The organism is Occallatibacter riparius (genome assembly GCF_025264625.1).
Taxonomy (GTDB): Bacteria; Acidobacteriota; Terriglobia; order Terriglobales; family Acidobacteriaceae; genus Telmatobacter; species Telmatobacter riparius.
Window position 1 is genome coordinate 5,353,805 of record NZ_CP093313.1, and the last position, 56,267, is coordinate 5,410,071.

54 protein-coding genes (2 of these 54 running past the window's edge) are annotated in these 56,267 nt (G+C 60.3%); 23 read left to right on the plus strand and 31 right to left on the minus strand.

The genetic code is table 11. The features are described from left to right. The 4 genes from MOP44_RS21880 to MOP44_RS21895 all read right to left on the minus strand — a co-directional run. Positions 1-293, minus strand: partial view of a TolC family protein gene (locus tag MOP44_RS21880; RefSeq protein ID WP_260792530.1) — the start only. Its footprint begins 1,057 nt before the window's first position; the window shows 293 of its 1,350 coding nt (coding positions 1-293); the start codon lies at positions 291-293; its stop codon lies off the left edge, out of view. A 456-nt stretch (positions 294-749) separates the two neighbouring features. Continuing rightward, positions 750-4,526 (minus strand): hypothetical protein, encoded by a 3,777-nt coding sequence (locus MOP44_RS21885; protein ID WP_260792531.1) that lies wholly within the window; start codon positions 4,524-4,526, stop codon positions 750-752. A gap of 103 nt (positions 4,527-4,629) precedes the next feature. Next, complete coding sequence (locus tag MOP44_RS21890; protein WP_260792532.1) at positions 4,630-5,274, minus strand: class I SAM-dependent methyltransferase; 645 nt, start codon at positions 5,272-5,274, stop codon at positions 4,630-4,632. A gap of 82 nt (positions 5,275-5,356) precedes the next feature. Continuing rightward, on the minus strand, positions 5,357-5,761 hold the full coding sequence (locus tag MOP44_RS21895; protein ID WP_260792533.1) for a bactofilin family protein: 405 nt from the start codon (positions 5,759-5,761) through the stop codon (positions 5,357-5,359). A gap of 386 nt (positions 5,762-6,147) precedes the next feature. Here MOP44_RS21895 and MOP44_RS21900 point away from each other — a divergent pair, with 386 nt between their 5' ends. Beyond that, positions 6,148-7,002, plus strand: a complete 855-nt coding sequence (locus MOP44_RS21900) for a hypothetical protein (protein ID WP_260792534.1) — start codon at positions 6,148-6,150, stop codon at positions 7,000-7,002. Positions 7,003-7,004: 2 nt separating this feature from the next. Here the strand turns inward: MOP44_RS21900 and MOP44_RS21905 are convergent, their stop codons facing one another. From MOP44_RS21905 to MOP44_RS21930, 6 genes are all read right to left on the minus strand, one after another. Next, the gene (locus MOP44_RS21905) at positions 7,005-7,673 is read right to left on the minus strand and encodes a hypothetical protein (RefSeq protein WP_260792535.1); all 669 of its coding nucleotides are present in this window, start codon (positions 7,671-7,673) and stop codon (positions 7,005-7,007) included. A gap of 194 nt (positions 7,674-7,867) precedes the next feature. After that, positions 7,868-8,173, minus strand: coding sequence for an ATP synthase F0 subunit C (locus tag MOP44_RS21910; protein WP_260792536.1), 306 nt, complete (start codon positions 8,171-8,173; stop codon positions 7,868-7,870). Positions 8,174-8,361: 188 nt separating this feature from the next. Continuing rightward, positions 8,362-9,096: a F0F1 ATP synthase subunit A gene (gene atpB / locus MOP44_RS21915; RefSeq protein WP_260792537.1), complete on the minus strand. Its 735-nt coding sequence runs from the start codon at positions 9,094-9,096 to the stop codon at positions 8,362-8,364. A 42-nt stretch (positions 9,097-9,138) separates the two neighbouring features. Next, a complete protein-coding gene (locus MOP44_RS21920) occupies positions 9,139-9,552 on the minus strand; it encodes a hypothetical protein (RefSeq protein WP_260792538.1) in 414 nt (137 codons plus the stop codon). Further along, positions 9,553-9,840: an AtpZ/AtpI family protein gene (locus tag MOP44_RS21925; protein WP_260792539.1), complete on the minus strand. Its 288-nt coding sequence runs from the start codon at positions 9,838-9,840 to the stop codon at positions 9,553-9,555. Positions 9,841-10,017: 177 nt separating this feature from the next. Next, positions 10,018-10,770 (minus strand): SIMPL domain-containing protein, encoded by a 753-nt coding sequence (locus MOP44_RS21930; protein ID WP_260792540.1) that lies wholly within the window; start codon positions 10,768-10,770, stop codon positions 10,018-10,020. 175 nt (positions 10,771-10,945) lie between these two features. Here MOP44_RS21930 and MOP44_RS21935 point away from each other — a divergent pair, with 175 nt between their 5' ends. After that, positions 10,946-12,619: a lysine--tRNA ligase gene (locus MOP44_RS21935; protein ID WP_260792541.1), complete on the plus strand. Its 1,674-nt coding sequence runs from the start codon at positions 10,946-10,948 to the stop codon at positions 12,617-12,619. Between the two features lie 285 nt (positions 12,620-12,904). Further along, positions 12,905-13,702 carry a TIGR00282 family metallophosphoesterase gene (locus MOP44_RS21940; RefSeq protein WP_260792542.1) on the plus strand — a complete coding sequence of 266 codons (798 nt, stop codon included), beginning with the start codon at positions 12,905-12,907 and terminating at the stop codon, positions 13,700-13,702. 140 nt (positions 13,703-13,842) lie between these two features. Here the strand turns inward: MOP44_RS21940 and MOP44_RS21945 are convergent, their stop codons facing one another. The 3 genes from MOP44_RS21945 to MOP44_RS21955 form a co-directional block, all read right to left on the minus strand. Next, positions 13,843-15,171: a hypothetical protein gene (locus MOP44_RS21945; RefSeq protein WP_260792543.1), complete on the minus strand. Its 1,329-nt coding sequence runs from the start codon at positions 15,169-15,171 to the stop codon at positions 13,843-13,845. A gap of 517 nt (positions 15,172-15,688) precedes the next feature. Then, the gene (metX, locus tag MOP44_RS21950) at positions 15,689-16,855 is read right to left on the minus strand and encodes a homoserine O-acetyltransferase MetX (RefSeq protein ID WP_260792544.1); all 1,167 of its coding nucleotides are present in this window, start codon (positions 16,853-16,855) and stop codon (positions 15,689-15,691) included. 5 nt (positions 16,856-16,860) lie between these two features. Continuing rightward, positions 16,861-18,198, minus strand: coding sequence for a homocysteine synthase (locus MOP44_RS21955; protein WP_260792545.1), 1,338 nt, complete (start codon positions 18,196-18,198; stop codon positions 16,861-16,863). A 567-nt stretch (positions 18,199-18,765) separates the two neighbouring features. Here MOP44_RS21955 and MOP44_RS21960 point away from each other — a divergent pair. Both MOP44_RS21960 and MOP44_RS21965 read left to right on the plus strand, forming a co-directional pair. Then, positions 18,766-20,439, plus strand: a complete 1,674-nt coding sequence (locus tag MOP44_RS21960; RefSeq protein ID WP_260792546.1) for a carboxylesterase/lipase family protein — start codon at positions 18,766-18,768, stop codon at positions 20,437-20,439. A 75-nt stretch (positions 20,440-20,514) separates the two neighbouring features. Beyond that, the gene (locus MOP44_RS21965) at positions 20,515-22,530 is read left to right on the plus strand and encodes a PP2C family protein-serine/threonine phosphatase (RefSeq protein WP_260792547.1); all 2,016 of its coding nucleotides are present in this window, start codon (positions 20,515-20,517) and stop codon (positions 22,528-22,530) included. Between the two features lie 2 nt (positions 22,531-22,532). Here the strand turns inward: MOP44_RS21965 and MOP44_RS21970 are convergent, their stop codons facing one another. Continuing rightward, complete coding sequence (locus tag MOP44_RS21970) at positions 22,533-23,123, minus strand: UbiX family flavin prenyltransferase (protein WP_260792548.1); 591 nt, start codon at positions 23,121-23,123, stop codon at positions 22,533-22,535. A 30-nt stretch (positions 23,124-23,153) separates the two neighbouring features. Next, positions 23,154-23,684 carry a DUF1579 family protein gene (locus tag MOP44_RS21975; protein ID WP_260792549.1) on the minus strand — a complete coding sequence of 177 codons (531 nt, stop codon included), beginning with the start codon at positions 23,682-23,684 and terminating at the stop codon, positions 23,154-23,156. Positions 23,685-23,796: 112 nt separating this feature from the next. On the opposite strand from MOP44_RS21975, the gene MOP44_RS21980 reads away from it, so the two are divergent. Beyond that, positions 23,797-24,042, plus strand: coding sequence for a hypothetical protein (locus tag MOP44_RS21980; RefSeq protein ID WP_260792550.1), 246 nt, complete (start codon positions 23,797-23,799; stop codon positions 24,040-24,042). Further along, positions 24,039-24,470, plus strand: coding sequence for a TA system VapC family ribonuclease toxin (locus tag MOP44_RS21985; protein WP_260792551.1), 432 nt, complete (start codon positions 24,039-24,041; stop codon positions 24,468-24,470). The genes MOP44_RS21980 and MOP44_RS21985 overlap by 4 nt, the downstream gene beginning before the upstream one ends. 15 nt (positions 24,471-24,485) lie before the next feature. Here the strand turns inward: MOP44_RS21985 and purB are convergent, their stop codons facing one another. Then, positions 24,486-25,796: an adenylosuccinate lyase gene (gene purB, locus MOP44_RS21990; RefSeq protein ID WP_260792552.1), complete on the minus strand. Its 1,311-nt coding sequence runs from the start codon at positions 25,794-25,796 to the stop codon at positions 24,486-24,488. 90 nt (positions 25,797-25,886) lie between these two features. Further along, a complete protein-coding gene (locus MOP44_RS21995; protein WP_260792553.1) occupies positions 25,887-26,153 on the minus strand; it encodes a glutaredoxin family protein in 267 nt (88 codons plus the stop codon). 230 nt (positions 26,154-26,383) lie between these two features. On the opposite strand from MOP44_RS21995, the gene MOP44_RS22000 reads away from it, so the two are divergent. Then, positions 26,384-26,869, plus strand: a complete 486-nt coding sequence (locus MOP44_RS22000) for a cupin domain-containing protein (protein WP_260792554.1) — start codon at positions 26,384-26,386, stop codon at positions 26,867-26,869. Here MOP44_RS22000 and tadA read toward each other — a convergent pair. The 4 genes from tadA to MOP44_RS22020 form a co-directional block, all read right to left on the minus strand. Further along, on the minus strand, positions 26,866-27,318 hold the full coding sequence (gene tadA / locus MOP44_RS22005; RefSeq protein ID WP_260792555.1) for a tRNA adenosine(34) deaminase TadA: 453 nt from the start codon (positions 27,316-27,318) through the stop codon (positions 26,866-26,868). The two genes, MOP44_RS22000 and tadA, sit on opposite strands and share 4 nt — an antisense overlap. Before the next feature lie 85 nt (positions 27,319-27,403). Next, a complete protein-coding gene (locus tag MOP44_RS22010; RefSeq protein ID WP_260792556.1) occupies positions 27,404-28,513 on the minus strand; it encodes an agmatine deiminase family protein in 1,110 nt (369 codons plus the stop codon). Between the two features lie 145 nt (positions 28,514-28,658). Then, positions 28,659-29,570 carry a carbon-nitrogen hydrolase gene (locus tag MOP44_RS22015; RefSeq protein WP_260792557.1) on the minus strand — a complete coding sequence of 304 codons (912 nt, stop codon included), beginning with the start codon at positions 29,568-29,570 and terminating at the stop codon, positions 28,659-28,661. A 90-nt stretch (positions 29,571-29,660) separates the two neighbouring features. Continuing rightward, positions 29,661-30,212 (minus strand): pyruvoyl-dependent arginine decarboxylase, encoded by a 552-nt coding sequence (locus tag MOP44_RS22020; RefSeq protein ID WP_260792558.1) that lies wholly within the window; start codon positions 30,210-30,212, stop codon positions 29,661-29,663. Positions 30,213-30,429: 217 nt separating this feature from the next. Between MOP44_RS22020 and MOP44_RS22025 the strand changes: the two genes are divergently transcribed. From MOP44_RS22025 to mdh, 3 genes are all read left to right on the plus strand, one after another. After that, a complete protein-coding gene (locus tag MOP44_RS22025; protein ID WP_260792559.1) occupies positions 30,430-31,047 on the plus strand; it encodes a hypothetical protein in 618 nt (205 codons plus the stop codon). A 158-nt stretch (positions 31,048-31,205) separates the two neighbouring features. Then, a complete protein-coding gene (locus tag MOP44_RS22030; RefSeq protein ID WP_260796689.1) occupies positions 31,206-32,606 on the plus strand; it encodes an NADP-dependent isocitrate dehydrogenase in 1,401 nt (466 codons plus the stop codon). 120 nt (positions 32,607-32,726) lie between these two features. Next, the gene (mdh, locus tag MOP44_RS22035; RefSeq protein ID WP_260792560.1) at positions 32,727-33,653 is read left to right on the plus strand and encodes a malate dehydrogenase; all 927 of its coding nucleotides are present in this window, start codon (positions 32,727-32,729) and stop codon (positions 33,651-33,653) included. A gap of 60 nt (positions 33,654-33,713) precedes the next feature. On the opposite strand, the gene MOP44_RS22040 is transcribed toward mdh, so the two are convergent. Genes MOP44_RS22040 through MOP44_RS22050 form a run of 3 tightly spaced genes read right to left on the minus strand, consistent with a single transcriptional unit; the run spans position 33,714 to position 35,572 of the window. After that, positions 33,714-34,631, minus strand: coding sequence for an alpha/beta fold hydrolase (locus tag MOP44_RS22040; RefSeq protein WP_260792561.1), 918 nt, complete (start codon positions 34,629-34,631; stop codon positions 33,714-33,716). Continuing rightward, the gene (locus MOP44_RS22045; RefSeq protein ID WP_260792562.1) at positions 34,628-35,086 is read right to left on the minus strand and encodes an NUDIX hydrolase; all 459 of its coding nucleotides are present in this window, start codon (positions 35,084-35,086) and stop codon (positions 34,628-34,630) included. Before MOP44_RS22045 ends, MOP44_RS22040 begins: the two co-directional genes overlap by 4 nt. Positions 35,087-35,140: 54 nt before the next feature. Further along, a complete protein-coding gene (locus MOP44_RS22050; protein ID WP_260792563.1) occupies positions 35,141-35,572 on the minus strand; it encodes an ester cyclase in 432 nt (143 codons plus the stop codon). Between the two features lie 131 nt (positions 35,573-35,703). Between MOP44_RS22050 and MOP44_RS22055 the strand changes: the two genes are divergently transcribed. Genes MOP44_RS22055 through MOP44_RS22070 form a run of 4 tightly spaced genes read left to right on the plus strand, consistent with a single transcriptional unit; the run spans position 35,704 to position 42,362 of the window. Further along, positions 35,704-35,931, plus strand: coding sequence for a heavy-metal-associated domain-containing protein (locus tag MOP44_RS22055; RefSeq protein WP_260792564.1), 228 nt, complete (start codon positions 35,704-35,706; stop codon positions 35,929-35,931). 2 nt (positions 35,932-35,933) lie between these two features. Then, positions 35,934-38,189 (plus strand): heavy metal translocating P-type ATPase, encoded by a 2,256-nt coding sequence (locus MOP44_RS22060; protein ID WP_260792565.1) that lies wholly within the window; start codon positions 35,934-35,936, stop codon positions 38,187-38,189. 22 nt (positions 38,190-38,211) lie between these two features. Further along, positions 38,212-40,563, plus strand: a complete 2,352-nt coding sequence (lptF, locus tag MOP44_RS22065) for an LPS export ABC transporter permease LptF (protein ID WP_260792566.1) — start codon at positions 38,212-38,214, stop codon at positions 40,561-40,563. Between the two features lie 44 nt (positions 40,564-40,607). After that, entirely contained in the window at positions 40,608-42,362 is a 1,755-nt protein-coding gene (locus MOP44_RS22070) for an ABC transporter ATP-binding protein (RefSeq protein ID WP_260792567.1), read from the plus strand. 8 nt (positions 42,363-42,370) lie between these two features. On the opposite strand, the gene MOP44_RS22075 is transcribed toward MOP44_RS22070, so the two are convergent. Both MOP44_RS22075 and fliD read right to left on the minus strand, forming a co-directional pair. Further along, entirely contained in the window at positions 42,371-42,823 is a 453-nt protein-coding gene (locus MOP44_RS22075) for a flagellar export chaperone FliS (protein WP_260792568.1), read from the minus strand. An 18-nt stretch (positions 42,824-42,841) separates the two neighbouring features. After that, complete coding sequence (gene fliD, locus MOP44_RS22080; protein ID WP_260792569.1) at positions 42,842-44,896, minus strand: flagellar filament capping protein FliD; 2,055 nt, start codon at positions 44,894-44,896, stop codon at positions 42,842-42,844. Between the two features lie 306 nt (positions 44,897-45,202). On the opposite strand from fliD, the gene fliB reads away from it, so the two are divergent. Further along, positions 45,203-46,441: a flagellin lysine-N-methylase gene (fliB, locus tag MOP44_RS22085; protein ID WP_260792570.1), complete on the plus strand. Its 1,239-nt coding sequence runs from the start codon at positions 45,203-45,205 to the stop codon at positions 46,439-46,441. 110 nt (positions 46,442-46,551) lie between these two features. Here the strand turns inward: fliB and MOP44_RS22090 are convergent, their stop codons facing one another. Then, positions 46,552-48,201, minus strand: coding sequence for a flagellin N-terminal helical domain-containing protein (locus MOP44_RS22090; RefSeq protein ID WP_260792571.1), 1,650 nt, complete (start codon positions 48,199-48,201; stop codon positions 46,552-46,554). Positions 48,202-48,456: 255 nt separating this feature from the next. Between MOP44_RS22090 and MOP44_RS22095 the strand changes: the two genes are divergently transcribed. Genes MOP44_RS22095 through MOP44_RS22105 form a run of 3 tightly spaced genes read left to right on the plus strand, consistent with a single transcriptional unit; the run spans position 48,457 to position 50,399 of the window. Next, positions 48,457-48,762: a flagellar FlbD family protein gene (locus MOP44_RS22095; protein ID WP_260792572.1), complete on the plus strand. Its 306-nt coding sequence runs from the start codon at positions 48,457-48,459 to the stop codon at positions 48,760-48,762. Between the two features lie 39 nt (positions 48,763-48,801). Then, positions 48,802-49,578 carry a flagellar motor protein gene (locus MOP44_RS22100; RefSeq protein ID WP_260792573.1) on the plus strand — a complete coding sequence of 259 codons (777 nt, stop codon included), beginning with the start codon at positions 48,802-48,804 and terminating at the stop codon, positions 49,576-49,578. Then, entirely contained in the window at positions 49,575-50,399 is an 825-nt protein-coding gene (locus MOP44_RS22105) for a flagellar motor protein MotB (RefSeq protein WP_260792574.1), read from the plus strand. Before MOP44_RS22100 ends, MOP44_RS22105 begins: the two co-directional genes overlap by 4 nt. 8 nt (positions 50,400-50,407) lie before the next feature. Here the strand turns inward: MOP44_RS22105 and MOP44_RS22110 are convergent, their stop codons facing one another. Next, positions 50,408-50,824 carry a secondary thiamine-phosphate synthase enzyme YjbQ gene (locus tag MOP44_RS22110; RefSeq protein WP_260792575.1) on the minus strand — a complete coding sequence of 139 codons (417 nt, stop codon included), beginning with the start codon at positions 50,822-50,824 and terminating at the stop codon, positions 50,408-50,410. Between the two features lie 90 nt (positions 50,825-50,914). Here MOP44_RS22110 and MOP44_RS22115 point away from each other — a divergent pair, with 90 nt between their 5' ends. Together MOP44_RS22115 and MOP44_RS22120 are read left to right on the plus strand one after the other, a co-directional pair. Further along, positions 50,915-51,235: a tetratricopeptide repeat protein gene (locus tag MOP44_RS22115; RefSeq protein ID WP_260792576.1), complete on the plus strand. Its 321-nt coding sequence runs from the start codon at positions 50,915-50,917 to the stop codon at positions 51,233-51,235. After that, entirely contained in the window at positions 51,232-51,933 is a 702-nt protein-coding gene (locus MOP44_RS22120; RefSeq protein WP_260792577.1) for an endonuclease III domain-containing protein, read from the plus strand. The genes MOP44_RS22115 and MOP44_RS22120 overlap by 4 nt, the downstream gene beginning before the upstream one ends. Positions 51,934-51,938: 5 nt before the next feature. On the opposite strand, the gene MOP44_RS22125 is transcribed toward MOP44_RS22120, so the two are convergent. Together MOP44_RS22125 and MOP44_RS22130 are read right to left on the minus strand one after the other, a co-directional pair. Continuing rightward, a complete protein-coding gene (locus MOP44_RS22125; RefSeq protein WP_260792578.1) occupies positions 51,939-52,373 on the minus strand; it encodes a deoxycytidylate deaminase in 435 nt (144 codons plus the stop codon). Positions 52,374-52,541: 168 nt separating this feature from the next. Continuing rightward, positions 52,542-54,716 (minus strand): glycoside hydrolase family 3 C-terminal domain-containing protein, encoded by a 2,175-nt coding sequence (locus MOP44_RS22130; protein ID WP_260792579.1) that lies wholly within the window; start codon positions 54,714-54,716, stop codon positions 52,542-52,544. 326 nt (positions 54,717-55,042) lie between these two features. Between MOP44_RS22130 and MOP44_RS22135 the strand changes: the two genes are divergently transcribed. Then, positions 55,043-55,573, plus strand: a complete 531-nt coding sequence (locus MOP44_RS22135) for a prepilin-type N-terminal cleavage/methylation domain-containing protein (protein WP_260792580.1) — start codon at positions 55,043-55,045, stop codon at positions 55,571-55,573. Next, complete coding sequence (gene lolA, locus MOP44_RS22140) at positions 55,570-56,250, plus strand: outer membrane lipoprotein chaperone LolA (protein WP_260792581.1); 681 nt, start codon at positions 55,570-55,572, stop codon at positions 56,248-56,250. The genes MOP44_RS22135 and lolA overlap by 4 nt, the downstream gene beginning before the upstream one ends. Before the next feature lie 15 nt (positions 56,251-56,265). Here the strand turns inward: lolA and MOP44_RS22145 are convergent, their stop codons facing one another. Next, positions 56,266-56,267: a 2-nt sliver of an ABC transporter permease gene (locus MOP44_RS22145; RefSeq protein WP_260792582.1), read on the minus strand. It continues 1,240 nt past the right edge of the window; just 2 of its 1,242 coding nucleotides fall inside the window; its start codon lies beyond the right edge, outside the window; its stop codon straddles the right edge of the window (only 2 of its three bases are visible, at positions 56,266-56,267).

A 56,267-nucleotide genomic window follows, 5' to 3' on the forward strand; every position in this document is an offset into this window, starting at 1 on the left:
TCGGCCGCGGTGAATCGCTGTTGGCGCAGCTTGGTGCCGAAGACGTAAACGGGATCATTGCCCCGCGACATGTCTTCAGTGAAGTTGACCTGGGGCAGGAACTGGGTGCGGGCGAGCGACGCGCCTGCTTTGGCTTCCTGCGTTCCGGCGCGGGCCAGATCAGCGTCAGGATTCTGCTTCAGAGCCTGCTGGATCGCCTGCCGAAGCGTGAGCGGCTCCTGTGCTGCGGCAGTTTCGATCCCTATGAAGATTGCGAGTATGAGCCAGACGACAATCCTGGGAAACCATCTCATCGTTCGAGCTTTCCTTTTGAGCATTCATCAGAGGAAAGTCAACGAGAGGCGCATTCATTACATCGGGTGCGAAGCGGATTTGGACGCGTGATGGGAGTTTTGTTCGGAGACCTTTAGGCGCAGACGGTCATTGCGAATGGCGCGGGGACTGTTTACTCGGATGTAACGTTTTGGCTTCGTTCGCTTTTTGATCGCCCTGTGGAAATCCAGATTTTGGAATCGCGTATAACTTATTTAATGGCAATCAGTTGATCGACTTTTTCGCCCGAAAAGGCGAATATAGGGAGAAGTAAAAACAGGGGGAGGGGTAGCTAATTTTCTAGTAACCCTTCCGTTTTTCTTACAGAAGCTGCGCGGCCTGGACAGAGCGCTACGCGAATTGTAGGTTAGCGCGTTCACGGGGCCGGGTCTGTGATTGCTGTCACTGGTCAGGGCTCGGACGATCAAGAGGTTCGCCTACTCGAATGTCTCGTTCTGCCGCCTCTCCGATTCCAATTCCTCTCGTCTTAGATCATCTACAAATTTTCTCAGCCTCTCCCGTTCGCCCCGCGCGAACGCCGCAAAAGCAGCGTCGGGGTGATCCTGGAACTCGTCAAGTAGCTGCAAATTGGCCTGCCATGCGGCACCCCTGGAGCCGACCCAACCCATCGGCTCGAGCTGGCGGATGAATCGTTCCAGAACCTCGGTTTTATCCGGGCATCGCTCCAATAGTGCGAGAGCGATGTCGTTCCATTGTGGCTTGTTAGCGGGACGGGAAGTATCGAAGGCTTTGATGATTGAAGCTGCGAGCGGATAACGATAAACAGGATCCTCATCGCACCACGGAAGCAGTACCCGAGGAGGTACTCGATCAAAGGGCGACCCGACGTGGTCGTAGTGCCCGATGAGCGGCCTGACTGCTCGCTTCATGGCCGCGTCTGAAGCAAAAAAAGTATTCAGAACTAGGAGAGGCTGCGCTGCCACCAGCGCTCCGAGCATGTGATCTTCCAAAATAAGGCTGAGCCCGAACCGTGCATGCTTTGCCTTAAGGCGCTCCAGCATCCGTTCGACCACGGGAATACCTTCCCGAGATGACAAACATGCTTCGAACACTTGCTGTAGCTCATATTCATCGTGATGGCCTCTCGTGTTGAAATCGAACGCGTCTGCAATCAGCCGGCCTGTTGCGAGGAGTTCCGGCGATGGAGTTTCCTTTTTGTTTCGGATTTGCGGAAGGCGCAGTGATACGATGTCCACCGCAACCCAGAAACCACCGTCCAGGTTCAGGAGCAAGGGAACCAACTGAAGGATCGCGGCATCTTCCAAATCGCCGTAGTACGCCAGACTGCGAAAGCTATCTACGTGAGCACGCCCATCCAAAAGTGATTGCTTGAGGCGTAGAACTCCCAGCCTGGAGATCACGACCCGCGCTTGCAGTCTGGGAAACCACTCAGAGAGTTCCGGCCTTTGCATTGCATCCTGCAGAAACGTTTCGACGAGATCCCGATCGACCTTCTGCAAGTTGAACAAGTACGATTCGAGGAGTTCGGTAGACCGAATCGTCGGATCAACTCGCATGAACCCCTGGATCAATCTGTCCCACATTCCCCGCCGGTCATCGTCCCCATCTACAAGCCCCTTCGCAAAGGGACCCAACGTAGTCGTCGCGCTGCATGAGAGCAGTTCCGGCATTACTTCATCGAGGGTTGCCGCTTCGGTAGCAACAATCTTTCCAAGCTCAATCAGATTTAGTTCTTGGCGGGCAAACTGGGCCTCGTGATCTCGCCAATCAATATCCTCATAGGCTGCCCGGCCGCGACGAAGCACTTGTGCACGGACATGTTCGAGAAGGGATTCTGGGGCGATTGCATGTTCGATTGCCAAGATCCTCACCTGCTCATCTTCAGGTAGGGGGTCGTGTCGAAAGCGCCGGATCCTTCGAATGGCTATCCAGCCCTCCGGCCAAAAGCGCCTTTCGCGGAACTCGCGGCAAACCGCCTCAATTTCGTCGAACATCTCGATGTCCCACAATCCCTGTAAGTTCTGACTGACGATCGTTCGGATCTTAGAAGAGGTCACAGTATCTCGACCGTCGTGAGTAGCGCAAAGATTGAGCGCCGCCCTGAACCAATTCAGGAGATCTTCTCGTGTCCTCGGAAAATAACCATAATCGCGGGGACGGCCTCCAAAGTCGAACCGATGAAAAGACGTGAAATGGGATGACTTGAGCATCGCATCAAGAGAAGCAAACCCCAGTTCCTGGCGCGTTGGGCTGTTTGACAACAATAGGCCATCGATTACGTGGATTCGTTGCTCTACTGTGGCATGAGTGCCTGAAAGGTACAGGTGAAAAAGTGATGGGAAGCTGTTGCGGACCTGGTTCGCGTACCTGCCGGGTTCCTCGAACTCAATTAGGTCCAAGATCAAGTTCACTGCACGGTCGAAGAACTTGCTCTCGAATGCCAAAGAAACAAGGAGTGTTCGAAATTGTTCCCCTTTCAACTGTGCACCCAGTTCCCGCTGCCGTTGGACCGCTCGCTCGATAGTATCCAGCACCCCAACGGGATCGACTGGAGCAACGTTCGTGAGCATAGCAATCCCGAGTTCGCTAAGTTCCTCAACGCGACCCAGTCTTCCATGATCGAAAAGCCACTCGCGGACGATCCGTTGGGCTGCGATGCTTGTGTGAAGGTATCCCAGACGACGAGAAATGGACCTGAGTAAACGTGGAGGTGCTGTCGCAAACAGGACTCGCAGGTTCTCCGGAGGTATGTTTTCTAGCGCGAGCGCCGCAAGGCGATTCGCTATGGCGTGAGGCAATACGGCCCTCCAAACGCCGCGCTCCTGAATGAGGTCTCGCCTTTTCAACTCTGCAACGTCGGCGAAAAGCGAACCCACGTCTTTACCCACAACCGATGCCAGCTTAGGCAATTCTGAGTCAGTCTTGTCGGAAGTGTCTTCGCCTTGAAATGAAAACGGCAAAGAGCAGGCTTGCGCTGAAACCAAAAGTGAACTGTTCGATTGCTGCCGCTGCCGGAACAGGCGCTCAAACAACTCGGCATTTCTCAGAGAGGCTACGGATTCTCCACGTTCCACCGTGCTTGCCAAGGCTAGAGCGACCCGGGCGTTACCGCCGGCGAAAGTGGCAATCGAGTTGGCGTTCACCTGCGAAATTTCGGGGACTCTGCGCAACAACAGCTTTTCAATCAGTTCACTTGAGGAAGGCTGTAGTTCGAAAACGTCTGTTCCCTCGGGCTGATCGTCCTGCACATCGTATTCAATCGTGAGAAGGTTAACCTTGCTTTGTTCCGACTGGCATATCTCCGAAAGACGCCTGTGAAGATCTGGTGTACAGTTGTCGATCACCAACACCTGTCGCCGGCTCTGCGCAACCAAGTCTGTAGCCAGCGCTACTGGTTGCGGTTCCGGGTTTGCCGAGACGTCGGTGTAAATTGCCGATTCCGGGTTCAAGCTGTTTTCCCCGATCCGATGGTCGAACAGCGCTTGTGCAAGCCGCGTCTTCCCGGTGCCTGAAAGCCCAACGAGCCGAACCACGCCGTGCTCGCACCGAAGAATATTTCGTAAGAGGTTTATACCCTCGATCGCCGAGACGGTTTGCCCAATCAAGTCCGGGCCCTGAATCCGAAGTTCATCGTCGAAAAGATAGGCGGCTTCGACGCCCTCGTTCGAGCCAGCCCAATCCCCGTACGGGCGCCAGCCGGAGAGTACACGGCCGAGCCGCTCTCGCGTCCATGCGACCATACCAGGATGTTCCCGCACCCAAGTCGCAATCCGCGTCCCATCGTAGAAGTCGATTTTTAGGTCGCTTGCGTTCGGGAGGTCCGCGATAGCATCCCGCATCGCGTTCTTTCGGTCGTCCAAAGCTGAGTCGGACACCGATGCTTTAGAGCTAACAATGATGTATGCACCAGAAAGGTCGGCCAACTTGCGGATCGCAGCTCTCAGGGAGCCATCCGGTCGCATTTCGGACAGGATTCTGCTTCGCGGCATGTCCTCCGCTTTAACCTGATAGCCGACGTTAGAGCTAATAAACGCGCTGGTCGGAGGGACGCCAGCCGTCGTGGCCACTCGGACGTCAATGCCACCGTCTGGAGCGTTTTGATTTCCTCCCCAGGTCACAGCAAGCGTAGAAAGACAGTTCTGTCGCAACTCGGCCTCGCACAAGCGGCCGATCAACTCCCGGAGGTCTTCATCTGAGAGATGTGAGATTTCTTCCCCAGTGATGTCGAACATAGGTATCCGCCAACATGATAACTAGCTGGGAGCGGATTTTCTTGCCATGCTCCAAACAGCTAGTCCACTATGTTTTCGCCGCGGATACACCTATCTAACTGCTCTAGCGGGTCATGATGACTTCGGAGAGGGCGTCCTTGGCTAAGAACTGGCGGTGGCCGGACCAGCCTGTGAATAGCTTCTCGATGGAGCGGTTGGTGAAGGCTCGCTGGATGGGATGGGGCTCGCCGGGCTGCACCTCTACTTCGTCTGTCGGGGTGACGTGGAAGCGGTTGTGCTCGGTCATGGGGCCCTGCGTCTTGGTGTGGAAGAAGGCCAGGACGGAGCCGCCGGGGTTCATGGAGTCGTAGAGGCGGTTGACGACGGGGGCGACCAGGGCTTCGGGCAGGTAGTCGAGCGTGGTCCAGAGCAGGACGATGTCGAACTTTTTGCCGGAGAAATTGAAGCTGGAATCGAGGAAGCCGTCGACGTCCCAGATTGTGTTGCCGTCTTCGTCGGCGCCGCGCTGCCAGTCGCCGGAGTAGGCATCGTGGACGAGATCGGCCATGTAGACGGAGTGGCCGATGGAGGTGAGGTAGTTGATGTTCGTGGGGGAGGTGGCGCCGGTGTCGATGACGCGGAGGCCGGGCTCAGAGTGGAGGCGCTTGCGAAGGGTGGACCATCCGCCGGAGTAGCGCGTGAAGCGCGGCCCTGAGGGGGCTGATCCGGAGGTGGGGGCGTTCTGCTTCTTTTCTAACCAACGCATCATCGATCTAAGACCCTTTCCGGCGACGGGGAGGGGGTGCCGCCGGATCGTTCGGAAAAGCTAACAGTCTGACGGTTTTGCCTGTTTAGGAGACGGTTCCGGCCGGGGTGGTTTCGGCGGCCTGCGACGCGGCTCCGGATACTGTGTCGGTGGACTTGGCGTTCGGGGAGAGATCGACCTTGCCGCGGACGCCGGCGTTGTCTTCGACCATGAGGCGGTTGGCGCGAATGTCGCCGACGAGCTGGCAGCCGGCGCGGAGCTCGACGCGGCCGGAGGCGTTGATGTTGCCCTGGACCTTGCCGAGGACGAGCACGTCGCGCGCGGAGAGATCGGCGGCCACGTCGGCATTGGGGCCCACGGTGAGGCGGTTTTCGGCGAGCTGGACGGTTCCTTCGACGCGTCCATCGATGATGAGGTCTTCGCCACCTTTTACTTCACCGCGGATAACGATCGATTTGCCGATCCGGGCAGCACCATTGTCAACGGCCATGTTTCGGTTCCTTCCGGGCGGTGGAATTGGAATCTTAAGTCCAGTGTAGTCCTGTTGCTTGTTGAGGAGCTGACGTGTGGCGCGGTTGCAGGGAAATTCCGTTTCCGGACAGCGAAGGCCACGTCGTTGGGGCTCTGCCCGAACTATACTCAAGACAGCCATTCAACTACAAACTTCGCATCGGAATGCGCGACAGAGACGTCTAATTCAGAGCGTATTGTGACTAGCTGGCTGAATTTTCAGGCTCCTCTTTTGGGGCCTGAGCGGTGACATTACGGCGGGCCAGATCTCACTTTGTTGAGCGCGTTTGCGACGGACTGATGTACGTGGACGCGAAAACACCGGCAGATGCCAGGAGCCGGTTTGGAGGTCCACAGGTCTCAGGGTTGCGCACAGGTCTGAAGCTGATTCCGTTGTGGGTGGCTGTCTCGGTGGCCGCGTTGGGCCAGAGCGTACCTGTGTCTCCGCTGCAGGGGACGGAGCTGGTGCGGCGGGCGCTGGCGGCGGAGTTGAACGCGGCGCAGGACAGGTCGCACCCGATGCGGTTTGAGCTGCGCAAGACGAGTCCGCGGCTGACGACGACCAAGGAAATTCTGGAGACTCGGGATGGTTCCGTGGCGATGCTGCGGAAGGTGAATGATCTGCCGCCGAGCGACTCGGATGCGAAGAAGGAGCAGCAGAGGCTGGATGGATTGCTGGCTGATCCTGGGAAGCAGAGGCACCGGAAACAGAGCCAGGAAGAAGACACCGAGAGAGCCCTCAAGGTGCTGCGTGCGCTGCCGGATGCGTTCATCTATCAATATGCGGGCACGGTGACGGCAGGCCCGGGGGGCGCCGCGAAGTTTACGTTTACGCCGAATCCGAGCTTTGAGCCGCCGGACCTGGAGACCGAGGTGCTGACGGCGTTGACTGGGGAGATCTGGATCGATCCGGTGCAGGTGAGGGTGATGCACCTGCATGCGACGCTTGAGAAGGACGTGGAGTTTGGCTGGGGCGTGCTGGGGCGGCTCTACAAGGGTGGCTGGATCAATATGGATAGTGCCGACGTGGGCGAAGGTGTGTGGCGCGTGGTGCGGTTCCAGATGAACATGTCGGCGCGGGTGCTGATACGGACGAAACAGTTTGAGACGACGGAAGAGGAGTCGCATTTTTCGCCGGTACCGGCAGGGCTGGATTATCGCGGGGGGATTGCGCTGCTGCGGGCGGGGGCCGCGGGTCAGGTTGCGCCGGCGGGGCGGTGAGGTTAGGGCTTGGGTGGTTGCGGGCGCATGCGGCTGATGGTGTTGGTGCGAAGATCGTAACGCCAGTCGCTCTCGGGGAAGCAGGCGGGGGTGCCCTCCTCGCGGTCGTCGTCGGTCGACATGGCGTGGATCACCAGATTCCCGGAGTCGTCGAACCGAAATGGATAGAACACGATGTAGCAGTTGGCCGGGGTCATCTGATCGAAGACCGGCCGGAGGTCTATTCTGCGATTGCTGTTGGAGATGAAGTCGTAGATGATGGGCGTGGTTTCGCTCGCGTCGCCTTCCGCCTCGATCTGCGCTGCAAGGATCTGGTTGCCATCTGTTGACCAAGCTTCGATCTCGAAGGAGTTCTCCTGAAACCATTCACCGGCTTCTGGAGAGGCGTCGTTTTCCGCGACTTCGATGGCGTGCGATTTCTCACCTTCCTTGCGGACGTGCAGGACCCACGTGGCCCGGCAATTGCGCTTCGGCCCGGTTCCGGTGATGCGCTGGCGGAGTTCGACAGCAGCGGAGAAGCCGCTGCTGGAAGTGATCCACGAGCTCATTTGGCCTTTGGGAACCGGACTGTCGCAAGTGACGGTGCCAGCGTCGGCGAGGGGCTTCTGTTCCTGCGCCTGCAAGGGGGCGAGGGTAGATGCCACGGCGAGTAAAGCCAGCCAGTTTCGCATGGGGCGATTGTATGACGGCGAGGCTCGCAGCATCGTCCCTACGGGACTTAGATCGTGCTGAATACCGCCTACCCCACGCTGAAGCGCGGGGCTAACAAACCCTGCGCCTACAGCGCGTTGCGACTGTGCCCTTCAAACGAAACAACCCCGCCAGAGAGGCGAGGCTGTTTTGATGTGGAGTGAGGCGGGTTTGCTTACTTGACCTTGGCGAAGACGATGACCAGAGTGAAGAGGGTCAGCGACTCCATGAAGGCGAGGCCGAGGACGAGCAGGAGCTGAATGCCTGCGCGCGCTCCGGGGTTGCGGGCAAGGGCTTCGCAGGCGGAGCCGGTGGCGCGGCCCTGGCCGAGTCCGCAGAGGCCGGCCGCGATGGCCATGCCGATGCCGGCGCCGATCGGCACCAGATTGACGGGGGCAGTGGCGCCGCCCGCCTGAGCGAAGACAGGGACGGCGAAGCAGAGCACCGCCAGCGTCATGAACAGATACTGAAGCTTCTTCATTGGTTCTCCAGCTTCCCTATGAATTGGCCGCCAGTGGGTGGTTGAGGTTCACCGTGCTGACCCCCTCACGCTTGCGGCCGATCTGTGTATCCGGAGCGGAAGCGCTCTCCGGCAGAAACCTTGAGCCGGGAGCCCGCAGCCAACAGCCTGGAGCTAAAGGCTGTGAACTACAGGCTGACGGCCGGACTTTAGTGCTCGTGCGCTACAGCTTCGCTAAGATAGATCATTGAGAGCAGCATGAACACGTAGGCCTGGATGAGCGAGACGAAGGCGTGCAGGCCGAGGAACACCGCCGGAATGGCTACCGGCACGAGCGAGAAGAACACGAGCGTGACCAGATCGCTGGCGAACATGTTCGCGTAAAGACGGATGGTGAGCGACATCACGCGCGCGCAGTGCGAAATGATCTCAATCGGGAACAAGAGCCAGGAGATCCACCAGATGGGGCCGGCAAAGTGCTTCATGTAGCCGAGGAAGCCCTGCTCCTTGAACCCGTAGAAGTGGTAGTAGATGAAGGTGCAGATGGCGATTCCCAGCGGCACGACCGGCGCGCTGGTGGGCGTGACGATGCCCGGAATCAGGCCCGTCAGGTTCATGATGATGATGAACACGAAGACGCAGGTGGTGAAGGCCTGGAAACGCTGGTAGCCGTGGCCGATGATCTGCTCGGCCGACTCGCCGGTGAACTCGTGGACCATTTCGGCAACCTGCTGCATGGCGCCGGGGTTTTCGACCGACAGCCTCATGCGCACGATCGCGAACAAGACGATGAGAGCGAAGGCAATCAAGAATTCGAGGGCGAAGGTGTCGTTGATGGGATGAGCCGGGTCGGCGACATGGACGCCGACGAGGTTCAACAGGGCATCTACGGGGCCCGCAAAGAGAGCATTCAGCAGATTTGTAATCCAGTACGATTCGTGCATCGGACTTCCTAAATTGTGTGCAGCCGCTGAGATTGAGTTCTTCTAGTCACGAAGAAGCCGGAGGGCTTCCCATCCCATGGCAAACAGGGCCAGGGCGAGGCCGCAGAGCAGCGAAATTGCCGACCCACGGAGACATTTCAGGCTACCATAAATAACCGCCGCAAAGATCACAATGCGCAGAAGAAACAGGGATGTAACCAGGACTGCGCCGCGGGGTGTCTGCTGCTTGTCGAGCTTGGCGTTGAAGAGCTTGATGAGGCGCTGCCACTCGAGGATGCTGAAGGCGGAAATGACAGCTCCGACGGCCAGCATTCCAGCGTCGCGCCAACTGGAAGCGATCCAGAGGATAATGGCTGCGATGAGCCCCAGGATCAGGGTCATGCGGAAGGCCCGCTTGAGCATGGTTTCGAGCGCGGCATCGGTGAGGCCCGCGATGGGGTGGGTCTGTTCTGTCATCTAACTACTGCTACTTCCCTTTCCGTTCTTATCGCCCGTTCCGGTGGTCATCACGAGGCGGATGACGTAGACCAGGCCGGAGATTCCGCCGAAGACGATGCCGGCGATGCCGATCCAGGACTGCCCTAGCTTCTTGTCGAGCCAGGCGCCGATGAGCCATCCGATGAACGCCGCCGAGGGCAGGAGGATGGCGATCTGCATGAGGCGCTCGGCCTGGACAAGGGTGGCAAGACCGCCGGAGTCACGCTTCGGCTTGCGGTCGTCCGGGATGGGATTGTTGTAGGGCATCCTTCGTGGTTATACACGGGCACCTGCGGTGCGGCCAACTGGGGCTTCGCCGCGCTGAGGTCCTACCTCGGTCCCCAAAGGCGAGGGACCTGGGGTACCCGGCGCGCCGAGGTTTGGGCTCTTCCCCCCTGCGACAAAAAACAAATACGTCGCATGGATGGGGTGCACCGCCGCGAATCACTCGATCTCGAAGACGGCATACACGAGGCAGTGGAACGTCACCTGACGCGAATTAACTGCCAGCGGCTGGCTGCCCGGGGCGGAATTCAGAGCCATAACCACGGGGCCGGACAGGGCGCCGATGCTGTCCATCGCCGACCCGGACCCCTGATTTTCGGTGACGCTGACAATCCGACCCAGGCGAACGCCCGACATCTGCGCAATGCGCTCAGCGGTGGCGTGCGCGTCCCCTTCAGCCCTAGCCGCGGCCTCAGCCTGGAGAGATTCAGGGTGCTCGACTATCCACTCGATCCAGCCGCTCTCGTTGGCGCCCGCATTGATAGCGGTGTTCAAGACGTTGGCGGCGTCATCGGGCTTCACGCGTACGGTCCAATTCTGAAGGGCCGTGAACTCGTGCTGGACGCGCTCAGGGCTGTTAATCGGGTACTGCTGAGTTTCGTATTGCTGGGTATGCTGGAGGACCTGGCTGGTGCTTTCGATGGCGTTCTTCTTCACGCCGGACGCAATCAGAGCCTGCATGATCGCATTGGAGGTTGCGGTCGCGGTGGAGTATGCCGCTTTGGCATCGGGTCCATACAGCTTGTAACCCACGCGGACGATGGCCAAGTCAGCATCGGCCGTTACGGAAGCGGAGCCATTGACCGAAACGGTGCGCCGTTCCGGGCAGTTCTGGTTGCACTGAGCAATGAGCGATGACGCGGCTGAAACTGATACCGCGACTGCCAGGAAAGATGGGATTGCGCAACGCATCGATTCCCCCTGCGGATGGATTTTTGCGGAAACGTAGCGAGACTACAAAGCCGGTATGCTGACCGTTAGAAGCAAGCCGGCGAATATGCGCTCTTGGGCTAGATGGTAGTCCAGACTGTATACACTTAAGCCGATATACTGGGCGTTGGACCTCAGAAAAGAAGAAGGATTTCCCGTGTTCGAATCGGAATTTGAGCGCAATCTTTTTGAGCTGCGCAGGCAGAAGCTCCAGGACATTGAAAAGCTAGGCCAGACGGCATATCCCAACCAGTTCCCTTTCTCGCATACCGTTCCTGCGATCCGGGAGAAGTGGGGCGAGGCGACGGCGGAGGAGTTGGAGTCGCGGCGCACGACGGTTGCGATTGCCGGGCGCATCATGGCGATTCGCGCGCAGGGCAAGGCGGGATTTGCCACGCTGCAGCAGGAGGGCCAGCGACTGCAGATTTATGTTCGTCTCGACGCGGTGGGTGAGGACGGATTCGCGCTGTATAAGCTGCTGGATCTGGGCGATCATATCGGCGTGTCGGGGTATCTGTTCCGGACGCGCACGGGCGAGTTGACGATTCATGTGGAGCGCCTGACATTTCTGGCGAAGGCGATGCTGAGCTTGCCGGAGAAGTTCCACGGGTTGACGGATGTGGAGATCCGGTACCGGCAGCGGTATGTGGATCTGTTCACGAATGTCGAGAGCCGTGACGTGTTTGTGAAGCGAGCCAAAGTGCTGCGGTCGATTCGCAAGTTTTTCGATGAGCGCGGGTATCTGGAAGTCGAGACGCCGATGATGCAGCCGATTGCCGGCGGCGCGGCGGCACGGCCCTTCAAGACGCATCACAACACACTGGATATGGATCTGTTTCTGCGGATCGCGCCGGAGCTTTATCTGAAGCGGCTGACCGTAGGCGGGCTGGACCGCGTGTACGAGATCAATCGCAACTTCAGAAATGAGGGCATCAGCACGCAGCACAATCCCGAGTTCACAATGCTGGAGTTCTACCAGGCGTACGCGAACTATCACGACCTGATGCAGTTGACGGAAGAACTTATCACGTACGTGGCGCAGGAAGTGAACGGGACGACGATCACGGAGTTCAACGGGAACACGATCGACCTGGCGAAGTGGCAACGCTTCAATATGCGCGAGGCGATTGTGCACTTCTGGCCGAGCGAGGCAGGCGCCAAGCCGGCGATGAGCGCGTTCGAGTCGCCGGAGGTGTTGCAGGCGCGGATTTATGCGGCGCTGAATTCGCTGGAAGAATCGCGCCACGATGAGGGCGCGACTGAGGAACGCCGCGCGATTTTGAAGACGATTCGCGAAGCGCTGGGGCATGTGTATTTCGAGTCGACGACGAAGGCCGCGCCGCTGGGCAAGACCATCTACAACGTATTTGAGGCGGTTGTAGAGCCGTTCCTGGTGCAGCCGACGATCATCTACGACTTCCCCACTGTGGTGTCGCCGCTGTCGAAGCAGAAGCCCGAGGATCCGGAATGGGTGGAGCGGTTCGAGTTCTTCATTGGCGGGTTCGAAGTGGGCAATGCCTTCAGCGAGCTGAACGATCCGGTGGAGCAGCACAAGCGGTTTGAGCAGCAGTTGGAAGAGCGTGGCCGTGGCGATGATGAGGCGCACCAGATGGACGAGGATTATGTGCGGGCGCTGGCGTATGGGCTGCCGCCGACGGGTGGCGAAGGGATCGGGATCGATCGGCTGACGATGCTGCTGACGGGATCGAGGTCGATTCGGGATGTGATCCTGTTTCCGCTCATGAGAAAGACGGGGACAGAGGGACAAAGGGACAAAGGCACAGAGGAAGAAGGCCACGATGGTTCTGTGCCTTCCCAGGTGCAACCTTGAGCTTTGTTTGTCCTGCATGTGGATATCCGGATCTGGAAGAAGAGCCTTGGAGTCCGCAAGGGCTAAGTTCTCTCGAGATCTGTCCATCATGCAAGATCCAGTTTGGGTACGATGACGCAGCCGGCGGAGACGTTGAAGCGCGTGAGGAGATATATCGTGGACTGGCGTGAAAAATCGGCTGGAAAGGGAGCCTAAAAACAACTGCAGGTCCCTCGGTCCGCTGAAGAAGGCGCGCGGACTCTCGGGATGACACCGCGAAGAATGCCAGGAGCGAGGAGCCGTTTTTTGAACATACTTTTTGTTGGCGATATTTTCGGGAGCGCGGGGCGACGAATTGTCTCGGAGCACCTGGGACACGTGCGCGAAAACTACGGCGTTGATTTGACGATCATCAATGCGGAGAATGCCGCGGGCGGGTTCGGCGTGACGCCGGGCATCGCCGAAGATATGTTCGAGCTAGGCGCGGATGTGCTGACGACGGGCAATCACGTCTGGGACAAGAAGGAACTGATCGAGTATTTGAACTCGGTTCCGGCCGACAGTCAGGAGAATCCGCGGAGGGTGTTGCGGCCGGTGAACTACTATCCCGGGGTGCCCGGGCATGGCGTGTTCGCGGGTGTGACTGCCGGTGGGGTCCCTTACGCGGTTGTGAACCTGATGGGCAAGGTGTTCATGGGGGGAACGGAGGATCCGTTTCGCGCGATCGACAAGGTGCTGGAGGGTGTGTCGGCCAAGGTGATCGTGATCGACTTTCACGCGGAGGCTACCAGCGAGAAGGTCGCAATGGGCTGGCATCTGGACGGGCGGGTGACGGCGGTTCTGGGCACGCACACGCATATTCCGACGGCGGATGAGCGGATTCTGCACAAGGGCACGGCTTACCAGACGGATGTGGGGATGAGCGGGCCGTACGACAGCGTGATCGGGGTTGAGACGGACATGGTGCTGCACCGGTTTCGGACGGGGATGCCGGGGAAGTTCGAGGCGGCGAAGGGAAATCCGAAGATGTGCGCGGCGCTGATTGAGTGCGATGAGAGAACCGGGCGCGCGAGCTCTATTCGGCGCATCATGCTGGGGGAATGATAAAGACAGTGAACAGGCACCAGGGATCAGGGAACAGATAAAACTGAGGCACAGGAAAAGGGCAGCCCGTTAGGGGCTGCCCTTAGTTTTTTCCCAGGTAGTTGAATCTGGCGGCTGGTGGCCGCCAGACTGAATTGCGTTTAGTGGCGGGGGCGGCGTGCCGCGGGAGCATGGTGAGCCGGCGTAGCCTTCTTCTTCTCCGCGGGAACGAACTCGCCGTCCTTCAGCACGACCTGCGCCGAGGCAGAGGTGGTGTCAGTGGCGGGGAGTTGCTTGTAGGTGTCGTAGGTGCCCACCAGCATCGCATCCGGAGCTGACTTGAACTCGAAACCAGGCTGAACGATCTTCTGTTCGGCTTCGGTCAGGGGCTTCTTCAGGTTGACGATGAAGTCGGCCTGCTTGGAAGCCTTGGCGTCTTCCGTGACAGCGACCTGAACCTGGTCGGCGGTTGCGGAGATCACGATGCCGGGAACCTGGGTCTGCTTGCCCTGGAGGACTGCCCACATCTTGTCGGCGTCTTCCTTGGAGCCCACGCCGAGGATGGTTTCCTTATCGGAGAGAGCGAGGGTGTCGAGGTTCGGAGTGGAGGCGATCAGATCGTGGATCTGCTCCTGCGGGCTCTTGGCCGGAGGCGGATTGTAGTCCGCGGTCGGGAATACGGAGGTCGCAGCCTTAGCCTTGATCTCATCGAGGCCGTCGAGGCCACCGTGGTACTTCTTGTAGTAATACTCGAGCTTGGGCTCGATCTGCGCCTTGTACTGTGCCGGGGCGAGGGCCCAGACGCGCGCGAAGAACCAGATGGCTTGCTTCAGGTCCTGCGAGGAGCCGGGCTGGGCATAGGCCTGGGCGAGCAACAGGGTGTCATTGAGGCCGGTGGACTTTGCTTCGTCCTCGGAATAGGACTTCAACTCGGTGGTGTACTCCTGCTGGGCAGCCTTGGAGTCCTTCTTGACGGTGTCGTCGAGAGCGATTGCCGAGTGGAAGATGGGGAACGCGGCGTGGGTCAGCTTGTCCCATTCTGGCTGCGCCATCGCGGCGGGCTTCTGGAGGGCGAGCCCCTTCTGCGCCATGGCAGCCGCATCATCGCATGTGGCCTGGTCAGAGCCGTTGGCCGCGCTGCACTGCTGCTTCTTGATCACGACCGAGTAGAGGATAGCCTTCAGGTTATTGGGATCAACCTGAAGCAGCTCTCCTGCATACTTGACCACGGAGGCCTGATCCTGGGCCGCCTGGCTGGCGTCGATCATCTGGTCGAGCACCAGGTTTTTGACTTGGCTCTGCGGATACTGTTTCAGAAAGCTCTCACCCGCAGCGACTTTCTGTTTGGGATCGTTTTGCGAGCTGAACATCTGGAAAGCGTTGTATTCAGCTGGATCCTTGATGGAAATGTCCTGGGCATAAACCTTGGGCGCCGGTGCGAGGCTGAGGCTCGCAAGCGCCATCACCGACGCAATGACTAACTTCTTCATTTAGTGCTCCTGGGAAAATTCAAGATGGAAATCGGTCTTCAAGCACTCGCCTGCTGACAAGCAACCGTTCAGAGTATTGCGGTTGTCTGCCCGCGATTGTGAGGAAAGCGTTACCACGGCTCCCGATGCGTTGTTGGAAGGATTATAGAAAGGCCTGCCGGGTCTGACAAGGGAACGTGAAGGATAAGAGAGATTTGGCCGCAGTCCGGCTCCGCCGATGGCAGCGCCGCCGGTCCCGTGCGACGGTGCCGGGGAGGGCTCGCCGCTAACCACAATGGTCCGGAACCACTCGTTCGTTCCAGAGTTCTTCATACCGAATCGTTCGCAGAACACAGGCCAATCATTTCGCAGAGGTCCTGGCTGGCTGACATGTTTTGCGAACTGTACCCCCGACTGCCCCCTTGGCTTTGCATCACCAGGCCAATCTTCGCCGAGCATACTGGCTTAGACACCAAGGGAGCAACAACAGTTCCCATCCGTTTGGATGAGTCGCACAGCGAATTGTTTGTGTGGCTTTCTATTGGAGCAGCCGAAGTAGTTCCGTCTGTTCGGCTAGAAAGGCGTCGTGGCCGTGGTCGCTGACCATTTCGCGGTACTCGGCGTGGACGCCGGCGGCGCGGATGGTTTCGGCGAATTCCCTGACCGAATCGGGCGGAAAGAGCGTGTCAGAACTGATGCCGATGAAGGTGAGGCGGGCTTTGATCTGGCCGAAGATCTCATGGGCAGACCGGCCGCCGCGCAGCGGGTCCCAGGTGTCCATGGTGCGGAGGATGGCGAGATAGGAGTTGGCGTCGAAGCGATCGACGAAGCGGCGTCCCTGCTCGTCGAGATAGCCCGCGATGTCAAAGCGTCCGCCGATGAGACCGCCGCCGCAGTCGTCGAGGCCCCAGGGGTCTTCGCCGTTGCGGTTGGGGTTGCGGGCGAAACGCTCGTTGAACAGCGGCGCGGACTTGTAACTGAGCATGGCGATCTGGCGGGCCAGCGAGAGTCCGCGGGTGGGTGGCTTCTGGGGAAGGTAGTTCCCTTCCACCCACTCGGGGTCGCGCAGGATGGCCTGCCGCTGAAGGTGATTCAGCGCAATTCCCATGGCTCCGAGCGGCGCCACGCCGATGACGACGGCGCGCTCTACGCGGTCGGGAAAGAGAGCGGTCCACTCGAGAGCCTGCATTCCACCCATGGAACCGCCCATAACCAGGCGTAGACGGCGGACACCTAAGGAATCGAGGAGGCGGGATTGGGCGCGGACGTTGTCGGCGATGGAGATGAGGGGAAATTCGGGGCCGTAGAGGGAGCCGGTTTCAGGATTGACGGAGAGAGGACCTGTCGAGCCATAACACGACCCGAGCAGGTTGATACATATAACGAAGTCGTGATCGAGGGACAACACTGCGCCGGGCGCGAAGACCTCAGGCCACCACTGGTGCACCAGCGCCGACCCCGAGAGCGCATGGCAGACCAGAACCGCATTGTCGCGCGCGGCGTTCAGTCGGCCGTACACCGCGTAGTGCAGCGTAAGGCCAGAGAGCGTGCGTCCGCACTCGAGCATGAAGTGCTCGTCGATCACGAAGTCGCCTTCGTAGGTCGGAGTGGGAGGGGCGGGGCGCGATGGTTTCGGCTCGGCTGGTGTGTCGGCCGCGGCCTGCGCGCTGCCCGCCTCTTCGGCGGTTTTCTGGCCCTGGGACATTACTGTCATTGTGCCTTATGACCCGCCGCCGCTGTCTCACCTTCGAAGGCGGTTCCGTTGGCAGCTTCAATGGCCTGATCGATATCGCCGAGGATGTCGCGGATATCTTCAATGCCGATGGAAAGCCGCACCAGTTCTGGGGTTACTCCGGCAGCGCGCTGTTCTTCGTCGGATAGCTGCTGGTGGGTGGTGGATGCCGGGTGGATGACGAGAGACTTGGCGTCGCCGATGTTGGCCACCAGGGAGAAGAGCTCGAGTGAGTTGATGAACTTCTTCCCTGCTTCGTAGCCGCCCTTGATGCCGAAGGTAAGCAGCGCTCCCTGGCCATTGGGCAGATAGGTCTTCGCACGCTGGTGCCACTTGCTCGACTCGAGACCGGGATAGCGTACCCACTCCACGCCCGGATGCGCTTCAAGATGGCGCGCAACCGCGAGTGCGTTCTGCGAGTGCCGTTCCATGCGCAGGTGCAGGGTCTCGATGCCTTGAAGGATGAGGAAGGCATTGAACGGCGAGAGTGCCGCACCGGTGTCACGCAGGCCCTGGATGCGGGCCTTGAGGATGAACGAGAGGGGGCCGAAGGTGTCCCAGTAGGAAAGACCGTGATACGACGGATCGGGCTCGACAAACTCCTTGAATCGGCCTGACGCCTTCCAGTCGAACTTGCCGGCATCGACGATGACGCCGCCAATGCTGTTGCCGTGGCCGCCCAGGAACTTTGTCGCCGAGTTGATCACGATGTCCGCGCCATGCTCGATGGGGCGCAGAAGTGCCGCGGAAGTGGCGGTGTTGTCGATGATCAGGGGCAGACCGTTCTCGTGGGCGATCTCAGCCAGCTTCGCGATGTCGGTCACGTCGAGTTTGGGGTTGCCGAGGGTTTCGGCATAGACCGCGCGCGTTTTGTCGCTGATGGCGGCGCGCAGGCCGTCGAAGTCATCGGAGTCGACGAACTTGACGTTGATTCCGAGGCGCGGCAGCGTGTAGTGGAAGAGGTTGTAGGTGCCGCCGTAGAGCGAGGTGGTGGAGATGATTTCGTCGCCACCTGCGGCGAGCGTTGTGATGGTGAGCGTCTCGGCCGCCTGCCCCGACGCAACCGCAAGCCCAGCCGCGCCGCCTTCGAGGGCGGCCACGCGCTTCTCGAACACATCGGTGGTGGGGTTCATGATGCGGGTGTAGATGTTGCCGAATTCCTGAAGGGCGAAGAGGCGGCCGGCGTGATCGGCATCCTGGAACAGGTAGGACGTGGTCTGATAGATGGGCACCGCGCGGGACCCGGTGGCAGGATCGGGGGTTTGTCCGGCATGCACGGCAAGGGTGGCAAGCTGTTGCTTTTTTTCCTCAGGCATTCTTCTCGCTCCTTCAATCAGTGGTTGGGCGTGGGTTCATAGGGGGAAGCCACGGCGCCGGATCTCGGTATGGGTGCTCGCGTTGGGGATTTGGGCGCAAACAACTCGGCCCGAATCCTATCGGACCCGGGCCGCTTGCTCAAGATCGTCTGCGTTACCGCATTCGGGTCTCAGCCGCACGGACGGGTCCGCCGCTCATGCACATACACATGGCCATGGCCATGGCCTCCCGCGCGTGATTGCTGTTGGTTCGCATCGCCTTTGAGTATCAGGGTGCGCCTGTCAGCGTGTCAAATGGGCAGTTGCTTCACTCCCCGGTCCCCAAAGGCGAGGGACCGGGGGCACCCAGGGGAAAAGCGGGTTCTTCGCCTTCGGCTCAGATTGACAAATTTGTGGGGCGGGAACAGCAGATTCCCTTCGGGAATGACAGCAAGAAAAGCAAAGGCAAAAGCAGCTGTGACAGCAGAGCGGGTGCGCGAAATTCACTGCTTCGTTTGCACTTCAATAGGTCGTATTCCGATTGGTCCGAGTAGTATGGTTTCCGTTCCAAGACCAGTGGAGGATTGAATGCTGTCTCGCCGTAGTCTTCTCACCAATTCTGCCCTTGCCGCTGCCGCCGGGGCGCTGCCTCGCGCGGGCCATGCCCTTGCCGACTATCCCGCAGCCGCGCCGGCCACCGGCGACCGGGTTGTAGCAAATGCCGATTACGCCGTTGTTGAAACCGCATCGGGCAAGGTACGCGGCTCCTCACGCAACGGCATCTTCACGTTCAAAGGAATTCCGTATGCGGCGACGACGGCTGGCGCTGCGCGGTTTATGCCGCCGCAGAAGCCGAAGCCCTGGACGGCAGTGCGCAGTTCCCTCACCTATGGGCAGGTGTGCCCGCAGCCCGCACGCACAGGCTGGGCGAATGACGAGGAAGCATGGCTGTTCAATTGGGATGACGGCCAGCCGGGCGAGGACTGCCTGCGCGTGAACGTGTGGTCACCGGGGCTGGACCACCGCAAGCGGCCAGTGATGGTGTGGCTGCACGGCGGCGGATACACCGCGGGATCGGGACAGGAGCTGCCTTCGTACGACGGCGAGAACCTGAGCCGCCGCGGGGACGTGGTGGTGGTCAGCATCAATCATCGGCTGAACGTGTTCGGCTATCTGAATCTGACGGAGTACGGATCGCAGTACGCCGACTCCGCGAATGTGGGGATGCTGGACATTGTCGCCGCGCTGGAGTGGGTTCGCGACAACATCGGGAACTTCGGCGGCGATCCCGGGACCGTGTTGATTTTCGGGCAGTCGGGTGGGGGTGGCAAGGTCTCGACTTTGATGGCGATGCCTGCGGCGAAGGGGCTGTTTCATCGCGCGATTGTGGAGAGCGGATCAACACTTCGCGTGGGGAACGAAGAGGTTTCGCGCGCTACTGCTGCCGCGCTGCTGAAGGAGCTGAACCTGGATAAGGGTTCCGTGGAGAAGCTGCACGAGATTCCTATTGCGGATCTGGAAGCTGCGGCGGTGAAGGTTACGAGGGCGCCGCGGTTGACGGGGGTGGTCAATTTTCGCAGCATGTCAGAGCGGCCGGGTTGGTATCCGGTGATGGACGGGCGCGTTGTTGCACAGCATCCGTTTGATCCGCAGGCATCGCCACTGTCAGCGTCCGTACCGCTGCTAGCGGGAAGCACGCTGAATGAGTTCACCAACGCGATCGGCCGGCCTGAAGCGTTCGAGATGACGAAGGAGGAGTTGGAGAAGCGCGCTGCCGATGCGTACAAGGAGCGCGGCGGGCAGGTGATCGCGTCGTATAAGCAGCTCTATCCGAATGCGAATCCGTTCCAGTTGTGGAGCGTGATTGCGACGTCGGGCGTAAGGCGCAATGTGGTGGAGCAGTGCAAGCAAAAGGCCGCGCAGAAAGCCGCTCCTGCTTACTGCTACCAGTTTGCGTGGCAGACTCCGGTGCTGAACGGGCGGCCCATGGCGTTCCACTGCTCGGAGATTGCATTTGTGTTCAACAACACGACGCGGTGCGATCGCATGACGGGCGACGGCGAGGCGGCGCGCGCGCTGGCGGAAAAGATGAGCGACGCGTGGATTGCTTTCGCGCGCACGGGCGATCCGAATGTGAAGGGCCTGCCAAAGTGGAAGCCCTTCAGCGAGGCCGATCGCACAACGATGATCTTCAACGACAAGTGCGAGGCCAAGGACAACCTTGATACCGAGCAACTGAAGCTGACTGAGCCTAAGAGCTGACGAATGCTTCTGCGATAAAGCGAAGGCGGCGCCCGTGATGCGCGGTAGGTGCAGTACCGGTACAATTCTGGCAACATGCGCATCCGGCTTCTCCTTTGCTTTGTGGTTCTAGTTTTTGCCGCAGTTCACGCCTTTGCACTGGGCGCCGCCCCGGCGCGTGTGCTGAGCATCGAGGGGCTAGGCAAAGGAACCGCTCCGCTGGATGGCGCGTGGCAGTTCCACATTGGCGATGATCTGCAGTGGGCGCAACCCGGGATCGAAGATACGGCGGGACAGAACGGGTGGGAGACGATCCAGCCGGACCGGCCATGGGGTGCGCAGGGGCATTACGCGTATAGCGGATATGCGTGGTACCGGTTGCATCTGCATATTGTGCCGGCGGCAGGGTCTGAGCCGAGCTATCAACTCGTGCTGCCGTCTATCTCCGATGCCTGCGAGGTTTATTGGAACGGCAGACTGGCGGGACGATATGGACGCCTGCCCCCACATGCCTCGTGGCCGGCGCTGAACGCGCCGACGGTTTTCGATCTGCCCGATGTATCGGACGGAACGCTCGCCATAAGAGTTTGGAAGAGCCCGCTAGGCAGCAGTTCCGCCGGCGAGGTGGGAGGCCTGACCGAGACGCCGCTGATTGGGGAGCGGGAGTCGATTGCGGCGTGGATAGGTGCCTGGAACTATAACTTCCTGCGCAGCTCCATGTATAGCAATGCGCTGGATCTGCTCTATGTGTTGGTCGCGGTATCCGCGCTGGTGTTCTGGTTGCGAAGGCGGCAAGACCTGTTGCTGGTGTGGCTGTCGGTGTTCATGTTGTGCCCTGTCGTCTGGTCGTCGGTGTACCTGATGCGCCTGCCAGTTTCTGCGAATGTGACGCAATTTGCTGTGCAAGTGCTGTGGGAGTTGCGGAATGTTGCGCTCTGGTTCCTGCTGATCGATCTGCTGAACCTGCGAAGCCGGCCGCGGCTGGTGCGATGGGCGAAGATCCTGGCGGTTGTGGCTCTGATTACCGCTTTTCTGGATGGGTGCCTCAGCTTTGTTCCGCCGGGCTGGATCTCCGAACAGAGCGGCCAGTGGATTGATGCAGTCTTTACCCTGATCGTGGAGCCGTGCGATCTGTTTCTGCTGGTGCTGGCAGCGTTCGGTTTTCGGCAGAAGCTGGATTCGGCGCGGTGGATCGTGGCTGCGAGTGCATCGCTCTCGCAGCTGTTGGCCGTGGTCATGGCTACTGTGTCACAGGGACAGAGGTTTACACACTGGAAGCTTGGGCAGCGTCTCGCCGGACCGCTCTTTCACCTGGGCCCGGCGTACTTCTCCGCCCAAACCGTGTTGGATCTGCTGCTCTTCTTCTCGATTGTGTATGCGGTCTACCGATATGCGCGCGATCAGCAGATGCGCAAGGCAGTATTGGAGCAGGAGCTGGCCAGCGCGCGCGAACTGCAACAGGTGCTGATTCCGGAAAAGCCGCCGACGCTGCCGGGGTTCACCATGTCGGCGGCATACCACCCGGCACTTGAGGTTGGCGGCGACTTCTTCCAGGTGATTCCGCTGGAGGGGGCGGCTGCAGGTTCGACGCTGATTGTGCTGGGGGACGTGAGCGGCAAAGGACTGCGCGCGGCCATGGCTGTTTCGATGATTGTGGGCGCGGTGCGCACGCTGGCGGAAATATCCGCCAGTCCGGCAGAGATTCTTGCCGGATTGAGCCGGCGGCTCTACGGGCGGCTGCAGGGGGGATTCACGACCTGCCTGGCGCTGAGACTCGATGGCGATGGCCGATGCACGATTGCGAGCGCTGGCCATCCGTCGCCCTATATCAAGGGACAAGAGATTGATTTGCCTGGGGCGCTGCCGCTGGGAATCGATCCTTCGACGAGCTACGAGGAAGTGACGATCCGGCTCCATCCTGGCGATCGATGCAGCCTCTATACGGACGGTCTGCTCGAGGCGCGCTCGCCTTCGGGGGAAATCTTCAGCTTCGAACGGCTGAACGAGCTGTTCGCGTCCGATGCGGATGCGGTGAAGGCGTCAGAGGCCGCGGTGGCGTTCGGGCAGGAAGACGATATTACCGTGCTGACTCTGACGCGGTCAGCTAACTAAAGCTACTCGTCGGGCTTCCAGATGTAGGCGTCGCTCTGGCGCAGGCCGATGTGCGCGAGGACGCGATAGACGAACTGGCGCGCCATTTCGGTGGAATCGACTGGCTTGAAGTAGAACGCGGGGATCACGGGAAAGATGACTGCGCCAGCTTCGGCCGCAAGCGTCATGTTGCGCAGATGGATGCGGTTGAACGGCGTCTCGCGCACGCAGAGGATGAGCGGGCGGCGTTCTTTTAGGGTCACGTCGGCGGCGCGGGCGATGAGGGTGTCGGCCAGGCCGTTAGCGATGGAGGCGAGCGTGCCCATGGAGCAAGGCAGGATGATCATGCCGTCAGAGGGATGGCTGCCGCTGGCGATGGATGCGCCGATGTTGGCGTCGGCGTGCTGCGTGGTTTTGCGCGGGGCGGCGCCGAGGAGCTTCTCGAGGCACTGCGTGCGGCCACTCTCTCCCAGTTCCTCAGCAATGACACGAAGGGAGTTGTCGGTGGCGACGAAATGAACGCGGGTAACGCGGTCGTCAGCTTCGAGAGCGCGGAGCGCTTCGCGGGCGAAGATTGCGCCGGAGGCGCCGGTGATGGCTAAGGTGAGTTCCAAGCTTCTAGCTCCTAGCTCCAGGCTCTCAGCTCAATGAGCTGGGGCAGCGTCCTTCGTATAGGTCGTGAGAAACAAGCTTGTCCACTTGTCGCCGTTCTTCATCTCTACCTGGAAGGTTAGCTTGTCGGGGGTGGGGTTTTCATAGGTGGCGCGCAGAACTGGCCCGAGCGCGGAGGCGTCGCTCATCAGGACGAGTTTGTTGCCGGTCAGGTCGCCTGAGAATTGCGTGGGGTGGTAGGAGGTGTCGTTGAACCACCACGCGGTGTATTTGCCGGTCTGCTTGTCGTAGGAGATGAAGTGGCGTGTGTCGGTGGGCTTGCGGCCGGGCAGGGTTGTGGAGAGCATCTCGCATAAGTACTTGCCGGCGATGCCGAGTTCAATGCGGTCGGTGGCGTCGCCGACCGTGGCGGGGCCGCCGTCGGTGTTGAAGTTCTGCTTGCCGATCCAGTTGCCCTGCATGAAGGCGAGCTTGTTCAAGGCGTCTGCGGGTTGGATGGACGGCTGCTGTCCGAGAGCAGCCACACTGCAAATCGCGAATAAGACACCGGCCGTGAATCTCATGCACATCCTCTTTACTCAACAAACGTTATCAATCATGACTCACGGACCGAAAGCGGACATTCCTAATTTCGACGGTTTGACATCATGATGCCTTCCGAGATACCATCATGATGTGCGTACCACCCTCTCCATCGACGATGATATCGCAATGCTCCTGGAGCAGGAAGTTCGCCGCTCGGGTAAACCATTCAAAGTCGTGGTAAACAGGCTTCTCAGCCTTGGGCTCGCCCACGCACGGCAGCCAAAGACCGTGCGCGCCTTCAAGGTGAGGCCGCGCGCAATGGGCCTGGCCGCGGGACAGAGCTACGACAACGTCTCGGCTCTACTTGAGCAACTCGAAGGACCAGACCACAAGTGATCGTAGTCGACGCGAACTTGCTGCTTTACGCCTACGACAGTTCGTCCTCACACCACGCCAAAGCCCGGCGATGGATTGAAGAGGTTTTTTCCGGCACCGAGGCGATCGGCCTTCCCTGGCAAACCATCTCCGCCTTCGTTCGGATCCTGACCAATACTCGGCTGCCCGGCGAGCGATTTACGACTGAGGAGGCAGCAGCCATCGTCGATGATTGGGTTGGACTACCCGCGGTCCATCTGCTCGCTCCAATGGAACGCCACTGGGCCTTCTTCCGACGCATGCTAGTGGAGGGGAAAGCGACCGGCCCATTGGCGACAGATGCAGAACTGGCTGCGCTCACGGTGGAAAATGGCGGCACTCTCTACACGACAGATCGAGATTTTGCGCGGTTTCCAGGGCTGAAGTGGGTCAATCCGCTGGAAAGCTAAGGCTCGAGGCGTTCGTCACTCCCCTAGAACCCTCTTGAAGATCGCATCCACATTGCCGAGTTGGCGTGTGTAGTCGAATGTCTTCGCCAGCTTTTCGGGACTCAGGAGCGATTTAATCCTTTCGTCCTTCGCTACTTCGTCGCGGAAGATGAGGTCTTCTTTCCAGGAGCGCATGGCGTGCGACTGGACGAGACGGTAGGCGTCTTCGCGGAGCATGCCGGCTTCGGCGAGGTCGAGCAGCAGTTGCCCCGAGAAAATGAGGCCGCCCGTAGACTCAAGGTTCTTCTTCATGCGCTCGGGGTAGACGAGCAGGCGGTTGATGAGGTCTGTCGTCTTGGCGAGCAGGTAGTCGGTGAGGATGGTGGAGTCGGGGAAGATGACGCGCTCGACGCTGGAGTGCGAGATGTCGCGCTCGTGCCAGAGGGCCACGTTTTCGAAAGCGGCCTGCGCGTTGCCGCGAAGGACGCGGGCGAGGCCGCTGATCTGCTCGCTGGTAATGGGGTTCTTCTTGTGCGGCATGGCCGAGGAGCCCTTCTGCTTTTCGCTGAAGTACTCCTGCGCCTCGCGGACTTCGGTGCGCTGGAGGTGGCGGACTTCGACGGCGATCTTGTCGAGCGTGCTGCCAATGATGGCGATCGCCGAGATGTAGGCGGCGTGGCGGTCGCGCTGGATGACCTGCGTGGCGATCGGATCGGGGCGAAGGCCAAGTCGGGCGCAGATGCGTTCTTCGTGCTCGGGCTTGAGATGGCCAAAGGTGCCGACGGCGCCGGAGAGCTTGCCGACGCGCATGTCTTCGGCTGCGGCGTCGAAGCGGGCGAGGTCGCGCTGCGTTTCGGCGTACCAGTTGAGCAGCTTGAGTCCAAAGGTGGTGGGCTCGGCGTGGATGCCGTGGGTGCGGCCGATGGTGGGGGTGTGCTTGAATTCGAGGGCGCGGCGCTTCAGGACTTCAAGCAGCGCTTCAAGGCCATTGCGAATGTGCGACGAGGCTTCCTTGATCTGAAGGGCCTGGGCTGTGTCGACAATGTCATTGGAGGTGAGGCCGTAGTGCAGCCAGCGCGACTCCTCGCCGAGGCCCTGCTGCTTGAGGCTCTCCGATACGGCGGTCGTGAAGGCGATGACGTCGTGCTTGACTTCGGCTTCGATCTCCTGGATACGGGCGACGGAGAAGCTTCCCTTCTCCTCGATGGCCTTAGCAGCGGCGGCGGGAATGACTCCGTCTTCGGCGAGCACGGCGCTGGCGGCCGACTCGACCTGCAGCCAGCAGCGGTACTTGTTCTCTTCGGTCCAGATGCGGCCCATGGCCGGGCGGGTATAACGATCGATCAAAGCTCTCTCCTCACGTGCACACGAATGCCCGTGCGCGGCCGTTGCTGCGAACGGAGGCCGCGGACAGGCCAACTCTCGATTGTAAAAGGTTTACCGAGTGCCGTTGCGGACGATTCCGAAGCGCTCGTAGAGTTCGTCGTAGAGCAGGCCTCGGCCCGGCCGGTAAGGCTGGAACCACTCGCCATCGATGACGAGCTGCGGAATGGCGCGCTTGCCGACGTGGCGAATGACCTCATCGGAGGCGGCCGGGTCGGCGTCGACGTTGATCTCGGTGTAGGCGATGCCGTGCGTCTCGAGGAACTGCTTGGCGGCCCGGCAGTCACGGCACCATGCCGCGGTGTACATCGTTACAGTCATTGCTGGAATTGCACCTTGCTCATCTGCGCCCATCCGACTCGTCTCCCAGGGGTTCTATACGGGTTTGCCGGAAGGGTCTGGTACGCACTCCCCGGCTCTGCTCGCTCCCACTCAGTTGGTTGCAAGTTGAGCCCGGAAGAGTTTGTTCCTTTTCATTAGGTTACGATGCCGCGGGGGTTGGCGTCGATTCAGATTCTGGTATGGAGTCAGCGATTTAGGATGATTTGAACATGACAGCCACTGAAATCAAGCAGCTTCTGCAGTTGGAACCGCACCCTCGCGAGGGCGGATCGTTCCGCCAGACGTGGGTTTCCAGGGTGCGATGCCCGGCTCCGCAGGGGGAACGGGCCAGCGGGACCGCGATCTATTACCTGCTGGAAACGGGCACCTTCAGCGAGATGCACGTGCTCTCGTCGGACGAGGTGTTTCATTTCTACCTGGGCGATCCGGTGGAGATGCTGCAGTTGTGGCCGTCGCGGGAGTCGAGGGTGGTGCGGCTAGGCCAGGATCTGGCTGCCGGAGAGCAGGTTCAGGTGGTGGTGCCGGCCGGGGTGTGGCAGGGCACGCGGCTGATTGGCGACGGCAAGGTGGCTCTGCTGGGCTGCACGGTTTCGCCGGGGTTTGATTATGCCGATTACGTGAGTGGGTCCCATGCGGAGTTGGCGGCGAAGTGGCCGGAGCAGGCGGATCGGATCCGGGCGCTGACTCGGCGCTAGCTGCGCCGCTCGCGGAAGAAGCTGCGGAGGAGTTCGGCGGAGTCCTCGGCGAGAATTCCCTGCTCTACCTGCATCTGGTGGTTGAGTCGGGGGTGGTTGAGGACTTCGAGCACGGAGCCGGCGGCGCCCGCCTTGGGGTCAATGGCGGCGTAGACGAGGCGGTCGATGCGGGCGTGGATCATGGCGCCGGCGCACATCGCGCAGGGCTCCAGGGTGACGTAAAGGGTGACACCGTTGAGGCGGTAGTTGCCGAGTGCGGTTGCGGCGGCGCGGAGGGCGACGATTTCGGCGTGAGCGGTGGGGTCCTGGTCGCGGATGACGCGGTTCTGGCCGCGGGCGATGATTGCGCCGTTGTAAACGGCGACAGCGCCGATTGGGACTTCGCCGGCCTCGGCGGCGAGGCCGGCTTGCTCGAGGGCGGCATACATGGCTTCGAGGTCGGTGATCACGATTCAGTGGCTTCCATGGAGTTTCAGTGGAACGCTGAGGATGCAAAGCAGGTTCTTCGTCACTCCGCTCCTCAGAATGACAAGTTTACCGGGATTCGGAAGCCGCACCACCGGCTGGATGAGCAGGGAGATCTGCCGGTTGCTGCTGGGTCATGCAGTGGAGTGTGCCGAGTCCCCAGACGAGGTCGACGGCGTGGATGCCGATGACCTCGCGATCAGGGAAGGCCTCTGCCAGGATGCCGAGGGCGATGCGGTCGCTGGGGTCGTGGAAGGTGGGCATCAGCACCAGGCCGTTGGCGATGTAGAAATTGGCATAGCTGGCAGGCAGGCGCTGCTTGCGGAAGAACACCGGCTTCGGCATCGGCAGTTCGATGATGTTGAACTGCTTGCCGTCGGGTGTGCGGGCGGCTTTCAGGCGATCGAGGTTTTCGGCCAGCGGTTCGTGGTTGGGGTCGTCGGTGTTGGGCTCTACGGCTGTGATGATGATGTCGGGCGCGATGAAGCGCGTAATGTCGTCGACGTGGCCGTGTGTGTCGTCGCCGGCGATGCCGCGGTTGAGCCAGAGGACCTGGTCGATGCCGAGATAGTCGTGCAGCACGCCTTCAAGCTGCTCGCGGCTCACGCCTGGGTTGCGCTGCTGCACTTCGCTCAGGAGGCACTCTTCCGTGGTGAGGAGAATTCCCTGCCCGTTGGTGTCGATGGAGCCGCCTTCGAGGACGACTTTGCGGCGCTCGCCGTTCACCTCGATTATGGGTTCCCACTGGCGCAGGGCGAGCAGGGCTGCGACGCGGTTGGGGAGCTGATCGTCGTTGTGCCAGTCATCATACTTGGCCCAGGCGTTGAACTTCCAGTTGGTGACGGCGACGTGGCCTTCGGCGTTGCGCACGAAGATGGGGCCGGAGTCGCGGGTCCACACGCGGTCGGTCATCCATTGGTGGAACTCGACGTTGGCGCAGTTGGCGTGTGCGCGTGTCAGGATGTTCTCGGCGCGGCGCTGCTCAGCGGCGTTTTGCACGGCGATGTAGACCGTCTCGCGGTAGGAGAGCAGGCGGACGATTTCCGCGTAGACCCAGGGGATGGGCTGGAATTTGCCGGGCCAGTCTTCAGGGTTGTGGGGCCAGGCGAGCCAGGTGGCGTCGTGGCGCTCCCATTCGGCGGGCATGCGGTAACCGAGTTGGTCTGGGGTTTCGTTCATGGATTCCTGATTGGTTCAGGTTAGTGCTCTCCCACCCTTTCCGCAAAGGCGCGGAAAGGATGGGGCACGGAGGGGTTGGTGGCGGAACTTAAGATCCGAAAAGCAGGTCCTTCGACTGCGCTACGCTTCGCTCAGGATGACAAATCTAGAGAGGATCGAGGAAGCGCGCGGTGATGGGCGCGTATGCGTCGATACGGCGGTCGCGGAGGAAGGGCCAGTTGCGGCGGGTTTCCTCCATCAGCGCTACGTCGATTTCGCCAATCAGGATCTCTTCATCCATATGTGACGCCTTGGCGATGATGCGGCCAAATGGATCGGCAAGGAAGCTGCCGCCCCAGAACTCGAGGCCAGGGCCTTCGACGCGATTGCCCAGCACATCGCCGGTCTCGTGGCCTACGCGATTTACCGCTGCAACGTAGACGCCGTTGGCGATGGCATGGGCGCGCTGAATGGTCTGCCAGGCTTCATATTGCGCCGTGCCGAATTCTTCCTTCTCCGCCGGGTGCCAGCCGATGGCCGTGGGATAAAAGAGCACCTCAGCCCCCTGCATGGCTGTGAGTCGCGCGCCTTCTGGGTACCACTGGTCCCAGCAGACGAGCGTGCCGATGCGGCCCTGCGGCGTGTCCACGGCGCGGAAGCCCAGGTCGCCGGGCGTGAAGTAGTACTTCTCGTAATAGAGCGGATCGTCAGGTATGTGCATCTTGCGATACACGCTGGCGATCTTGCCTTCGGCGTCGAGAGTCACGGCGGTGTTGTGATAGAGGCCGGGGGCGCGGCGCTCGAACAGCGAAGCGACGATGGAGATGCGTTCTTCACGGGCGACTTCGCCCAGGGCCTGCGTCGAAGGGCCGGGAATCGGCTCGGCGAGATCGAAGAGCCGCAGGTCTTCACGCTGGCAGAAATACTGCGCGCGGAACAACTCCGGCAGACACACGATCTGCGCGCCGCGCTTTGCGGCATCGCGCACGTGGCGAATGGCAGTGGCCAGGTTCGCTTCCGGATCGGGGCCCATGCTCATCTGCACCAGGCCGATTTTGTATTTGCGTGAGTTCGCCATTGAGCCCCTTCGGTTCTTCGGTCTAAACACGGTTCGGGCCAACTCCGCTGCGGCGGAATTGGCCCGTTGCCTGGTCCGCCTGAAGCGGAATTAGTCTTCGTCGAGGATCAGCACCGCGGCGGCGATGGTAGTGGTCCACAGACCGCGCTTGTCGCCCACGGCCGACTGCGTGATGTTGCTGGTGCGAACGATTTTGTTGGAGATGCGGTAGATCTCCTTCTTCTCGTCCCAGCTCTTGTCGGGATCGAAGTCGACGTCGAGCGTGGTGGCGAGCATTTCAGCCGCCAGCTCTTCGGCGTATTCGCCGGCCTGGTCCTCGGTCTCGCCGAAGCTGTGGTGCTCGCTCAGGTAGCCGTAGGTATCCTTGTCGGCGGGAATGGCAACGCCGATGCTCGACACGCAGAGACGGTGGGCCTCGCGGGTGGAGTTCTCCGCGATGACCGCGAACACAACTTCGCCATGGTTGAGAAGAGACTGGCCTTCCTTGCGCGTGATGATTTTGCAGCGCGGCGGAAAGATGGAGCTGACGCGCACCAAGTTCTGGCTAGCGATGCCCGCATCCCTGAGGGCGAGCTCAAAGGAGGTCAACCGCTCCTTGTGTTTGCCCACGCCCTTGGTGAAAAACAACTTCTTTGGGACCATGCTCTTTCCCAATTTCTATGTACCCTCCATGAGGCGAAAAATGACGTTTCTTGCGAGAGATTCCCGATTGAGTGTATCGCATCCAGACCGGCAACAGGACCGCAGCGGCGCCGAATTTATCCTCCCGTTCACAATGTGAGCCGATTCTGGCCGCTGGGCCTCCCTGCGGTGACGGGCGACCGTCGAATTTTGATTGGCGAAACTGCGCAACATTTGAATGCAGCGAGCGTTTCAGGTCTATATGAAGTACCGGATCCTCGCCTGCGCAGCCGTCGTCGCTTTCTCACTCACCGCCTGGTCCCAGGGCCCTCCGCCATCCGCTGTACAAAGTGAGAATCCGGTGGTGCTTGACTGGACTCCGCCGGCGCTTGGGTTTCTGGCCCAGCAGGCCGCGGTGAAGAACAGCTTCACGCTCGACCGCAACATGCTGCACGCCGCAGGGGGAGCGCTGGCCGGGGATGACGAGCCCACAAAACAGGCGATTGGTCACCTTGATGGCCTGAGCGTGCACATGCTGAAGTTTGGCGATATGGGCGTGCCCGACGAAAATGCCGTCACTTCGATTCGCGAAGCATACCATCTGCGCGGCTGGAAGCACGTGGTGACCAGCACCAGCCACGGCGGTCCTGTGCACAACGGCAATACCGATGTGTGGGTGGTGATGGATGGCGTGAATGTGCGCGGCGCGGTGGTGCTGGCGGAGACGCCCAAGTCGGTGACGCTGGTGACTGTGGCCGGAGATTTGAGCCCGATAGATCTGCTGCATCTGCGCGGGCATTTCGGGATTCCAAAGTTTGATGGAGATAATTTGGCGGGTCAGGCGCAGGCGCGATAAAGCCGAGTCATTCCCCCTGGGCACAACTCTCCCGCCCAAGCAGAGCTTGGACGGGGCACCCGATATTTGCGACCGCAAAGGCGGAAGCCCAATTTGTCACTCCTAAATTTGAGGTGTTAGCCTTCCCTTTGAACCCACGGAAGGAATCCACCGACAACATGCAAAGCACCTATAACGGGCTCGAACTCCCCAAAGACGGGCAGCCCATCCAGTACGCGAACGGCCAGTTCACTATCCCTGACAATCCCATCATTCCTTTCATTGAAGGCGACGGCACGGGCCGCGACATCTGGAAGGCTTCGCAGCGCGTGTTCGACGCAGCCGTGGAAAAGGCCTACGGCGGCAAGCGCAGCATCAAGTGGTTCGAGATTTACGCCGGCGAGAAGGCCTATCGCCAGTTCAACAACTGGCTGCCCGACGACAGCGTGAATGCGGCGCGCGACCTGCGCGTTTCCATCAAGGGACCGCTGACGACGCCGGTGGGCGGTGGCATCCGCTCGCTAAACGTGGCGCTGCGCCAGATCCTGGACCTCTACTCCTGCGTGCGCCCGGTGCGCTACTACCAGGGCGTGCCGAGCCCCGTGAAGCATCCTGAGAAGGTCGACATCGTCATCTTCCGCGAGAACACTGAGGACGTGTATTCGGGCGTCGAGTTCAAGCAGGGCACGCCGGATGCGGCCAAGCTCATCAGCTTCCTGAACACCGAGATGCTGGGCAACACCAAGAAGCGCATCCGCGAGGATTCAGGCGTTGGCATCAAACCGATTTCGATCTTCGGCACGAAGCGCCTGGTGCGCTATGCCATCAAGCACGCGCTCGAGAGCGGCCGCAAGACCGTGACCCTGGTGCACAAGGGCAACATTCAGAAGTTCACCGAGGGTGCCTTCCGCGAGTGGGGCTACGAGGTCGCTACAGAGGAGTTCCGCGAGCACTGCGTGACCGAACGCGAGAGCTGGATTCTCGGCAACGTGGACGCCAACCCGAACATCACCATCGAAGAGAATGCGGCACTGATCGAGCCGGGCCTCGAGTTCGGAAACCAGGCCTTCCGCGATGCGCTTTACGCGGAGATCAAGCAGACGCTCGACTCCATTGGCAAGACGCATGGCAACGGCGCATGGAAGCAGAAGATCCTGGTGAACGATCGCATCGCCGACTCGATCTTCCAGCAGATCATCATTCGCCCGTCCGACTACTCGATCCTGGCCACGTCGAACCTTAATGGCGACTACATCTCGGACGCAGCCGCTGCGCAGGTGGGCGGGCTCGGGATAGCTCCGGGCGCGAACATCGGCGATGGCTACGCGGTCTTCGAGGCTACGCACGGAACGGCGCCGAAGTATGCGGATAAGGACGTCATCAATCCAGGGTCGGTGATCCTCTCCGGTGTGATGCTGCTCGACTTCATCGGCTGGAAGGAAGCAGCCAAGATGATTGAGAACGCGATGGAGAAGACGATCCAGCAGAAGTTTGTCACTTATGATTTCGAGCGGCAGACCGCGGGCGCCACGAAGGTGGGCACCAGCGAGTTCGCTACGCGGATCATTGGAAACATGTAAAAGGCAGCCTCTAGCTCCTAGCCACTAGCTTCTAGCTCATTTCATGAAATGACGGACAGCCGGTTCGCACGACACAGCCAGGAGCTAGCAGCTAGAAGCTAGCAGCTAAGGGAGAAAATCATGCGTAAGAAGGTTTCTATTGTCGGCGCCGGCAACGTGGGCGCCACTGCGGCCCACTGGATCGCTTCGAAAGAGCTGGCCGATGTTGTGTTGATTGATGTGGTGGACGGCGTGCCGCAGGGCAAGGCGCTCGACCTGCTCGAGGCCATGCCGATTGAGAAGCGCGATGTGCATGTGGTGGGCTCGAATGATTACGCCGCGACAGCGAACTCCGACATTGTGATCATCACTGCCGGCATTCCGCGTAAGCCGGGCATGAGCCGCGACGACCTGCTACACACCAACTTCAAGATCATGTCCGACGTGGTTGCGAAGGTGGTTGCGCAGTCGCCTGAGGCGATCCTGATTATCGTTTCGAATCCGCTGGATGCGATGGCGCAGGCCGCGTTCCGCCAGGCTGGATTCAACCGCGAGCGCGTGATTGGCATGGCAGGCGTTCTGGATTCGGCGCGGTTCCGCACGTTTATCGCAGAAGAGCTGAACGTGAGCGTGGAGAACGTTACGGCGTTCGTGCTCGGCGGCCACGGCGACACGATGGTTCCGCTGGCACGCTACTCAACGGTTGCAGGTATCCCGCTCACCGAGCTGATTGAGCCCGCGCGCCTGGAGCAGTTGATCCAGCGCACGCGCGACGGTGGTGCGGAGATCGTGAAGTACCTGAAGACCGGCAGCGCCTATTACGCTCCCAGCGCGGCGACGGTGGAGATGGTTGAGGCGATTCTCAAGGACAAAAAGAAGATCCTTCCCTGCGCGGCGTATCTGCAGGGCGAATACGGCATCGAGGGCTACTACATCGGCGTTCCGTGCAAGCTGGGCGCGGCGGGTCTGGAGAAGATCATTGAGATCAAGCTCACTCCTGAGGAAGATGCGGCGCTGAAGAAGAGCGCGGCGGCTGTGAAGGAGCTCTGCGCAGTCATCGGCGTGTAGTTCAATCACAACTTCAACAATGAGCCCGGATCTTGCACGAGATCCGGGCTTTGCTTTGCGCTATTTCTGCAGAAACGCTGTGACCTTCGGCCCGACCTGGTTGTAGCATTGGACGGGCGCGAGATGTCCGCAGCCGGGGATAACCTCGAACTGCGACTGCGGAATGAGCCGGTGCATCTGCTCGCCGTTCGCGACGGGCATGATGTGGTCTTCCCCGCCCCACACAATCAGAACTGGCATCTTCAACGTCAGCAACTGCTCATCTGTCGTGTCCTTGCCCGTCAGCATGGAATCGAGCGCGCGGCGCATGACCCACCTGTGTTCGTGCGAATAGCGCAGAATATCGCGCGCGATGAATCTGGGGACCTCAGGCGGATTTGGCATCAGGAGCTTGTCCAAATCGTCGAGTTCCTGCGCGGAGGTGGGCACGAAGAGATCGGTGTTCCACTCCGGACGGCTCTTCAGGCCGGCGCTGTCGAAGAGCATGAGGCGCTTGATGCGATCGGGGTGATCGAGGGCTATCCGCTGCGCAATCCAGCCGCCCATCGACCAGCCAGCAAGGTCCACCTGCTTGAGGCCGAGTGCATCCATGAAGGCGACGACGGCGTTGGCTTCGTCGGGAATGGAATAGGAGAAGTCCTGCGGCCAGTCGCTGCGGCCGTAGCCGGGCAGATCGATCATGTAGACGTGGCGGTGCGCGCCAATGAAGAAGTGCTGCAGCATTCGCCAGTCCTCAGCGTGGCCGCCGAGCCCGTGGACCAGAACTGCTGGCGGCGCATCGGAGGGGCCGGCCTCGTAGTAATGAATGCGATGGCCGTTGATCGTGATCCACCGGCTGTGCGAGCCTGACATGCTCATTTGGAAATAGAGCAGTTCGTTGAAGACCTCAACTGGCCTGAGATAAAAGCCAACGCCCGCGGCAATAATGAGGGAGACGAGAACGCCAAGAATCCACTGAACCTTTCGCGACGGTCTCACCTGTTCTCCTCTTCCAATTGCCTGGCGCGCTGCCATGCTGCTTCAATGATGCGCACGGTGATGGGATCGATGGCCACTGCGGAGTGGCTGTTCCATTCGGCGCGTTCTACCCAGCGAACCGCAGCGGCATCGTCGGCGGCGGCGAGGGTGCCGCCGGTCACGCGGCACAGATAGTCGGCGATGACGTAATGGTAGCGAACGCGGCCTTCTTCGCGATGAATGCGGTCGAGGAGTTCGACAAGCTCGATGGGTTCGATGTCGAGGCCGGTCTCTTCGCGGGTTTCGCGGACCACGGCCTCGAGCAGCGACTCGCCAATTTCGATGAGGCCGCCGGGAATGGTCCATCGGCCCTTCATCGGTTCCCGCCCGCGCTGGACGAGAAGGACTCGGCCTTCCTGCACAATGACGGCGCCCACGCCCACCAGCGGCGATAACGGATACTCGCGTTGCAGCATACTTCTACGATATGCGAAAAGGCGCTTCGAGTTTGCTCAGCCTGGGAAGCCGGCTTACGCCCAGCCGAGCTCGCGCATGGCGTAGCCCGCGTTCCAAATCTTCGTCATGTGAGCGATCTTGCCGCCCTCAAACTGCATGACGTAGACGTAGTCGGTGCTGGTGGAGCGGCCGGTGGGAGGAACAGGCCCACCCTCTCCGGTGTGCGTGGCGTGAAAAACGGCATAGGCGACAACGGTGTTGCGTTCGGCATCCGTCGCGAAGGCCTTGAGATCGTAGCGAGCGTCGGGCATCAGGCCCGTCATGCCTTTCATCCAGTCGGCGTACTGCGCGAGAGTCTTGAGGTCGAGCAGCGGCTCGGCCTGCGCGGAGAAGCTCGCATTGAGCGTGCAGTAGGGGCTGCAGGCGTCCCAGCCCTTTCCTGCTTCACATGCCTCGAAGAATGCGTGTGCGGTCTGCGTGAGCGTGGCTTCAGTAGCGGTTGTCATACGTGGTCGGCGCCTCCGCGATGAGGGTAGCATAGACATATGGAATGCGAACGGGAAATGCAGGCGTGTCAGCGAGACGCTGACCTTGCATCCCTTTGCTCGCTTTGGCATCCCTAAGAAACGGGGACTGTATGTCGGAATTCACATTACATATCGATGGAATGCATTGCGGGGCATGTGTGCGCCGCGTGGGTCAGGCGCTTTCTGCGACTGAAGGTATAGAGGTGAAGGAGGTTCGCGTGGGGGCTGCGCGGCTTGAATCGACACAGGATCCGCCGCCGATCGATCGCGCGATTGAAGCGCTGGCAGCGGCCGGATACAAAGCACACCCCGATCCGGCAAGCCAGCCCGGGGCCTGATCTTGGCGGCGACAACAACAGAGTCGGTCACATTGCCGGTCGTCGGCATGACGTGCGCGGCATGCCAGCGCCACGTGGAAGAGGCGTTGCGCTCTACGGAAGGTGTGTCTGAAGCGCGCGTCGACCTGATGGCGCATCGGGCTCATGTGGCGTTCGATCCCAAGGTTGCGCCGCCGGAGAAGTTGGTTGCCGCCATCCGGCAGGCCGGTTATGACGCTGTGCTTCCACGCGGGGAATCCGCTGAACCGGTGCGCGATCACGATGCGGGATCAGCACGCAAGGCCTGGGTGATGCTTGTCGCCGGCGCTGTCGCGATGATTCTCGCGATGCCGCTCGGCCAAGATATGGGTGCGATCGACCAGGCGCTTATGCGTGCCCTGCCCTGGCTCTACTCCGTGCCGCCGCAGGCGCTGCGCTGGACCCTGCTCGTAGGCACTGCTGTTCTGCTGGTCTGGGCCGGTCGGCCCATCTTCGTGAACGCCTGGCGCGGTCTGCTTCATCGCTCTACCAACATGAACACGCTGGTTTCGCTCGGCACCGGCGTTGCCTTCTTCTATTCGGCGTATGCGACGATCTTGCCCGGCAGCGGCCAGGTCTACTACGACGCGGTGCTGCTGATCCTCGGATTCCTCCTACTCGGCAAAGCGCTCGAAGCGCGCGCGAAGAAACGCGCTCTCGCGGCGCTTGACTCACTGAGCCGCATGAAGCCGGTCACTGCACGTCGCGTCATCGATGGCGTCCAGACCGTCGTGCCTCTCGATGAGATCCGGCCAGGAGATAGCGTTCTAGTTCTGCCGGGAGAGCGCTTCCCTGTCGACGCGACAGTCCTCGAGGGCCGTACCACGGTGGACGAGTCGATGCTGACGGGTGAGTCTACTCCGCTGGAGCGCGGCCCGGGCGGACGCGTGCTTGCCGGGTCGCTCAATTACGACGGCGCCGTGACCTGCCGGGCTGAGTCGCTGGGCGAGGCCACTGTTCTCGCGCAGATCACGCGCATGGTGGAGCAGGCCCAGGGATCGCGCGCTCCGATGGAACGCCTGGCAGACCGCGCCAGCGCCATCTTTGTTCCCGTCGTACTTGCGCTGGCTGCGATCACCTGCATCGCTTGGTTGATCGCCACGCACTCCGTCGCGCTGGCGCTGGCGAATACTGTGGCGGTGCTGGTCATTGCATGTCCGTGCGCGATGGGGCTTGCCGTGCCTGCCGCGTTGACAGTCGCCGTGGGGCGAGGAGCGCAGCTCGGCGTGCTGTTCAAGGGCGGAGAAGCTCTGGAACGGCTCTCCAATCTCAACGCCATCGTTCTCGACAAAACCGGTACCCTCACGGTTGGACGGCCGGTGCTTGAGTCGATTCACCCGCTCGGTAGCATGCCCGAACCTGAACTGCTGCGGATGGCCGCTGCCGCGGAGGAGCGGTCCAATCATCCCCTGGCGCACGCAATTCTCGACTACGCTCGCGAGGCTGGCGTGCGCTGGCCCGCTGCCGAAGACATACAGATTCTGCCCGGGCGGGGGCTGACCGCGCGGGTCGACGGGCATGATTGCATGCTGGGCAATGAAGCGCTCTTCGGCGAATTCTTCGTTCGGCTGCCGAAAGACGTAACGCCTCCCGAGGCGGGTGTTACGCGGCTTTGGATGGCCGTGGACAATGTGCCAGTCGCCTATTTCGATGCTCGCGACGCGCTGCGACCGGAGGGGGCGCAAGCGGTTGCGGGTCTGCACCACAGCGGCTTGCGCGTACTGATGCTCACTGGCGACTCAGCAGCCTCTGCTGGTCCGATCGCGAATCAGGCGGGCATCACCGAACTCGAAGCCGCCCTGGATCCCGCCGGCAAGCTGGCCCGCGTCCGGGCGCTACAGCAGGAAGGCCTGCGAGTGGGAATGGTGGGCGACGGGATCAATGATGCCGGCGCGCTAGCGCAGGCGGACGCTGGTATCGCGATGGGCTCGGGTGCCGATCTTGCCCAGGAAGCAGGCGATGTTCTGCTGCTGCGCGCCACTCCGGCAGCCATTCCTGCCGCGCTTGACCTCGCGCGCTCCACGCTGCGCGTCATGCGGCAGAACCTCTGGTGGGCGGTTGGCTACAACGTGCTCGGCATCCCGCTCGCCGCCGGCGCGCTGTATCCGGCGTTTCATGTCCTGCTCAGCCCATGGATTGCCGCAGCCGCCATGGCTTTCAGTTCCGTGAGCGTGCTGACAAACAGCCTGCGCCTGCGCCGCTGGCAGCCAACCGCGCTGGCGTCTACGGCTACGCGCTAAACTGAATCCAGAGCCATAGCCCGTGCGCATTCTCACCCGCTACATCCTCGGCGAAATCCTGTCGCACGCACTCATCGGCTGCGCTCTATTCACGTTCATCCTATTCATGCCGCGCCTGCCGCAGATTCTGGAAATGGTGGTGCGCAACAGCTCCAGTTTCAGCAGTGCGTTCGAAGTATTTCTGTTCCTCCTGCCAAACCTGTTCTGGGTGACAATCCCCATGTCGGTGCTGGTCGGGATCCTGCTGGGCCTGAGCCGCCTGGCAGCCGACAGCGAAATCATCGCCATGCGCGCATCGGGGCTCGGTATCGGCTATTTTGTGCGAGTGGCATCGATTGTCGCCGTTGCCGGCGCGCTGCTCGGCACTGTGAACTCGCTGTGGGTTGCGCCCCGCGCCAACCAGGCGATTCTCGAAATGCAACAGTCGCTGGCGGCATCGCAGGCGTCCTACCAGATTCAGCCGCGCGTGTTCTACGAGGACTTCCATGACAAAGTGCTCTACGTTCAGGACGTGCGCTCCGGGACGGGCGCGGCCAACTGGAAGCAGATCTTTATGGCGGATGTAAGCGATCCTGCGGCGCCGAAGATTACCACTGCGGAATCCGCCACCGTAGTGAACGACTCCTCGCTGGAGTTGCTGATGCGCTTGCGCAATGGCGAGCAGCATGAGGGCGTTCCGGGCCACCCGGATCAGTACAATGTCTCCACGTTTGATACGACAGACCTTCCACTGACGCTCAGTCCGCAAGGCGATGTGCACCTGGGCCGCATGGATACGGCTGTCTACGCTATTCCGACGCGCACTCTTCTCCAGCGCATTCACCAGCCTGATAACAAGCGCTTCCTTATTGAGCTGAACAACCGGTTCGCTTATCCGGCAGCGTGCCTTGTACTCATGCTGGTTGGAGTGCCACTGGGAGTGATGTCTCGACGCGGCGGCAAGAGCTCGGGGTTTGTCTTCACTCTGCTGCTGGTCATCATTTACTACGTACTGTCGTACACCGGCGTGGCGCTTGCACGCCAGGACAAGCTGCCGCCTACGCTCGCCGTATGGCTTGCAAACATAATCTTCACTATCGCCGGGAGTTTCCTGCTTTGGCAGATGGCAACCGGCGGGGGGGTGATCGCGGCCATTGCGGGCCTGACTGCCCGCACCCCGAAGAGCAGGGGCTCAGGGATCGCAACAGTTTTGCACGACAACGGTTCACACCTGACGCACCTTCTCGAGCGCCGCCCGCGCAGCGTGCGCAAGGCCTACCGCGGCGCATTTCCGCGCATTCTGGATGCGTACGTGATGAGGGAATTCCTCACCATGTTCCTGATGGTCCTGTGCGGCTTTGTGATGCTGATGCTGGTGTTCACCTTTTTCGAACTGGTGGGCGATATCATCCGCAACCACATTGCGCTCACCACCGTGGGTCTCTACTTGGTGAACCTTACGCCGAGCATGCTTTACACCATCGCTCCGCTGGCTGTGCTCATCGCGGTGCTGGTCACCTTTGGCGTGCTGAACCGCAACAGCGAGATTGTGGCGATGAAAGCTACGGGGATCAGCCTTTATCGCCTTGTGATTCCGATCCTGGTGATCGCCGGCACGCTCGCCATCAGCCTGTTCGCATTCGACGAGTTCTACCTGCCGCAGGCCAACCGTAGGCAGGAACAACTGCGCAGCACCATCAAAGGACGACCGCCGCAGACCTTTCTTCATCCAGAGCAGAAGTGGATCTTCGGACAGCCGCGCGCCGGGGAGCGTGGGCGCATCTTCTACTATCAGTTCTTTGACCACGACGCCGCAGAATTCGCGAACCTATCGATATTCGAGTTCGATCCAATGACCTTCGCGTTGTCGCGCCGCATCTTTGCGGGCCGCGTCTACTGGGACCGCTCGGCCGGCTCATGGGTGTTCCAGAACGGCTGGGTGCGCGAGTTCCAGGGCGCGAACCAGAAAGACTTCCGGGAATTCAAGGACACGACCTTCGGGGAGATTCACGAAGAGCCGGGCTACTTCTCCAAGGAGAGCCTCCAATCACAGGAGATGAACTTCGGCCAGCTCGATCGCTACATTCGCGACCTTCGCCAGAGCGGATTCGACACCATGCGCCTTCGTGTCGCGCTCTGGCACAAGCTCGCTTATCCGCTGGTCGCCGTGGTGATGGCAATGCTTGCGATCCCCTTTGCGCTTTCGATGGGCCGCCGCGGATCACTGACCGGGATCGCCGTGGCCATTGGTGTCGCACTGACCTACTGGATGGTCATGGGGTTGTTTGAGGCCATGGGCAACGTGAACTACCTGCCGGCGCCACTGGCTGCGTGGTCGTCAGACGTCCTTTTTGGCCTCACCGGCGGATACCTGCTGCTGAAAACGCCGACATAAATCCTGGATCAATCCCGCCCCAAACGCGTCTATACAATAGGACTATGCTTCGCGACCTGCGCCCCCTCTTCGCCTACATGCGCCGCTACCGCTGGGGGTACGTATGGGGCAGCCTGTCCGTAGTCGCGACGAATGTCGTCTCTGTTCAGGGGCCGCGGATCATCGGCAAGGCCATCGATTATCTGAAGCAGAACGGGGCGACGCGCAACACCATCCTCTTTTACGCAGGCCTGCTGGTCGCTATCTATCTCGTCAAGGGCGTCTTCCTCTACGCGCAGCGCTGGATTCTGATTGGCATTTCGCGCGAGATCGAATTCGATCTACGCAACGATCTCTTCAAGCATTTAGAAAAACAGGACTCCGGCTTTTATCACCGGTACCGCACCGGCGACATCATGGCGCGCATGACCAACGACCTGAACGCAGTCCGCATGCTGCTGGGTCCTGCGCTCATGTACAGCGCAAATACGGTGTCGCTGTTCCTGTTTGCCCTGGTGTATCTGCTGCATTACAGCCCGTATCTCACGCTCGTGGCACTTGCGCCAATGCCTGTGGCCAGCATCCTGGTGCAGTATCTCGGCAGCAAGATTCATACGCGCTTCGAGCGGATCCAGGCCAGCTTCTCCGATATTTCCGCACAGGCCCAGGAGAATTACTCCGGCGTTCGGCTGATTCGCGCGTTCGCGCGTGAGGAGTCACAGATCGGCCTGTTTGAATCGCTGAACCGACAGTACATTTCGCGCTCGCTGCGGCTGGTGCAGTTGATGGGCATGCTGTGGCCAACCCTCGAGTTCATTCTCGGCGTCTCCATGATGATTACGCTTCTGGCCGGCGGCCACCTCGTGCTGCAGGGCCGCATTTCGGCCGGCGACTTCGTTGCGTTTAACGCGTACATGATCCAGTTGATCTGGCCCATCATCGCGATCGGCTGGGTCGTCAACATCTTCCAGCGCGGAACCGCATCCGTAAAGCGCATCGACGAACTGCTTGCCGAGAAGCCGGCAATCGATGATCGCGACGCTGATCCGTCGATCCCTGCTGATGCCGTGCTGAGGGGGGACATCGAGCTTCGCCACCTGAATTTCAACTACGGAGAAATTCCCGTTCTGCACGATGTCTCATTGCACGTTCCAGCCGGCACGAGTCTGGCCATCGTGGGCCCCACGGGATCGGGAAAGACGACGCTGGTGAACCTGATTTCGCGGCTTTATGAGTCGCCGGACGACTCGCTGCTGATCGATGGCCGCCCCGTGCGGGAATATCCGCTCGATGTGCTGCGCCGGAATATCGGCATGGTTCCTCAGGAGACGTTCTTGTTCAGTGAGACGGTGCGTGAGAATCTCCGGTTTGGCGCGACGGATGCCAGCGAGACCGAGATGCTGCAAGCGGCCGAGGCTGCTCATATTCGCCAGGAGTTTGAGGACTTCCCTGCCGGTTTTGACACGATGGTCGGCGAGAGGGGCGTAACCCTCAGCGGCGGTCAGAAACAACGCAGCGCCATTGCACGCGCCCTGTTGCGGAATCCCGCGATCCTTATCCTCGATGACGCGCTGGCCTCGGTCGACACCTACACCGAAGAACGCATTTTGGGCGGTCTGCGCAGCTATACCACTAACTCGACTACGATCCTGATCTCGCATCGCGTTTCAACGGTACGCAACGCGGATCAGATCGCGGTGCTCGATCACGGACGAATCGTCGAGCTCGGCCGCCACGAGGATCTTCTGGCGCTCGACGGATACTACGCCAGCCTGTATCAGAAACAGCAGCTCGAAGAAGAACTCACCGTCGCCGGCTAATCCCCACTTCAGGCATTCCAGCTCATCTTGCCAACGTCGATCGCCCCATTCTCATGACTCCCATGCGGAAACGGCAGCCGAACCTGCGGCGGAGCAGGATTGAGGCTTGTATCCTGCGCTACCTGACGCCATGCATCGCGCACATTGCGCACGCAGGCGACCGCCTGCTCGAACTTTGCTCGGGATGCCGACTGCGACCCCTGCAGAATCAGCGCGAATGTCGAAGCATAGAATTCGCTGAGCGCTTCAGCCGGAACGCCTCCCACATCCGTGCGCAAGCGCGCCTGCAAGTGGATGATGATGTCGAGCGCGCGCTTGACCGCAGCTCGGCGTCCAGTCTCGTCGCCGCGGTCCACAGCGTCACAAGCTGCATAGAGGAAGCGAATGATGCCGTCATACAACGCCACTACAAGGTCCACCGCTGACGCGCCGTCCAGCGCACAATCCTGATAACTGCCCATGACAATAGCTCTCCGCTCTTAGCCTTTATAGCCCGTGATGGCCGAGTAAAGGATGTTAATTCCGTCCAACTGCTGCTTGATTCCCTGGATGATTTCGTTAGCCGTATTTAGCTCGGCAGTCAGGCTCTTCTGCTGAATCGAGATCTGGTCCTCCTGCTTTGAGATCTGTTTGTTCAGCATCGATTCCATGTTGCTGTTCGACTTCTGTGCCAACGCAATCACGCCTTTCGTGGGGGTGTTTCCAGCGCTGTTAAGCACGCTCGCAAAGTTCTGGCCCCAACTGCTCACGCTTTGAAAGAAGCCGATCACACTGTTAAAGTCCGAGTTCAGCGCGGCATCCAGCACGCTGGCATCGAACTGAAGCGTCCCGTCGTAGTTGCTCGAAACCGTGATGCCCAGGCTCGCGAGCCCTGAGAGGTCGGACGAATTGGTATAGGCGATCGACTTCGTCTTGGTAGCTGTAGTGTCGAGCAGGTTGGAGGTGACGGTCAGGTTTCCGGCGGTCCCCATCGCTTGCGATTCCAACGACAGATATGCAGATCCGTCTTCATTGACGGCCACCGATGCGGTGACGCCGATCCCATCCGTAGCGTTGATTGCTTCCGCGAGTCCCTGCAGCGTGTTGTGCGACGAATCTACGCTGACGGTCTGCACCTGCCCGTCACCCACCTGGATGGTGATTGATCCCGATAGAATATCGGCGGGAGCCGGCACCGCATCGAGCTTGCCCACAGCAGCCGAGTCCGCCGAACCCGGAAATCCAGTGAAGCTCAAGGGGAGATCGCTTGGCACTGTCAGAGCCGAGCTCACAGTCAGGGCGCCCGGGATTCCCGTGATCTGCGAGGAGAGCATCAGGCGTGATTCACCATACTGTGTCGAAATGCCCGCGGTAATGCCAATACCGGCACGGTTGATCGCATCGGCGATTCCCTGCAGAGTGTTGACACCGTTTCCCGTATAGATCGTGTTCGCGTCCGGAGGGTCGGGCGCGGCGCCAATCACAACTGTCTGGATCGTGCCCTGTCCCACTTGAATGGTCATCGACCCCGAGAACATCGTGTTCGCGCTGGCCTCCACCGCGTCCAGGTAGCCACTCGGATTCTGAACGTTGATGCTCCCCACGAGTTGCTGCTGCAGAAGGCCCAGAGTCGGAGAGCCAAAGAGGGGCTCGGGATTGCCCGAACTGTCCTTGCCCTCCTGCGCCTTCATGGCAGCTATCAAGGAGTTGTAATCGGCGACCATCTGGCCAATTGCGCTCTCCACGCCCGAATTGTCGTTGCCAATGATGACCTGAAGCTGCTGATAGCTACCATCTGCATTCTGCGCGCTTGGCGCCAGCAACTGGAAGGTGACTCCGGGAATGAGATTCGTCACGGTGTTTGAGGCACTCGAAAGGTCCACACCGTCCACCTTCAATTGTGCGTCCACGCCATGCACCGCCTCACTGTACGAAAGCGCTGTGTTGGCGTTGCTGGTGTCCACGATCGATGATCCGATGGTAAGGTTCCCTCCCGCACCCGAGGTGCCGGAGACGAGACTTAGCCGCGATCCCTTCGAGTCCGTGAGCACACTGGCCGTCACGCCAATTCCCGCGGAGTTGATCGAGGCCGCCAAGCCGGCAAGTGTGTTATTCGAGCCTACATTGATGGTGTGCGCGGTTCCCGATCCCACCTTGATCGTGATTGATCCCGACAACTTGTCGGAGGCATTGGTGATTGCCGTCAGTGTGCCGCTCGACGTAGTCGCCAGGCTCTTCACGGAGACCATATGCGTACCAGCTACCGCGGAGGAGCTCGCCGAAGACAACTGGAGAACGTTGGTATCCGAGCTCGATCCTGTCTTCTGCGCCAGCACACCCGTGAAGTCCGTCAACTGGCTCACATCCGTGGAGAGCTTGGAGAGAAGCGTGCCCAAATTAGATAGCACTGTATCCTGGCCCTGCAATGCGGTAAGCTGCGTCTTCCAAGGGGTTTCGACTTTTTGCAGGTTCGCGACGATCTGCGACACTGTCGCGCTTACGTCGAATCCGGCACCGCTCGTCGGTGATCCGAAATTAAGTCCTACCGTACCCATCGTTTGCTCCGCGAGACCGTGTGTTGCACCTGGCTGGCCGACCAGTGTGCGAGGCAGATTGGAAAGTCTTCACAGGGCTCCGGCCAAAGCGTGCGCACTTGCGTGTATGCCGAAGCCGGCCCCATGCGAACTTCATCGGCAGAGCTGAGTCTGTGCATGAGCCGAGCAGTCGGCGATCGCGGCGTTCGCCCCTTCTGAGCTTGCTCCAATCTTCGCGAGAGCCCCTTGGACCGCGGGATGCCGCTGGCCACTGCGGAGCCTCTGTGGCCCACGCGGTCACGCATGCTCCAGCAGGAAGGAACCGGTTTGCGACAGACTCGAATTATCCAGCCAGATTATGCGGAGCGTTTCCGCTGCCTGGGCTCAGAATGCGAAGACACCTGCTGCTCCGGGTGGCAGGTGCCACTTGACGAGGCAGACTATGACAACCTCACCAGCGTGCCCGACGGTTCGCTGCGTTCGCTGGTCCGGGATTCCATCCTTCGCACCGAGGGGCGAGAGGGCGGCCAGGAGTCGCCCTTCGCAGTCTTCCGGATGCTTCCTTCCGGCGAATGCCCGCTGCTTTCTCCAGACAAGCTCTGCCGCATACATAAGCAGTGCGGCGAGCAGTATCTGGCGCGAATATGCGCTGTGTACCCGCGGCACTTCTATCGCATCGACGGCCAGAGCGAAACCGAGCTTTCGCTCTCCTGCCCTGAGGCGGCGCGTCTCATCCTGCTCTCCCCCTCGCTGATCTCCGGCGGCAGTGCGGCGAGCCGCCAGCTTACCTGGGACGAGACGGCTTCCCGCGGGGCCAATCTTCGCCCCTACTTCTGGCAGATCCGGGAAGCTGCTGTGAGTCTGATTCTCAATCGCACCTATCCGCTGTGGCAGCGGCTGTTTCTGCTAGGCATGTTCTGCCGCCGGCTGGAGGCATTTTCGCGAGGTGAGATCGACCGGCGATTCGTGGATCTGCTCGACGACTTTACACGCGCCGTGGCCACACCCGGGCTGCGCGAATCGATGCAGACGATTCCAGCCGACATCCCCCTGCAAGTGGAGATTGTGCTCATGCTTGTTATGGAACGATTGAAGGGGGACAGGCTAAGCCAGCGTGCGCGGGACATTCTTGACCTGTTTGACAGGGCAGTTGTCCAGACGCCGACCGCATCTATCGAGAGCCAGGCCTCTCGCTACGCTGAGGCATACCGGCGCGATTTTACGCGCTTTTTTGGGAGTCACCCTCGCGTCCTAGAGAACCTGCTCCTCAATGCAGTCTTCCGTGACGCCTTCCCGTTTGGCAAGACGCTCACGCCGGCGGGCGGCGACCCGGAACCGGCAAAGGCATTTGCGATGCTGACGATCCAGTTTGTTCTGATCAAGGGTTTGCTGATTGGCGTTGCTGGAGCACGCGGCAGCCGGTTCGCATCGGCTGATGTGGTGCAGGCAGTGCAGACAGCTTCACGCCTGTTCGAGCACACTCAATTCCTTCGCAGCGCCTATCGCCTTCTGGAAGAAAGAGGGGTGGCCGACGCGCGCGGCCTCACCATGCTGATTCGCAATTGACATCGTCCGGCCGATCCCACGCGCGCGAACGGAATATAAGGAGCTGCACCTGACGACAAAGGAGGATGCCCGAAGGCACCCTCCTCTGGTGATGAAATGGCGGCTGTGCGTTATTGCAACAGCTTGGTCACTTCCTGCTGCATGCTGTTGGCCTGGGCCAGCGCAGAAATACCGGTCTGACTCAGGATCTGATACTTCGACATGTTTGACGCCGCCGTGGCGTAGTCGGTGGCCTGCACGGCGTCCTGGGCTGCAACGATGTTCTGCTGCTGGGTGCTCATGACATTGCTCACCGCGTTCAGAGTATTGATCTGGGCGCCAATGTAACCATCCTGCGCAGCAACCGCTGCGATGGCCCCGTTCAGCGCAGTCAATGCGGACTGGGCATTGGTCTGGTTGGACAGGTTGGTTGAGCTGAGGTCCTGGCCGGCAGAGGCCGAGTAGCTGATGGTGGCGGTTCCACCCGTGCCGTTCGTATCCACGACGCCTGCCTGCGCTGCCGCGCCCGTGCCGGTATCGCCGATGCTCGCGTTCACAGCGAACTTCACGTAAGAAGCCTGTGTTTGGAGGGATTTCGTGTCGGTAGCCGCGGCCAGGTTGGTAAGGTCGACCGTCGTTGTTGGATTGGACGACTTCATGCTCATGATGGCCGTCGCGCCCGAAAGATCCTCGCTCGCCGTTACCCCCCAACCTTGCTGGTTGATGTACGTGGTCAAGGTGTCCATCGTGAAGTTCGATCCGCCATTGCCAGTAGCGAGATCGATGGAGTGTCCGGCGACCGTGATGGTTCCCGACAGGGTGTCGAGGGACGCCATCTGCGCAGCGGTCTGGGCACCAACCTTGGTCAGGGTGAAGCCGCCAAGCGCTCCAGCATTGGTGCCGGTACCGATCTTTGCGCCGGTGATCTGGATACCAGTATCAACGCCGCCTGCGTTGTGCGACGCGGCCTTGGCAGCCGAGCCCGCCTGCGCGGCCGTTGTGAAGCTGGCGCTGAGGCCCGTGCCCGAGTCATTGATCGCACTGATCAATCCGCCCACCGTATTAGCATAGTTCGTTCCAGCTCCCACTGAGATGGTGGCCTGAGCGCTCACCGCGGAATTGTTCGCGCCGGTCGTCATGTAGTTGACCGTGATCGAGGTCGCACCACCCGCGCTGAGGCTATCGGTCAGGGCTGCGTTCTTGCCCGCTGTGGACAGATCGATAAACAGATTGTCCTTGCCGTCGCTATATGCCATCGCGCCGTTGGTATCGCCAATGCTTGCAGAAGACAGCGAACTGATCGACAGCTTGTCGATCGAGGCGCTCGAGGTAGATGAATCGCCCGTGTAGATGCTGGTGGTCGATCCGAACACCTGGCGTTGGTTGTAGCTCGTAGTCGATCCAATGTTATTAATTTCGGAGAGAATCGACTGGTACTCCTGGTTCGCAGCGGACTGCTGCGAGCCGTTGAGCGTACCGTTGGATACCTCCGTGGCCAGCGTGACGGCGCGATTGAGCAAGTTTGTGACCTGCGACAGAGCGCCATCGGCAACTTGCAGAAGACCTACGCCTTCCTGCGCGTTGGTCTGCGACTGCGCCAGCGCGGTAGCGTTAGCCTGCAGTCCGTTGACAAGTGAAAGGCCCGCGGCGTCATCCGCGCCCGAATTGATCTTCGAACCGGACGAGAGCTGCTGCAGAGTCTTGGAGAGGTTGTTGTTCGTGTTGTTAAGATTGTGAGCCGCATACATCGCGGACAGGTTGTTCAAGACACCCAGGGACATGGGTCACTCCTTGCGATGCGTGGAATTGCGGCCCAAAACCCCCGATGCTTGCTCCCATTATTTTTTGCTGCCCTGGGCTGCTGCTGCGGGGTGGTACCGTCGCATCATCTGGGCGTTTTTTCGGCCTATAGCGGGATCACTTTACGAGCTGGGGCAAAGTGTCTCGGTGCGAAACACTCGGTTACCTTGACCTTCTAATTTGCTGAACGTTTTCCTTTCGCCCGTCGATAACTCCTCCATAAAGGAGTCGCGGCAATGATTGAAGTCACGCGCCTCAACGGCAATCCAATGCTGTTGAACAGCGACCTGGTGAAAACGGCGGAGGCTTCTCCCGATACAATGGTTACCCTCATTACAGGCGAGAAACTGATCGTGAAGGAAACCTGCGCGGAAATACTGGAGCGCGTGCTCGATTACAGGGCAAAGCTCCTGTCGGCAGTGGCTCGCCGGCTTCCACCCGGCGTGAACCTCGAGCGCGTCGTCTCCCTTATCAGCTTGCAGAACCCGGAAGGTCCCGATAAAGTCGATCCGCCTTCATCCCGCAGGTCGGACAGCCGATAACAAAAGTAAACTCCGGTTCCGCGCGGAGGAGCCCTGGTCATGGATAAATCGAGTATTGGCGGCGTGTTCCTCGCCATCGCCGGAATTGTTGCCGGCTTGCTGATGGAAGGCGGGAAGATCAGCCAGGTCCTGCAGCCCACCGCGGCCCTCATTGTGTTCGGCGGGACATTCGGCGCGGTTCTGCTGCAGTTTCCAATGTCGGCGGTGCTTGGCGCTTTCGGCAGAATCCTTAGAATCTTTTCCGCGCCTGGCAAGCAGCAGGATGATCTACTCGTCAAGCAACTCGTCGGATTCGCAAATAAAGCGCGCCGCAGTGGCGTGGTCTCCCTCGACGCCGATCTAGAAACCATTCAGGATGCCTTTCTCAAACAAGCCGTCATGCTTGCTGTCGACGGAACCGAGCCTGCCGACCTGCGCCGCATCATGCAGGTCTCGCTCGACTCCTACGCAGAGAACGAAGATCGGTTTCCCGCGGTATTCGAGTCCGCCGGCGGCTTCTCCCCGACCATCGGAATTCTCGGCGCTGTTCTCGGCCTTATCCAGGTGATGCAGCATTTGGATCAGATTGAGGAGGTTGGCCGGGGCATCGCGGTGGCGTTTGTCGCGACGATTTACGGAGTAGGCATTGCGAATTTGATTTTTCTACCGATGGCGGGAAAGATGCGCATCCGCCTGCGCGACGACGTGAAGCGGCGGGAGATGATGCTCGAGGGCGTGATCTCGATCCTTGAGGGGATGAATCCGCGCATGCTCGAAGTGAAACTCGCTGGGTTCCTGGATGACAGGCGACTGAAGAAGCAGGAGCGTGCTGCGTGAGGGCGCGCGTACATCGCAGCCGCGTGACGCATGAGCGCTGGCTGGTTTCGTACGCCGACTTCATTACCCTGCTGTTTGCGTTCTTCGTCGTTCTTTACGCTTTTGCGCGCGCTGACGAGAAAAAGAAAGCTCAGCTTCCGCAGGCGATCGATTCGGCGTTCACTGCAATGGGCGCGTTTCCTGACTATTCATTCAAGCCGGGCGACGCGAAGTCTGCGCGCGGTGCAACAGCCTCCGACACCGTTGTGATGGGTATCCAGGCACTCAGTCCCACCATGGTGAAGGATGACCTGAACCGGATCCAACACGAGCTTGAACAGAAACTGGCCGGTCAGGTGGCGCAACATACAGTCGTGATCAAGATGGGCCGCGATGGACTGGTGATCAGTTTGCGCGAAGCTGGATTTTTCAATTCCGGATCGGCGACACCGCGCCCCGAAGCGCTCCCTGCGATGCGCAAGATCGGCGCATCGCTCGCAGGCACGGTCTACGATCTGCGCGTGGAAGGCCACACAGATGATATTCCGATTCACACCGAGCAGTTTGATTCCAACTGGGAACTCTCATCCGCACGCGCCAATCACATCGGCCGCATGTTGCTGGATCTTCACGCAATTCCACCGGATCGGCTGTCCGCAGCCGGATATGCCGAATTTCATCCACTGGACAGCAACATCACCGCCGAGGGGCGCGCCAACAATCGCCGTGTGGACCTCATCGTGCTCCCGGTTACGGCAATCAACTTTGCCGCTGCAAACTCCGTGCGCTCCAATGGCCCATGGCGCAAGATCACCGATGAGGACGAGCCGAAGACGAAATAGCCTGGCGCCTACTCGACCCCAAGCACCTTCACGATGACGCGCTTGCGCCGCTGGCCGTCGAACTCCGCATAGAACACGCGTTGCCATGTGCCAAGGTCGAGGCGGCCATTCGTGACAGGCAACGTGGTTTCATGGTGCAGCAGCAGCGACTTCAAATGTGCGTCGCCGTTGTCTTCGCCGGTCTGATGGTGCTTATAATCGGGACGCGCCGGAGCCAGTTCCTCGAGCCATTTACCTATGTCTTCAATCAGCCCGCTCTCAAGATCGTTGACATAAACCGCTGCCGTAATGTGCATGGGGGAAACGAAGCAGAGCCCATCGCGCACACCGCTCTTGCGGACGATCTCTTCGACTTTGTCGGTGATGTGCACCATCTCACGCCGCTTTTTGGTTTCAAAGACAAGATATTCCGTATGACTCTTCATTGCGCCTCCACTTGAATCTGCCCAAGCCTTATCCTTATAACAGTGACCACGATGGGCCGCCAATCCGCACACGAACTCTCGGAGGCCGGAATGGAACTTCTGGCCGCGGGCCAGCCTGCCGAGGCAGCCCGCGTCTTTCGTGCCTCCATTGCCGCCGATGAGCATTATTACGAAGCGCACCACGGCCTGGTGCGTGCATTGCGCGATGCCGGACAGTTGGAGAATGCCATCGGCGCAGCGCTGGCGCTGACCGCGCTTACTCCCAATGACCCCTTGGCGCACACTGCGCTCTCCATCTCGCTGCAGACAGCCGGCCATATTCCTGAAGCCGAAGCCGCCGCAGCCAAAGCACGCATTGTGGAGTGGAAGATCCAATTGCAGTCCTCGCCCGACGAGAATCCCTCCCTGTGAAATCCCGGAAAAGACAGAGCTCCGCTGGACGCATTCGCCGCATACACAACCGCCTGTTGGAGGTCTATGGTCCGCAAGCGTGGTGGCCTGCGCAGACCCGCTTCGAGGTGATCCTCGGCGCCTATCTCACCCAGAACACCGCATGGAAGGCGGTCGAGCTCTCGCTGGCCAACCTTCGCGCTGCCGGGGCACTGACGATCGCCGGTCTGCGAGGTGTGTCGCTGGATGAGTTGCAACGGCTGATTCGGCCGTCAGGGTTCATCACTCGTAAAGCGCCGGCGTTGAAAGCGTTCGTCTCGATGCTGGATGCAGAATTCGGTGGATCGCTCGACACGCTGTCTGCGATACCCACGGATACTCTTCGAGAGCGCCTTCTCACGCTGCCCGGAGTGGGCCCCGAAACGGCTGATGCCATCATGCTCTACGCGCTTGGCCACACGGTTCCCGTGGCCGACGAGTATCTGCGCCGCATCGCTGAACGGCATCGCCTGATCACGCCGCCTCCGCAGAAGAACCGGCGGGGCTACGACTCGCTTGTGCAACTAACATCCGAAGCATTCGCCAGCGAGCCTGCGAACGAAAGGGCCCAGCACTTCAATGAGTTTCATGCGCTAACGGTTGCGGTGGGTAAGGCGCATTGCGGGCGCACTCCGCGCTGCGAAGGATGCCCGCTGGCCTACGATCTTGAGAATGCTTGATCGCCCTATTTGGCCGGCGCAGGCCGGATGATCAGATCGATACCAGATTCTGCGAAGATGGTCCGCGTGATCTCGAAGCTCTCGATCCAGCGCTCATTGTTGTTCTCGAGCGTGACCACGCGCTTGATGCCGGCCTGCACAATCACTGCTCCGCAATTCGAGCACGGCATGAACGGAACAACGTAGAGCGTGCATCCATCGAGCGGCTGGCGCGCGCTGAGAATTGCATTCATCTCGGCATGAATGATAGTGCGGTATTTCTGCTCGCGATCGTGGAGGCGCGAATCGGAGTCGTCAATTCCTGCAGGGTGGCCGTTGAACCCCAGCGAGACCACGAACTTACCGCGCGTGATGACCGCGCCCACCTTCGTGCTTGGGTCCTTTGACCAGGTAGCCACCAATGCGGCCATATCGAGGAATCTCGCGTCCCAATCGCTCATGGGCTCCTTCTTTGCGGGGGTGTCAGAATCTCTTTTCAGCCTAACAGGCACCTGCGGTGCGGCCACCTTCCATAGGTTCCAGCCAGGGCGCCTTCCGTTTCTCCCTCATGCTGGAAGCCCCAGGCCTCAATTTCGAAGACTTGGGGCATCCGCACTTCCTCGTCCTGTCTAAGGCTTGTATTCTCCGGCTGTATCGACATCCAGCGTACCCTGCACCGGCAGGCTGTCGCTCGATCCACCCGCCAGCACACGCACCTGTTCCTTCTCCACGCGCCACTCGTGCGCCGAAGCATCCCAGTAAGCAAGATCGCGCGGCTTCAGATCGAGCGTAACGGTCTCGCTGCCGCCCGGAGCGACATGCACCCGCTTGAACCCCTTCAGCTCAAGCTGCGGCCGTTCCACCTTCGAACCCAGGTGCTGGACATACATCTGCACCACCTCATCGCTGGCACGCTTGCCTGTGTTCTTCACCTTCACCGCGACCTGCACCGTACCATCGGCGTTCACGTGCGACGCGCTCAACTTCACGCCCTCATATGCGAACGTGGTGTAGCTGAGCCCGTAGCCAAACGCGTAGAGCGGCTTCTGCTTCGAGTACAGATACGTGCGCCCATGCAGCAGGTTGTAATCCATGATGGGCAGCAGCTGGTCGTCGCCCGTAGGCCAGGTCTGGTTCAGCCGGCCCGCCGGCGAGTAGTCGCCGAACAGCACATCCGCCAGTCCGTGCCCTTCCTCCTGGCTGTTATGCGTCATGTGGATGATGGCCGGCAGTTTCTGCTGGCTCCACACAATCGCATACGGGAAGCTCGAGCGCAGCACTTCAATGGTGCGCGGGTTGGCCGCGAACACCTGCTTCACAAGCTCTTCCTGCTCTAACGCGATGGTCTTGCGATCCACGCTTTCTTTGCCGTTCGAAGGCACCGGGCACTGATCCCAGCCTGCATTGCACGTGGGATGATTGCCGACGACAACGATCGCCACATCGGCCTTCTTTGCGATGGCAGCGGCCTCTTCGGCGTTCGAACCATCGCTGACCAGCACGTTGACCTTGCCGCCGACCGCCTCCTTAATGCCATCGATAATCCCCACCGAGTACGGAGGCGTGCCGCTGTACCAATCCAGCAACACCGTATTAGCCCACGGCCCGATGACCGCGATCGTCTTCAGCTTGGAGCGATCCAGCGGCAGCGTATTCTTCTCGTTCTTGAGCAGCACAATCGACTCGTCCGTTGCCTTGCGCACCAGTTCCCTGCTCGCCGGCTGGTCCCACGGCGCCAGCGCGCCATCGGTGGCTACGCCGATCTTCGCATAGGGATCGACGCCCGCCGGATCCATTTCGCCCAGCCGCAGATAAAGGCGCAGCAGATTCTTCAGCGCAGCATCCATATCGGCTTCGGTCACCAGGCCATCTTTGAGGGCCTTGGTCAGGTCGCCCTTGTAGTTGTCCAGGAAGTGATTGATGCCGGCCTTCACCGCCGCTGCCGAGCCCTGCTCCTTGTTCGGGAACGTCTTGTGCGCGCTGATCAATAGCCCGAGTGCGCCGCCGTCCGTGCAAATGAGCCCGTCGTTGTGCCACTCGTCGATCATGATCGACTTCAGGATCGGGTGGATCATCATCGGCGTGCCGTTCCAAGAGTTGTAGGCAGCCATGACAGCCCGCGATCCGCCCTCTTCAAATCCCATGCGGAACGGAACCGAGTAGTACTCGCGGAAGAGGCGCTCATCAAAATCGGACGAGCTCGATGCGCGGCCGTGCTCATTCTCGTTCGCCAGGAAATGCTTCATCAGCGACGAAGCCAGCCAATGCTTGGGATCGGGCCCCTGCAAACCACGCATGAAGCCGACTGACATCGACCCGACAAGGTACGGGTCCTCACCCATCGACTCTTCCGTGCGGCCCCACCGCGGATCGCGGCTCAGATCCACATTGGGTGCGCGTACAACCACACCACCAAAGTCGTACACCGGGTTTTGATAGTAGTAGCGCGCCTCCTGCCCTTCCAGCGCGCCAATCTTCTTCATCAGATCGACGTCCCATGTGTTTCCCAGCCCCTTCTCCTGCGGGAAGGTCGTCGTCGGTAGCGGCTGTCGGCCGCGCGGACCCCATCCTCCGGGCCCGCCCAGCGCTAAACCGTGCAGACCTTCCACCTGGCCGGAAAAGACCAACTTCAGCCGATCGAACTTCGGATGATCCGACATCAACTGAACCTTCTCATCCAGGCTTAGGCGGCCCAGCAGATCGGCGATGCGCTGATCGTCTGACAACTTCGTATCGCGGAATGGATAGTCGGCCTGCGCCAAGGTGAAGATTGGGGCGGCAAACAGAAGCAAAAAGACACACAAAAGCGATTTTTTAGAGCATACTCGCACGTACATTCGGGTCTCCAGGAGTGAACAGCGAAGAGTAACACAATGCAGTTGTCAGTGATCAGTTGTCAGTGGTCAGTATTTCCGCCTCCACGGCAATCTCGAACTCTGCGTAGATCCGGGCGACGCCTATTCCTGCGAAGAAGCGTTAGAGCCCGAGGTCGAGCGGGTTCTGACAACTGACAACTGATCACTAACAGCTCGCTTTTGAGCGCTTTCTTTCCCCAACGCGTCCATACGTTGTAGGATTCTCTTCGGAAGGGCTGCTGCCGCGGCCTGCCCGGTGAGGGGCTCACAACCTTATGACACGCACGAACTTGCTTCATCTCAGACGCAATCGCCGCCCGCAGCCCAACGGCTTCACGCTCATGGAATTGCTGATCGTGATGGCGATTATCGCGATTCTCATGCTCATTGCCATTCCCACCATGGGAAACATGACGCGCTATGCCAATGAGACGTCGGCCATCAAGTCGGTGCAGGCTATCAATCTGGCGCAGAGCCAGTACAGCACAACGTTTCCCAGCAACGGTTTTGCCTGCTCGCTGACTGCTCTTGGCGGCGATCCGCACGCCGGGCCGCCAACCGCGACCAGCGCGCACGTGCTCGACCAGGGACTCGCAAGCGGCGTGAAGTCGGGCTACCAGTTTGCGATCACGAATTGCGTGAAGAACAGCCAAAACGGCGGTGATCGCGTCACGGGCTACACCATCATTGCTCAGCCTCTAACAGTCGGAAAGTCCGGCAATCGCACCTTCTGCGGCGATGAGGGTGGCGAAATCAAGTTCGATCCCACCGGCGGAACCAACTGCACCCAGAACCTCAGCCAATGACAGAAGACTCTCAATCGGTCCGCGGCGGCCGGCTCTTGCTGGCCGCCGTTGCTTTATGGGCGGGTTTGCTCGCGGCCCCGCTTCCGGCACAAACACCCGATGCCCATACCCTTGCGCAGAAGGTCGACCGGCACTACAACAAGCTGCACTCCCTCAAAGCCGGTTTTGTCGAGAGCTACAATGGCCTCGGCGTGAAGCGAACCGAGAGCGGAACGCTGCTGCTCGAAAAGCCCGGTCGTATGCGCTGGGACTACTCCTCGCCCGCTGGAAAGATCTTCCTCCTCGACGGCAAATACGCATGGTTCTACCATCAGGGTGATCCGCAGGTCCAGCGCATGAAAGCCAAGGAGCTAGATGATCTGCGCTCGCCGTTGCGTTTTCTGCTCGGCCACACCGAACTCGAAAAGGAGTTCAACCAGCTCACGCTCAAGCCCGCCGCCAATGGAGAGTTCACGCTCACCGGCGTTCCCAAAGGCCAGGAAAACCGCATTCAACAGGTGTCGCTCAGCGTGCGGCCTGACGGCGCCATCACCGGCATCGCCATCGAAGAAATCGACGGCGCGATGACCACCTTCTCGTTCACAAACGAGGCGGCCAATACAGCGGTCCCACCCAACTCTTTCCGATTCACACCACCCGCAGGCGTGCCAGTGATAGATGGAATGCCACCCGTCTAGCGGAACCTGCCCGCCTC

What these genes read in the sequence shown, in the direction of transcription:
- MOP44_RS21905 (WP_260792535.1), bottom strand. Translation starts at nt 7,673, where the DNA reads ATGCGAAACTGGCTGGCTTTACTCGCCGTGGCATCTACCCTCGCCCCC.
- MOP44_RS22045 (WP_260792562.1), bottom strand. Translation starts at nt 35,086, where the DNA reads ATGCTGCAACGCGAGTATCCGTTATCGCCGCTGGTGGGCGTGGGCGCC.
- atpB (WP_260792537.1), bottom strand. Translation starts at nt 9,096, where the DNA reads ATGCACGAATCGTACTGGATTACAAATCTGCTGAATGCTCTCTTTGCG.
- MOP44_RS22090 (WP_260792571.1), bottom strand. Translation starts at nt 48,201, where the DNA reads ATGTCCCTGGGTGTCTTGAACAACCTGTCCGCGATGTATGCGGCTCAC.
- MOP44_RS21920 (WP_260792538.1), bottom strand. Translation starts at nt 9,552, where the DNA reads ATGACAGAACAGACCCACCCCATCGCGGGCCTCACCGATGCCGCGCTC.
- MOP44_RS22125 (WP_260792578.1), bottom strand. Translation starts at nt 52,373, where the DNA reads ATGAGCGATTGGGACGCGAGATTCCTCGATATGGCCGCATTGGTGGCT.
- MOP44_RS21965 (WP_260792547.1), top strand. Translation starts at nt 20,515, where the DNA reads ATGCGCATCCGGCTTCTCCTTTGCTTTGTGGTTCTAGTTTTTGCCGCA.
- MOP44_RS22135 (WP_260792580.1), top strand. Translation starts at nt 55,043, where the DNA reads ATGACACGCACGAACTTGCTTCATCTCAGACGCAATCGCCGCCCGCAG.
- MOP44_RS22010 (WP_260792556.1), bottom strand. Translation starts at nt 28,513, where the DNA reads ATGAACGAAACCCCAGACCAACTCGGTTACCGCATGCCCGCCGAATGG.
- MOP44_RS22100 (WP_260792573.1), top strand. Translation starts at nt 48,802, where the DNA reads ATGGATAAATCGAGTATTGGCGGCGTGTTCCTCGCCATCGCCGGAATT.
- MOP44_RS21955 (WP_260792545.1), bottom strand. Translation starts at nt 18,198, where the DNA reads ATGCCTGAGGAAAAAAAGCAACAGCTTGCCACCCTTGCCGTGCATGCC.
- MOP44_RS21960 (WP_260792546.1), top strand. Translation starts at nt 18,766, where the DNA reads ATGCTGTCTCGCCGTAGTCTTCTCACCAATTCTGCCCTTGCCGCTGCC.
- MOP44_RS22110 (WP_260792575.1), bottom strand. Translation starts at nt 50,824, where the DNA reads ATGAAGAGTCATACGGAATATCTTGTCTTTGAAACCAAAAAGCGGCGT.
- MOP44_RS22020 (WP_260792558.1), bottom strand. Translation starts at nt 30,212, where the DNA reads ATGGTCCCAAAGAAGTTGTTTTTCACCAAGGGCGTGGGCAAACACAAG.
- MOP44_RS21885 (WP_260792531.1), bottom strand. Translation starts at nt 4,526, where the DNA reads ATGTTCGACATCACTGGGGAAGAAATCTCACATCTCTCAGATGAAGAC.
- MOP44_RS22000 (WP_260792554.1), top strand. Translation starts at nt 26,384, where the DNA reads ATGACAGCCACTGAAATCAAGCAGCTTCTGCAGTTGGAACCGCACCCT.
- fliD (WP_260792569.1), bottom strand. Translation starts at nt 44,896, where the DNA reads ATGGGTACGGTAGGACTTAATTTCGGATCACCGACGAGCGGTGCCGGA.
- MOP44_RS21910 (WP_260792536.1), bottom strand. Translation starts at nt 8,173, where the DNA reads ATGAAGAAGCTTCAGTATCTGTTCATGACGCTGGCGGTGCTCTGCTTC.
- MOP44_RS21925 (WP_260792539.1), bottom strand. Translation starts at nt 9,840, where the DNA reads ATGCCCTACAACAATCCCATCCCGGACGACCGCAAGCCGAAGCGTGAC.
- MOP44_RS22025 (WP_260792559.1), top strand. Translation starts at nt 30,430, where the DNA reads ATGCAGCGAGCGTTTCAGGTCTATATGAAGTACCGGATCCTCGCCTGC.
- MOP44_RS21930 (WP_260792540.1), bottom strand. Translation starts at nt 10,770, where the DNA reads ATGCGTTGCGCAATCCCATCTTTCCTGGCAGTCGCGGTATCAGTTTCA.
- MOP44_RS21945 (WP_260792543.1), bottom strand. Translation starts at nt 15,171, where the DNA reads ATGAAGAAGTTAGTCATTGCGTCGGTGATGGCGCTTGCGAGCCTCAGC.
- mdh (WP_260792560.1), top strand. Translation starts at nt 32,727, where the DNA reads ATGCGTAAGAAGGTTTCTATTGTCGGCGCCGGCAACGTGGGCGCCACT.
- MOP44_RS21895 (WP_260792533.1), bottom strand. Translation starts at nt 5,761, where the DNA reads ATGGCCGTTGACAATGGTGCTGCCCGGATCGGCAAATCGATCGTTATC.
- MOP44_RS21995 (WP_260792553.1), bottom strand. Translation starts at nt 26,153, where the DNA reads ATGACTGTAACGATGTACACCGCGGCATGGTGCCGTGACTGCCGGGCC.
- MOP44_RS22115 (WP_260792576.1), top strand. Translation starts at nt 50,915, where the DNA reads ATGGAACTTCTGGCCGCGGGCCAGCCTGCCGAGGCAGCCCGCGTCTTT.
- MOP44_RS21890 (WP_260792532.1), bottom strand. Translation starts at nt 5,274, where the DNA reads ATGATGCGTTGGTTAGAAAAGAAGCAGAACGCCCCCACCTCCGGATCA.
- MOP44_RS22095 (WP_260792572.1), top strand. Translation starts at nt 48,457, where the DNA reads ATGATTGAAGTCACGCGCCTCAACGGCAATCCAATGCTGTTGAACAGC.
- MOP44_RS22050 (WP_260792563.1), bottom strand. Translation starts at nt 35,572, where the DNA reads ATGACAACCGCTACTGAAGCCACGCTCACGCAGACCGCACACGCATTC.
- MOP44_RS22075 (WP_260792568.1), bottom strand. Translation starts at nt 42,823, where the DNA reads ATGGGCAGTTATCAGGATTGTGCGCTGGACGGCGCGTCAGCGGTGGAC.
- lolA (WP_260792581.1), top strand. Translation starts at nt 55,570, where the DNA reads ATGACAGAAGACTCTCAATCGGTCCGCGGCGGCCGGCTCTTGCTGGCC.
- metX (WP_260792544.1), bottom strand. Translation starts at nt 16,855, where the DNA reads ATGTCCCAGGGCCAGAAAACCGCCGAAGAGGCGGGCAGCGCGCAGGCC.
- MOP44_RS22070 (WP_260792567.1), top strand. Translation starts at nt 40,608, where the DNA reads ATGCTTCGCGACCTGCGCCCCCTCTTCGCCTACATGCGCCGCTACCGC.
- MOP44_RS21975 (WP_260792549.1), bottom strand. Translation starts at nt 23,684, where the DNA reads ATGAGATTCACGGCCGGTGTCTTATTCGCGATTTGCAGTGTGGCTGCT.
- MOP44_RS22030 (WP_260796689.1), top strand. Translation starts at nt 31,206, where the DNA reads ATGCAAAGCACCTATAACGGGCTCGAACTCCCCAAAGACGGGCAGCCC.
- MOP44_RS22015 (WP_260792557.1), bottom strand. Translation starts at nt 29,570, where the DNA reads ATGGCGAACTCACGCAAATACAAAATCGGCCTGGTGCAGATGAGCATG.
- MOP44_RS22055 (WP_260792564.1), top strand. Translation starts at nt 35,704, where the DNA reads ATGTCGGAATTCACATTACATATCGATGGAATGCATTGCGGGGCATGT.